At 63.9% G+C, this 55,348-nt stretch carries 54 protein-coding genes, 1 tRNA gene and 1 pseudogene (2 of these 56 only partly in view); 35 read left to right on the forward strand and 21 right to left on the reverse strand.

What is annotated here, in order from left to right; genetic code table 11:
• Window positions 1–633 carry the 5' portion of a 3-deoxy-manno-octulosonate cytidylyltransferase gene (locus JCM7686_RS15350; protein WP_020951706.1) on the reverse strand. It extends 168 nt beyond the left edge of the window, so the window shows 633 of its 801 coding nt (coding positions 1–633); the start codon lies at window positions 631–633; its stop codon lies beyond the left edge, outside the window.
• Window positions 634–636: 3 nt separating this feature from the next.
• Window positions 637–1,434 (reverse strand): 3'(2'),5'-bisphosphate nucleotidase CysQ, encoded by a 798-nt coding sequence (gene cysQ / locus JCM7686_RS15355; RefSeq protein ID WP_020951707.1) that lies wholly within the window; start codon window positions 1,432–1,434, stop codon window positions 637–639.
• A gap of 129 nt (window positions 1,435–1,563) precedes the next feature.
• Between cysQ and JCM7686_RS15360 the strand changes: the two genes are divergently transcribed.
• The 16 genes and pseudogenes from JCM7686_RS15360 to JCM7686_RS15440 all read left to right on the forward strand — a co-directional run bounded on the left by JCM7686_RS15360 (window position 1,564) and on the right by JCM7686_RS15440 (window position 19,119).
• Complete coding sequence (locus JCM7686_RS15360; RefSeq protein ID WP_041527409.1) at window positions 1,564–2,385, forward strand: ABC transporter permease; 822 nt, start codon at window positions 1,564–1,566, stop codon at window positions 2,383–2,385.
• A gap of 281 nt (window positions 2,386–2,666) precedes the next feature.
• On the forward strand, window positions 2,667–4,592 hold the full coding sequence (gene dnaK / locus JCM7686_RS15365; RefSeq protein ID WP_020951709.1) for a molecular chaperone DnaK: 1,926 nt from the start codon (window positions 2,667–2,669) through the stop codon (window positions 4,590–4,592).
• An 82-nt stretch (window positions 4,593–4,674) separates the two neighbouring features.
• Window positions 4,675–5,835 carry a molecular chaperone DnaJ gene (gene dnaJ, locus JCM7686_RS15370; RefSeq protein ID WP_020951710.1) on the forward strand — a complete coding sequence of 387 codons (1,161 nt, stop codon included), beginning with the start codon at window positions 4,675–4,677 and terminating at the stop codon, window positions 5,833–5,835.
• Between the two features lie 83 nt (window positions 5,836–5,918).
• Window positions 5,919–6,704, forward strand: a complete 786-nt coding sequence (gene radC, locus JCM7686_RS15375) for a RadC family protein (RefSeq protein ID WP_020951711.1) — start codon at window positions 5,919–5,921, stop codon at window positions 6,702–6,704.
• 709 nt (window positions 6,705–7,413) lie between these two features.
• Window positions 7,414–7,986: a ubiquinol-cytochrome c reductase iron-sulfur subunit gene (gene petA / locus JCM7686_RS15385; RefSeq protein WP_020951713.1), complete on the forward strand. Its 573-nt coding sequence runs from the start codon at window positions 7,414–7,416 to the stop codon at window positions 7,984–7,986.
• A 12-nt stretch (window positions 7,987–7,998) separates the two neighbouring features.
• A complete protein-coding gene (gene petB / locus JCM7686_RS15390) occupies window positions 7,999–9,321 on the forward strand; it encodes a cytochrome b (protein WP_020951714.1) in 1,323 nt (440 codons plus the stop codon).
• Between the two features lie 438 nt (window positions 9,322–9,759).
• Window positions 9,760–10,542 (forward strand): annotated as a pseudogene (locus tag JCM7686_RS24965) (cytochrome c1); the annotation flags it as partial.
• 122 nt (window positions 10,543–10,664) lie between these two features.
• Window positions 10,665–11,540 (forward strand): ribokinase, encoded by an 876-nt coding sequence (locus JCM7686_RS15400; RefSeq protein WP_020951716.1) that lies wholly within the window; start codon window positions 10,665–10,667, stop codon window positions 11,538–11,540.
• Window positions 11,541–11,587: 47 nt separating this feature from the next.
• A complete protein-coding gene (locus JCM7686_RS15405) occupies window positions 11,588–12,388 on the forward strand; it encodes a S49 family peptidase (RefSeq protein WP_020951717.1) in 801 nt (266 codons plus the stop codon).
• 125 nt (window positions 12,389–12,513) lie between these two features.
• Entirely contained in the window at window positions 12,514–13,284 is a 771-nt protein-coding gene (locus tag JCM7686_RS15410) for an SDR family oxidoreductase (protein ID WP_020951718.1), read from the forward strand.
• A 299-nt stretch (window positions 13,285–13,583) separates the two neighbouring features.
• A complete protein-coding gene (gene uvrC / locus JCM7686_RS15415) occupies window positions 13,584–15,455 on the forward strand; it encodes an excinuclease ABC subunit UvrC (protein WP_041528000.1) in 1,872 nt (623 codons plus the stop codon).
• Window positions 15,456–15,590: 135 nt separating this feature from the next.
• Window positions 15,591–16,727, forward strand: coding sequence for a Hint domain-containing protein (locus JCM7686_RS15420; protein WP_020951720.1), 1,137 nt, complete (start codon window positions 15,591–15,593; stop codon window positions 16,725–16,727).
• 55 nt (window positions 16,728–16,782) lie between these two features.
• Entirely contained in the window at window positions 16,783–17,412 is a 630-nt protein-coding gene (pgsA, locus tag JCM7686_RS15425) for a CDP-diacylglycerol--glycerol-3-phosphate 3-phosphatidyltransferase (RefSeq protein ID WP_020951721.1), read from the forward strand.
• Window positions 17,408–17,653: a molybdopterin converting factor subunit 1 gene (moaD, locus tag JCM7686_RS15430; protein WP_201769440.1), complete on the forward strand. Its 246-nt coding sequence runs from the start codon at window positions 17,408–17,410 to the stop codon at window positions 17,651–17,653. The genes pgsA and moaD overlap by 5 nt, the downstream gene beginning before the upstream one ends.
• A gap of 1 nt (window position 17,654) precedes the next feature.
• Window positions 17,655–18,089, forward strand: a complete 435-nt coding sequence (locus tag JCM7686_RS15435) for a molybdenum cofactor biosynthesis protein MoaE (RefSeq protein ID WP_020951723.1) — start codon at window positions 17,655–17,657, stop codon at window positions 18,087–18,089.
• Between the two features lie 70 nt (window positions 18,090–18,159).
• A complete protein-coding gene (locus JCM7686_RS15440) occupies window positions 18,160–19,119 on the forward strand; it encodes an acetyl-CoA carboxylase carboxyltransferase subunit alpha (protein ID WP_020951724.1) in 960 nt (319 codons plus the stop codon).
• A gap of 83 nt (window positions 19,120–19,202) precedes the next feature.
• On the opposite strand, the gene JCM7686_RS23590 is transcribed toward JCM7686_RS15440, so the two are convergent.
• A complete protein-coding gene (locus tag JCM7686_RS23590; RefSeq protein ID WP_148292633.1) occupies window positions 19,203–19,880 on the reverse strand; it encodes a lysozyme inhibitor LprI family protein in 678 nt (225 codons plus the stop codon).
• 204 nt (window positions 19,881–20,084) lie between these two features.
• Between JCM7686_RS23590 and JCM7686_RS15450 the strand changes: the two genes are divergently transcribed.
• Window positions 20,085–20,807, forward strand: a complete 723-nt coding sequence (locus tag JCM7686_RS15450; protein WP_020951725.1) for a rhomboid family intramembrane serine protease — start codon at window positions 20,085–20,087, stop codon at window positions 20,805–20,807.
• On the opposite strand, the gene mnmD is transcribed toward JCM7686_RS15450, so the two are convergent.
• Window positions 20,804–21,457, reverse strand: coding sequence for a tRNA (5-methylaminomethyl-2-thiouridine)(34)-methyltransferase MnmD (gene mnmD / locus JCM7686_RS15455; protein ID WP_020951727.1), 654 nt, complete (start codon window positions 21,455–21,457; stop codon window positions 20,804–20,806). The genes JCM7686_RS15450 and mnmD overlap by 4 nt on opposite strands.
• Before the next feature lie 45 nt (window positions 21,458–21,502).
• Here mnmD and JCM7686_RS15460 point away from each other — a divergent pair, with 45 nt between their 5' ends.
• Window positions 21,503–22,519, forward strand: coding sequence for an NAD(P)/FAD-dependent oxidoreductase (locus JCM7686_RS15460; RefSeq protein WP_020951728.1), 1,017 nt, complete (start codon window positions 21,503–21,505; stop codon window positions 22,517–22,519).
• A gap of 9 nt (window positions 22,520–22,528) precedes the next feature.
• On the opposite strand, the gene JCM7686_RS15465 is transcribed toward JCM7686_RS15460, so the two are convergent.
• A complete protein-coding gene (locus JCM7686_RS15465; RefSeq protein ID WP_020951729.1) occupies window positions 22,529–23,053 on the reverse strand; it encodes an NnrU family protein in 525 nt (174 codons plus the stop codon).
• A gap of 90 nt (window positions 23,054–23,143) precedes the next feature.
• Here JCM7686_RS15465 and JCM7686_RS15470 point away from each other — a divergent pair, with 90 nt between their 5' ends.
• Window positions 23,144–23,728 (forward strand): DUF4202 domain-containing protein, encoded by a 585-nt coding sequence (locus tag JCM7686_RS15470; RefSeq protein ID WP_041527410.1) that lies wholly within the window; start codon window positions 23,144–23,146, stop codon window positions 23,726–23,728.
• A gap of 57 nt (window positions 23,729–23,785) precedes the next feature.
• Window positions 23,786–24,472 (forward strand): sirohydrochlorin chelatase, encoded by a 687-nt coding sequence (locus JCM7686_RS15475; RefSeq protein ID WP_020951731.1) that lies wholly within the window; start codon window positions 23,786–23,788, stop codon window positions 24,470–24,472.
• Between the two features lie 46 nt (window positions 24,473–24,518).
• Here JCM7686_RS15475 and argF read toward each other — a convergent pair whose 3' ends face one another.
• The 3 genes from argF to JCM7686_RS15490 form a co-directional block, all read right to left on the reverse strand.
• A complete protein-coding gene (gene argF, locus JCM7686_RS15480; RefSeq protein WP_020951732.1) occupies window positions 24,519–25,445 on the reverse strand; it encodes an ornithine carbamoyltransferase in 927 nt (308 codons plus the stop codon).
• A gap of 262 nt (window positions 25,446–25,707) precedes the next feature.
• Entirely contained in the window at window positions 25,708–26,880 is a 1,173-nt protein-coding gene (locus JCM7686_RS15485; protein ID WP_020951733.1) for an aspartate aminotransferase family protein, read from the reverse strand.
• Between the two features lie 206 nt (window positions 26,881–27,086).
• Entirely contained in the window at window positions 27,087–27,908 is an 822-nt protein-coding gene (locus tag JCM7686_RS15490) for an ABC transporter permease (RefSeq protein ID WP_020951734.1), read from the reverse strand.
• 130 nt (window positions 27,909–28,038) lie between these two features.
• Between JCM7686_RS15490 and JCM7686_RS15495 the strand changes: the two genes are divergently transcribed.
• From JCM7686_RS15495 to lpxK, 9 genes are all read left to right on the forward strand, one after another.
• Window positions 28,039–28,662, forward strand: coding sequence for a GcrA family cell cycle regulator (locus JCM7686_RS15495; protein ID WP_041527411.1), 624 nt, complete (start codon window positions 28,039–28,041; stop codon window positions 28,660–28,662).
• 3 nt (window positions 28,663–28,665) lie between these two features.
• A complete protein-coding gene (locus JCM7686_RS15500) occupies window positions 28,666–29,100 on the forward strand; it encodes an NUDIX hydrolase (protein WP_407946428.1) in 435 nt (144 codons plus the stop codon).
• Window positions 29,101–29,158: 58 nt separating this feature from the next.
• Window positions 29,159–30,877 carry a methionine--tRNA ligase gene (gene metG, locus JCM7686_RS15505; RefSeq protein ID WP_020951737.1) on the forward strand — a complete coding sequence of 573 codons (1,719 nt, stop codon included), beginning with the start codon at window positions 29,159–29,161 and terminating at the stop codon, window positions 30,875–30,877.
• 280 nt (window positions 30,878–31,157) lie between these two features.
• Complete coding sequence (locus tag JCM7686_RS15510) at window positions 31,158–33,239, forward strand: TonB-dependent receptor plug domain-containing protein (RefSeq protein WP_020951738.1); 2,082 nt, start codon at window positions 31,158–31,160, stop codon at window positions 33,237–33,239.
• Window positions 33,240–33,414: 175 nt separating this feature from the next.
• A complete protein-coding gene (rocF, locus tag JCM7686_RS15515; RefSeq protein WP_020951739.1) occupies window positions 33,415–34,335 on the forward strand; it encodes an arginase in 921 nt (306 codons plus the stop codon).
• 75 nt (window positions 34,336–34,410) lie between these two features.
• Window positions 34,411–34,496: transfer RNA gene (locus tag JCM7686_RS15520), tRNA-Leu, on the forward strand.
• 334 nt (window positions 34,497–34,830) lie between these two features.
• Window positions 34,831–35,082, forward strand: coding sequence for a DUF4170 domain-containing protein (locus tag JCM7686_RS15525; protein WP_020951740.1), 252 nt, complete (start codon window positions 34,831–34,833; stop codon window positions 35,080–35,082).
• Window positions 35,083–35,089: 7 nt separating this feature from the next.
• Window positions 35,090–36,340 carry a 3-deoxy-D-manno-octulosonic acid transferase gene (locus tag JCM7686_RS15530; protein ID WP_020951741.1) on the forward strand — a complete coding sequence of 417 codons (1,251 nt, stop codon included), beginning with the start codon at window positions 35,090–35,092 and terminating at the stop codon, window positions 36,338–36,340.
• Complete coding sequence (gene lpxK, locus JCM7686_RS15535) at window positions 36,337–37,329, forward strand: tetraacyldisaccharide 4'-kinase (protein WP_020951742.1); 993 nt, start codon at window positions 36,337–36,339, stop codon at window positions 37,327–37,329. The genes JCM7686_RS15530 and lpxK overlap by 4 nt, the downstream gene beginning before the upstream one ends.
• On the opposite strand, the gene JCM7686_RS15540 is transcribed toward lpxK, so the two are convergent.
• The 3 genes from JCM7686_RS15540 to JCM7686_RS15550 are packed head-to-tail and all read right to left on the reverse strand — an operon-like array spanning window position 37,326 to window position 39,642.
• Window positions 37,326–38,435, reverse strand: a complete 1,110-nt coding sequence (locus JCM7686_RS15540; protein ID WP_020951743.1) for a CaiB/BaiF CoA transferase family protein — start codon at window positions 38,433–38,435, stop codon at window positions 37,326–37,328. The two genes, lpxK and JCM7686_RS15540, sit on opposite strands and share 4 nt — an antisense overlap.
• 2 nt (window positions 38,436–38,437) lie before the next feature.
• Window positions 38,438–39,139, reverse strand: a complete 702-nt coding sequence (locus JCM7686_RS15545; protein WP_020951744.1) for a DsbA family protein — start codon at window positions 39,137–39,139, stop codon at window positions 38,438–38,440.
• Entirely contained in the window at window positions 39,136–39,642 is a 507-nt protein-coding gene (locus JCM7686_RS15550) for a DUF721 domain-containing protein (protein ID WP_041527412.1), read from the reverse strand. Before JCM7686_RS15550 ends, JCM7686_RS15545 begins: the two co-directional genes overlap by 4 nt.
• Before the next feature lie 234 nt (window positions 39,643–39,876).
• Here JCM7686_RS15550 and JCM7686_RS15555 point away from each other — a divergent pair, with 234 nt between their 5' ends.
• Together JCM7686_RS15555 and JCM7686_RS15560 are read left to right on the forward strand one after the other, a co-directional pair.
• Window positions 39,877–40,857: an A/G-specific adenine glycosylase gene (locus JCM7686_RS15555; RefSeq protein ID WP_084621180.1), complete on the forward strand. Its 981-nt coding sequence runs from the start codon at window positions 39,877–39,879 to the stop codon at window positions 40,855–40,857.
• A 7-nt stretch (window positions 40,858–40,864) separates the two neighbouring features.
• A complete protein-coding gene (locus tag JCM7686_RS15560) occupies window positions 40,865–42,004 on the forward strand; it encodes an alkane 1-monooxygenase (RefSeq protein ID WP_041528006.1) in 1,140 nt (379 codons plus the stop codon).
• Here the strand turns inward: JCM7686_RS15560 and JCM7686_RS15565 are convergent.
• The 8 genes from JCM7686_RS15565 to JCM7686_RS15600 all read right to left on the reverse strand — a co-directional run bounded on the left by JCM7686_RS15565 (window position 41,999) and on the right by JCM7686_RS15600 (window position 49,306).
• Window positions 41,999–42,595, reverse strand: coding sequence for a hypothetical protein (locus tag JCM7686_RS15565; protein WP_148292634.1), 597 nt, complete (start codon window positions 42,593–42,595; stop codon window positions 41,999–42,001). The two genes, JCM7686_RS15560 and JCM7686_RS15565, sit on opposite strands and share 6 nt — an antisense overlap.
• A 185-nt stretch (window positions 42,596–42,780) precedes the next feature.
• Entirely contained in the window at window positions 42,781–43,746 is a 966-nt protein-coding gene (locus JCM7686_RS15570) for a GSCFA domain-containing protein (RefSeq protein ID WP_020951749.1), read from the reverse strand.
• 77 nt (window positions 43,747–43,823) lie between these two features.
• A complete protein-coding gene (locus JCM7686_RS15575) occupies window positions 43,824–44,588 on the reverse strand; it encodes a hypothetical protein (RefSeq protein WP_148292635.1) in 765 nt (254 codons plus the stop codon).
• A gap of 11 nt (window positions 44,589–44,599) precedes the next feature.
• A complete protein-coding gene (locus JCM7686_RS15580) occupies window positions 44,600–45,583 on the reverse strand; it encodes a GSCFA domain-containing protein (RefSeq protein WP_041527414.1) in 984 nt (327 codons plus the stop codon).
• Between the two features lie 152 nt (window positions 45,584–45,735).
• Entirely contained in the window at window positions 45,736–46,866 is a 1,131-nt protein-coding gene (locus JCM7686_RS15585) for a site-specific DNA-methyltransferase (RefSeq protein ID WP_020951752.1), read from the reverse strand.
• A 91-nt stretch (window positions 46,867–46,957) separates the two neighbouring features.
• Complete coding sequence (locus JCM7686_RS15590; protein WP_020951753.1) at window positions 46,958–47,587, reverse strand: ribonuclease HII; 630 nt, start codon at window positions 47,585–47,587, stop codon at window positions 46,958–46,960.
• Entirely contained in the window at window positions 47,584–48,066 is a 483-nt protein-coding gene (locus JCM7686_RS15595; protein WP_020951754.1) for an ureidoglycolate lyase, read from the reverse strand. Before JCM7686_RS15595 ends, JCM7686_RS15590 begins: the two co-directional genes overlap by 4 nt.
• A 49-nt stretch (window positions 48,067–48,115) precedes the next feature.
• Window positions 48,116–49,306, reverse strand: coding sequence for an MFS transporter (locus JCM7686_RS15600; protein WP_020951755.1), 1,191 nt, complete (start codon window positions 49,304–49,306; stop codon window positions 48,116–48,118).
• Window positions 49,307–49,587: 281 nt separating this feature from the next.
• Between JCM7686_RS15600 and JCM7686_RS15605 the strand changes: the two genes are divergently transcribed.
• The 3 genes from JCM7686_RS15605 (at window position 49,588) to JCM7686_RS15615 (ending at window position 52,813) form a co-directional block, all read left to right on the forward strand.
• The gene (locus JCM7686_RS15605) at window positions 49,588–50,274 is read left to right on the forward strand and encodes a GntR family transcriptional regulator (RefSeq protein ID WP_268935171.1); all 687 of its coding nucleotides are present in this window, start codon (window positions 49,588–49,590) and stop codon (window positions 50,272–50,274) included.
• A 133-nt stretch (window positions 50,275–50,407) separates the two neighbouring features.
• Entirely contained in the window at window positions 50,408–51,907 is a 1,500-nt protein-coding gene (locus JCM7686_RS15610) for a L,D-transpeptidase family protein (protein ID WP_020951757.1), read from the forward strand.
• Between the two features lie 3 nt (window positions 51,908–51,910).
• Window positions 51,911–52,813: an extensin family protein gene (locus JCM7686_RS15615; RefSeq protein WP_020951758.1), complete on the forward strand. Its 903-nt coding sequence runs from the start codon at window positions 51,911–51,913 to the stop codon at window positions 52,811–52,813.
• A 6-nt stretch (window positions 52,814–52,819) separates the two neighbouring features.
• Here JCM7686_RS15615 and JCM7686_RS15620 read toward each other — a convergent pair whose 3' ends face one another.
• Both JCM7686_RS15620 and JCM7686_RS15625 read right to left on the reverse strand, forming a co-directional pair.
• Window positions 52,820–53,395: a Crp/Fnr family transcriptional regulator gene (locus tag JCM7686_RS15620; protein ID WP_236635842.1), complete on the reverse strand. Its 576-nt coding sequence runs from the start codon at window positions 53,393–53,395 to the stop codon at window positions 52,820–52,822.
• Between the two features lie 274 nt (window positions 53,396–53,669).
• The gene (locus JCM7686_RS15625; protein WP_020951760.1) at window positions 53,670–55,004 is read right to left on the reverse strand and encodes a FliI/YscN family ATPase; all 1,335 of its coding nucleotides are present in this window, start codon (window positions 55,002–55,004) and stop codon (window positions 53,670–53,672) included.
• Window positions 55,005–55,094: 90 nt separating this feature from the next.
• On the opposite strand from JCM7686_RS15625, the gene JCM7686_RS15630 reads away from it, so the two are divergent.
• Window positions 55,095–55,348 carry the 5' portion of a FlgB family protein gene (locus JCM7686_RS15630; protein ID WP_020951761.1) on the forward strand. Its footprint extends 136 nt past the window's final position, so 254 of the gene's 390 nt are visible here — the first part of the coding sequence; its start codon is at window positions 55,095–55,097; the stop codon falls past the right edge of the window.

Raw genomic sequence — 55,348 nt, forward strand, 5'->3', positions numbered from 1 at the left:
CTCGCCCCAGCCTGGGTATTCGGCCAGGGCCGCCGGGCGGTAGGCATAGACGCCGACATGGTGAAAGACCGGGGTCGGCGCATCGGCGGCGAAATCGCCCGCCGCGAAGGGGATCACCTCTTTCGAGAAATACATCCCCCGCATGTCATGACCAAAGACCGCCGTGGTCCCGCCGACCCGACCCGCCGCGCGATCCGCGATCAGATCGGCGCGCATCCGGCCCGAGCATTGCAGCACCGGCGTCGCGACATCGGCCCCAGCATCGCCGCGAAGCCCCGCGACCAGATCCTCGATGAACCATGCGGGCGTGAGCGGCGCATCGCCTTGCAGGTTGACGACGATTTCGGGCGAAAGCCCAAGGTTCGCAATGGCTTCGGCGCAACGCTCGGTGCCATTGCGCGCCTCGGGAGAGGTCATCGCGACCTCGGCTCCGAAAGCTTCGGCATGATCGCGAATGCGAGCGTCGTCGGTCGCGACGATGACCCAGTCGATGCCCGCCACCGCCTGCGCCGCGTCCCAGCTGCGCCGGATCAGGCTTTTGGCCTCACCCGAGGCGCCAGTGAGCTCGACCAGCGGTTTGCCGGGATAGCGCGAGGATTGGTAACGCGCGGGGATAACGATGACGACGGACATGGCTCAGTCCTTGACCAGAAGGACGCCGGGCGCGAGAGCGATGAAGAACGGATTGCCAAAGCCCTCCTTGCCATAGGCGAGCGGGCTGTGATCGTCGAAATTCACAACCTTTCCGCCCGCCGCGCGCAAAACGGCGTCACCCGCTGCCGTATCCCACTCCATCGTGCGGCCAAGGCGCGGATAGAGATCAGCCTCGCCCGTCGCGACAAGGCAGAATTTGAGCGAGGAGCCCGCCGAAGTCATGTCGCGCACCGCATAGCGCGAGATGTAATCATCCGTCGCGGCATCGCGATGCGATTTCGAGGCGACGACCATCAGCGCGCGATTATCGACCGTGTGATTGACCCCGATCGGGGTGAGCTCGCCCGGAGCCTCGCCGAAGGGCCCCTTCTCCTCGACCGCGCCGCCTTCTGCGGTGGTGTAGAAAAGACGGCCCTTGGCCGGGGCATAGACCACGCCCAGAACCGGCGTGCCCTCGACGACATAAGCGATATTGACCGTGAAATCGCCGCGGCGCTGAACGAATTCCTTGGTCCCATCCAGCGGATCGACGATCAGAAAGGTCGCAACGCTTTGGCCATGCGTCGCGGCCTGCTCTTCGGTGACAAGGGCAATGTCGGGGAATGCTGCGCGCAGCCCCTCAGAGATCAGGCGATCGGCGGCCTCATCGGCCTCGGTCACGGGGGAGGCATCGGATTTGGAACGGACCTCGAAATCCTCGGAACCGTAGATCTCCATGATCTTTTCGCCAGCCAGAAGCGCCAGCCGGCGCATTTCGGCGACCATTGGTTCAAATTGCATCCGTTTTCCTTTCGCGGCACGGCCTGCAAAGCCCGCGCCTGATTGAACCTGCGTTTGCACTCACTTATGATCGCCAGAACCGCTTTCGGCAAGCGCCGGGCACCCCAAACGAGCGCGCGAATTCTGGTCATGTTCACGTCGAGACGCAGCCGCAATATTCTGGAGGCCACGTTCACCACGTTGGCGCTGATCTATCATCTCGCGGTCTATAACCTGCGCAAAGACCACCGCAACGCCGTGATCGGGCTTCTGGTAACGATCCTGCAATCCAGTATCTTCATCATCGGCTTCATGGCCATGTATCTGATCTTTGGGGTAAAAAAGTCTCCGCTCCGGGGAGATTTCATCCTCTACATCATGTCGGGCGTCTTCGTCTTCATGATCAACAGCCGGACCGCGGGCGCGGTGTCTTCGGCGGGCAGCTCGCTGGATACGATGGTCAAACACGCGCCGATGAACACCGCCGTGACGATCAGCGGCGCGATGCTGTCCTCGCTTTACCAGCAAACGGTCTCGATTCTCGTCATCCTCTGGGCCTATCACACGCTGGTCACGCCGATCACCATCGAGCGGCCGGTCGCCGCCTATGGCATGGTGCTGCTCTCTTGGTTGTGCGGGGGCGCGGTCGGGCTGATTTTCCTGTCCATCAGGTCGTGGTCGGCGCAGACCGGCAAAATCGTCACCACGCTTTATCAGCGCATGAACATGATCTTTTCGGGCAAGATGTTCGTGGCCAATGCCATGCCCGCCATGCTCTTGCCAATGTTCACCTGGAATCCGCTGTTTCACATCATCGACCAGACGCGCGGCTTCGTTTTCATCAACTATACGCCGCATAATACCAATCTCAGCTATCCGATCTATGTCACACTCGCGGTTTTCATGATCGGCCTGATGGCAGAATTCGTGACGCGCAGATCGGTCTCGGTCAGCTGGTCGGCGGGGCGCTGAGGCAGCCCCGGACAGAGCCTCGGCGCAGGCGAAATCCCGCAAGGATCGCCAGCAAATACAGGCGATTGTGATCTGAAGCGAGGCGCTTGGCCGCGGCACGCCGACCAAGCGACGATCCTAAAATCTTCATGGTCACGCGGCTTGCAGCTCTGTCAACCCTCCCTATATAAAGTTGCGACCCTGCCACGGGCACCTTGCCTTGGGCAGAAATTCTTGGGATTTGGACCCGGAGGCCGCAACGGATCCGGTGTCCGCTGTATCGCCGTAAGAGAGGATTGTTCATGTCAAAAGTCATCGGCATCGACCTTGGCACCACCAACAGCTGCGTCGCCATCATGGATGGCAGCCAGCCGAAAGTCATCGAGAACTCGGAAGGGGCGCGCACCACGCCGTCGATCGTCGGTTTCACCGACAACGAGCGTCTGGTCGGTCAGCCCGCGAAGCGTCAGGCTGTCACCAACCCGACCAATACCGTTTTCGCCGTTAAACGCCTGATCGGGCGCCGCGTCACCGATGCGGAGGTCGAAAAGGACCGCCATCTCGTTCCCTACAACATCGTTGACGGTGGCAATGGGGACGCTTGGGTTGAAGTGAAGGGCGAGAATTTCTCCCCCGCCCAAGTCAGCGCGATGATCCTTCAGAAGATGAAGGAAACCGCCGAAAGCTATCTGGGTGAGAAGGTCGATCAGGCCGTCATCACCGTTCCGGCCTATTTCAACGACGCGCAGCGTCAGGCCACCAAGGACGCGGGCAAGATCGCGGGCCTTGAGGTTCTGCGCATCATCAACGAACCGACCGCCGCTGCTCTGGCTTACGGTCTCGACAAGAAAGATTCGAAAACCATCGCGGTCTATGACCTTGGCGGCGGTACCTTCGACATCACCATTCTGGAAATCGACGACGGCCTGTTCGAAGTCAAATCCACGAACGGCGACACCTTCCTTGGTGGCGAAGACTTCGACATGCGCATCGTCAACTATCTGGCTGACGAGTTCAAAAAAGAGCATGGCGTCGATCTGACCAAGGACAAGATGGCGCTTCAGCGCCTGAAGGAAGCCGCGGAAAAGGCCAAGATCGAGCTGTCCTCCTCGTCGCAGACCGAGATCAACCAGCCGTTCATCTCGATGGACAAGAACACCGGCACGCCGCTGCACATGGTCATGAAACTGACCCGTGCCAAGCTGGAAAGCCTGGTTGCCGATCTGATCAAACGCACGATCAAGCCGCTTCAGGAAGCCCTGAAAGACGCCGGAATCTCGAAGTCGGAAATCGACGAGGTCGTTCTCGTCGGCGGGATGACCCGGATGCCGAAAGTCATCGAGGAAGTCACCGCTTTCTTCGGCAAAGAGCCGCATAAAGGCGTGAACCCTGACGAAGTCGTGGCGCTTGGCGCAGCGATTCAGGCAGGTGTTCTGCAGGGCGACGTGAAAGACGTGGTTCTCTTGGACGTGACGCCGCTGTCCTTGGGTATCGAAACGCTGGGTGGCGTCTTCACCCGTCTGATCGACCGCAACACGACGATCCCGACCAAGAAGTCGCAGATCTTCTCAACGGCCGAGGACAACCAGAATGCCGTGACCATCCGGGTCTTCCAGGGTGAGCGCGAGATGGCGGCCGACAACAAGATGCTCGGTCAGTTCAACCTCGAGGACATTCCGCCCGCGCCGCGTGGCCTGCCGCAGATCGAAGTCACTTTCGACATCGACGCCAACGGCATCGTCTCGGTTTCGGCCAAGGACAAAGGCACCGGCAAGTCGCAGAATATCACGATCCAGGCCTCGGGTGGTCTCTCGGATGAAGATATCGAGAAGATGGTCAAGGACGCCGAGGCGAATGCCGAAGCCGACAAGAGCCGCCGCGAGCTGGTCGAAGCCAAGAACCAGGCGGAAAGCCTGATCCATTCGACCAAGAAATCGCTGGACGATCACGGCGACAAGGTCGATGGCTCGACCGTCGAGGCAATCGAACTGGCCATCGGCGCTCTGGAAGACTCGCTCAAGTCGGAAAACGCCGACAAGATCAAGAGCGGTATCCAGAACGTCATGGACGCGTCGATGAAGCTTGGCGAAGCCATCTACAAAGCCAACCAGTCGGAAGGCGGCAATGGCGAGGAAGCCGATCACGACGCCGGTCCGCGTGGTGCGGATGACGATATCGTCGATGCCGATTTCGAAGATCTCGGCGGCGAAGACAAGAAGCGCAAGTAAGCGCGTGTAACCAGTCAGGCCGGCCCGACGCGCCCCAGCGGCGCGGGCCGGCCCATTCGTGAGAGGCCCGAACGGGAACCACATGGCTAAACGGGATTACTACGACATCCTTGGCGTGAACAAAGGCGCCTCTGCGGATGAGATCAAAAAGGCCTACCGCTCCAAAGCCAAGGCCCTGCATCCAGACCGCAACCCAGATTGCAAGACCTCTGAGGACGAGTTCAAAGAGGTCAACGAGGCCTATGATTGCCTCAAGGACGGCCAGCGCAAGGCCGCCTATGACCGCTTTGGTCATGCCGCTTTCGACGGCGGCATGGGCGGTTTCGGCGCGCGCGGCGGCAATCCGAATGGCGATTTCGGCTCGGCCTTTGCCGATGTCTTCGAAGATCTCTTCGGCGATTTCATGGGGCGCGGCGGTCAGGGCGGCGGGCGGCAACGCGCCAGCCGGGGCCAGGATCTGCGCTATAACCTGCGGGTCTCGCTCGAAGAGGCCTATGTCGGCCTGCAAAAGACCATTGCGGTTCCCGGCTCGGTCTCCTGCACCGGCTGTAACGGCACCGGCGCCGAAGGCGCGGTCGAACCTGCGACCTGTCCGACCTGTTCGGGCATTGGCAAGGTCCGCGCCAGCCAGGGCTTCTTCACGGTCGAGCGCACCTGCCCGACCTGCGGCGGTCAGGGCCATATCGTCAAGAATCCCTGCAAGGAATGCCACGGCGCTGGCCGGATCGAGAAAGAGCGCAGCCTTTCTGTCAGCATCCCGGCAGGCGTTGAAACCGGCACCCGCATCCGCCTTGCTGGCGAGGGCGAGGCCGGGATGCGCGGCGGTCCCTCGGGCGATCTCTATATCTTCATCGAGGTCAAAGAGCATCCGATCTTCGTGCGCGACGGGCGCACGCTCGCCTGTCAGGTCCCAGTCTCTATGGGCACGGCGGCGCTCGGCGGCGAGATCGAGGTCCCGACCATCGACGGCGGTCGCTCGCGCGTGAAAGTACCGCCGGGCACCCAGACCGGCAAGCAGATGCGCCTGCGCGGCAAGGGCATGCCGCCCCTGCGCCACGGCCCCGGCCTTCAGGGCGATTTCGGCGATATGCTGATCGAGCTCTCGGTCGAGACGCCGGTCAACCTCACCCCGCGCCAGAAAGAGCTTTTGCGCGAGTTCGAGGGGATCCAGGCCGACAACAACCCCCAGACCTCTGGTTTCTTCCAGAAGATCAAAGGCTTCTGGGACGAGATGAAGGGCTGAAACGCCCAGACAAGCCCGGGGAAACCCGGGCTTTTTCTTTGCCGATTAAGCTCTTCTTCATTCTCTCGCGCGACATTTGAGCCATGAGCCCGAATCGCGCCTTTTCCGAAATGCCCCTGCCGCTCTTTGCGGCGCCCGATCTGGTGACGGATGAGGCCAGTCCGACCGATCGTCCCTCTGGCGCTTCGGGCAAGGCGCCAAGCTATCTCGCCGATCACCGCAGTCGGCTGCGCGACCGCTTCATGTCCGGCGGCGCGGCGGCGATGCCGGATTATGAGCTGCTCGAACTCGTGCTCTTTCGCGCCATCCCGCGGCAGGATGTGAAGCCGCTGGCCCGAAGGCTGCTTGAGGTCTTCGGGGATTTCAACCGCGTGCTCTCGGCCAATCCCGCACGTCTCGCCGATATTCCGGGCATTGGCCCCGCCGTCATTCAGGAACTGAAGATCGTCGAAGCTGCGGCCCATCGCCTCGCCCGCTCGAAAGTGATGGGGCGCCCGGTTCTCTCAAGCTGGGACGCGCTCCTTGATTATTGCCATACCGCGATGGCCCATGCCGAGATCGAGCAGTTCCGCACGCTCTATCTCGACCGCAAGAACATGCTGATCGCCGATGAAGAGCAAGCGCGCGGCACGGTCGATCATGTTCCGGTCTATCCGCGCGAAATCATGCGCCGCGCGCTTGGTCTGAATGCGAGCGCGCTGATCCTCGTGCACAACCATCCCTCGGGCGATCCCACGCCGTCAGAGGCCGATATCGTGATGACCGCCCGGATCGTCAGAGCCGCCGAGGTCATGGGCATCACCGTTCACGATCACCTGATCATCGGCAAATCGCGCGAGCTGAGCTTTCGCGCCGAAGGGCTACTATGAATTTTCTCTTCCGCGTCCTGCTTTGGCTCTTCCACATCAAGCGCGATCTCCTTGTCGCAGCCGAGGCGCATGGCCCGACCCTCGCAGGCCGGGGCGGTCTCTCGCTTCCCGCGCGGCTCGCCGCAGACGGGCCGCAGGGAATCGCGCAAGTGCCACCGGCCACGCCTGGCCTCATGGCGATGCGCCGCTCGCCCTTGCCCTTGCCCTCGCTCAGGCGTGATCGCGGCGGGTGCGACAATCTTGCGCATGATGCCAGGCTGCGCCGATCCATGGGAGCGCCGCCGATCCTTGCCAAGACAAGCTCAACCGGATCTCGCTGGCCTCGCGCGCAGCCGGCCGGCCGATCTGAGCTGAAGCATCGAACCTCACAGCCCATTCCGCCGACCCGAATCCCACGGACGCCCGGCTGATTGCGCCAACAGCGGCGCCTCCCGCGACTCGCGGCGGATTTCGTCAATTCCGCGCCAAAGTAGCCGCGAAAAGCGACGCCTCATCTCTGACGTGAAATCGGAAGACCGCGGCAAGGAGGGGTGGGGGAAAACCGCAACCAAAATCCCACACATAAGGTGGATAGAGGCGGTTTGGCGCGCGCGCCCCGCTGGACTGACGCAGATTTGATCGCTACAACCGCCCCGCGAGGGCTGCGTCATACGCGGCCCAAAGTCGTATAGCCGCATAGCCCCAGGGGGGCAGAATTGGAGATCTGATCGTGTCCCACGCAGACGAACACGCAGGCGATCACGGCGCCACCCGGAGAGATTTTCTATACTACGCGACTGCCGGTGCCGGTACGGTCGCGGCCGGGGCGGCCGCTTGGACCCTGATCAACCAGATGAATCCCTCCGCCGATGTTCAGGCGCTGAGCTCGATCCAGGTCGATGTCAGCGGCGTTGAAACCGGCACCCAGCTGACCGTGAAATGGTTGGGCAAGCCCGTTTTCATCCGCCGTCGCACGGAGAATGAAATCGAGGCCGGCCGCGCCGTCAAACTTGAAGAGCTGATCGACAGAGACGCCGAGAACGCCAACAAACCCGGCGAGCCCGCGACCGACCAGAACCGCACGCTGGACGAAGCGGGCGAGTGGCTGGTGATGATCGGGGTTTGCACCCACCTCGGCTGCGTGCCGATCGGGAACGGCGCTGGCGATTTCGGCGGCTGGTTCTGCCCCTGCCACGGCTCGCATTACGATACCGCTGGACGTATCCGGAAAGGGCCTGCGCCGCAGAACCTGCACATTCCGGTCAATGCGTTCGTCAACGACACCACCATCAAGCTGGGCTGAGGAGAGGCGCACATGGCTGGAATCCCCCACGACCATTACGAGCCCAAGACGGCACCCGAGCGCTGGCTGAACCGCCGCCTCCCCGTCGTCGGCCTGCTCTATGACACCCTGATGCTTCCGACCCCCAAGAACCTGAACTGGTGGTGGATCTGGGGCATCGTTCTGACCTTCTGCCTGGCTTTGCAGATCGTCACCGGCATCGTGCTGGTCATGCATTACACCCCGCATGTCAGCCTGGCCTTCTCGTCGGTCGAGCATATCATGCGCGACGTGAACGGCGGCTATATGCTGCGCTATCTCCATGCGAACGGCGCATCGCTGTTCTTCTTCGCGGTCTATATCCACATCTTCCGCGGCCTCTACTACGGCAGCTACAAAGCCCCGCGCGAGGTCACCTGGATCATCGGGATGCTTATCTATCTCTTGATGATGGCGACCGCCTTCATGGGCTATGTGCTTCCCTGGGGCCAGATGTCCTTCTGGGGCGCGACCGTGATCACCGGCCTCTTCGGCGCGATCCCGGGCATTGGCGAGTCGATCCAGACCTGGCTGCTCGGCGGTCCGGCTGTCGATAACGCGACGCTCAACCGCTTCTTCTCGCTGCACTATCTGCTGCCCTTCGTGATTGCTGCTCTGGTGATCGTCCATATCTGGGCCTTCCACACCACCGGCAACAACAACCCGACCGGCGTCGAAGTCCGCCGCACCTCGAAAGAAGAAGCCGAGAAGGACACCCTGCCCTTCTGGCCCTATTTCGTGATGAAGGACCTCGTCGGTCTGGCCATCGTTCTGGTCGTCTTCTTCGCCATCGTCGGCTTCATGCCGAACTTCCTTGGCCACCCGGACAACTACACCGAGGCCAACCCGCTGGTGACTCCGGCCCATATCGTGCCGGAATGGTACTTCCTGCCCTTCTACGCGATCCTGCGCGCCTTCACGGCAGATGTCTGGGTTGTGCAGCTGGTGAACTGGGCCTCGTTCCGCATCATCGATGCGAAATTCTTCGGCGTCCTTGCGATGTTCGGCGCAATCCTCGTCATGGCTCTGGTGCCGTGGCTGGACACCTCGCGCGTGCGCTCGGGCCGTTACCGTCCGCTGTTCAAGTGGTGGTACTGGCTTCTGGCCATCGACTTCGTGATCCTGACCTGGGTCGGGGCACAGCCGCCGGAAGGGATCTATCCCTATATTTCGCTCGCGGGTGCAGCCTATTGGTTCGGTTACTTCCTCGTCATCCTGCCGGTTCTCGGCGTGATCGAGAAACCGCTGCCGATGCCGCAGACCATCGAAGAAGATTTTGACGCCCATTACGGCGCCAAAACCCATCCTGCCGAGTAAGGAGAGGCAACAATGACCTTGAGAAACGTCTCGCTCACGGCTGTTGCGGCCCTGACCGTTGCTCTTGCAGGCGGCGCGATGGCTCAGGACAGCTCGACGGCGCAGGGCACCACTGCCCCCGCCGGTTCCAGCTACCACAGCGGCCAAACGGCCGCCCCCGCTGCCGAAGCCCCAGCGGCTCCGGCAGCCGAAGAGGCGAAGCCTGCTGAAGCCGCTGCTCCGGCAGCTGAAGCAGCAAAGCCCGCCGAAGCTGCTGCTCCGGCAGCCGAAGAAGCAAAGCCCGCTGAAGCCGCCGCTCCGGCAGCAGAAGAAGCAAAGCCTGCTGAAGCCGCTGCTCCGGCAGCAGAAGAAGCAAAGCCCGCTGAAGCCGCTGCTCCGGCAGCCGAAGAAGCAAAGCCCGCTGAAGCCGCCGCTCCGGCAGCAGAAGCAGCAAAGCCTGCTGAAGCTGCTGCTCCGGCAGCGGAAAAGGCGCATGAACCGGCCGCCGACGCCCATGCGGCGCCTCATATCGAGGATGTTGCCTTCAGCTTCGAAGGCCCGTTTGGCACCTATGACCAGTTCCAGCTTCAGCGCGGTCTGCAGGTCTATACCGAGGTCTGCTCGGCCTGCCACGGTCTGACCTATGTGCCGCTGCGCACGCTCGGCGATGCTGGCGGCCCGCAGCTGCCCGCAGACCAGGTCCGCGCCTATGCGGCGAACCTGTCGATCAATGACCCGGAAACCGGGGAAGAGCGTCCGCGTCTGCCCACCGATCACTTCCCGACGATCCACGGCGAAGGCATGGGTCCCGATCTGTCGCTGATGGCCAAAGCCCGTGCGGGCTTCCATGGCCCCTATGGCACCGGTCTGAACCAGCTCTTCCATGGCATTGGCGGCCCGGAATACATCCATGCGGTGCTGACCGGCTTCAATGGCGAAAGCAAGGAAGAAGCCGGGCATACGCTCTATCACAACGCCGCCTTCCCGGGCGGCTGGATCGGCATGCCCCCGCCGCTCTCGGAAGGTCAAGTGACCTATGAGGACGGCACGGAAGCCACGGTGGACCAGATGTCGCAAGACGTTTCGGCCTTCCTGATGTGGACTGCCGAGCCCAAGATGATGGACCGCAAACAGGTTGGCTTCATCTCGGTGCTGTTCCTGATCGTGCTGGCCTCGCTGCTCTACATGACCAACAAGCGTCTGTGGTGGAACGTGAAGCATCGCGGCGAAGAGAAGCACTAAGCTTTTCGCGAAACTCCTAGGAAACGCGCCCTCCGGGGCGCGTTTTGCTTTTGTCTGAAGCCATCAAGCGTCTGGACAAACCGGGTCGCAATAAGCCAGATGCGGCCCTGACTGGAGGCCCCATGACGATCTATAATCTCGGCTCGATCAACATCGATCACATCTACCGTCTCGACCACCTGCCCCGCCCGGGCGAGACCCTCGGCGCGCTGGATTACCGGCTGGGCCTTGGCGGCAAGGGCGCGAACCAATCGGTTGCCGCCGCGCGTGCGGGCAGCAAGGTTGTCCATCTCGGCGCGATGTCGGATGCGGACAACTGGGTGATCGAGGTGCTGGAAGGCGCGGGCGTCGCGACCTCGGGGATCGCACGCATGGCCCAAACGCCGACCGGTCACGCGATCATCATGGTCGAGGATGGCGGTGAGAATTCGATCGTGCTGCATGGCGGCGCCAATCGCGCGCTCGACCCCGAGCAGCTTGCCGCGAATCTCTCTGAGATCGGCGCGGGCGACATCCTGTTGATGCAGAATGAGACCTCGCTGCAGGTCATGGCCGCGACGCAGGCCCATGCGACCGGCGCGCGCGTGGTCTATTCCGCCGCCCCCTTCTCGATCGACGCCTTGCGCGCGGTCCTGCCCTATATTTCGGTGATCGCGCTCAACGAGCTTGAGGCGCAGGAGCTCTTTGCCGCACTCGGCAGCGATCTGCCGGTCGATGGCCTCTTGATCACCCGCGGGGCCGAGGGCGCCGAATACCGCGATCTGCGCAGCGGCACCACGCACGAGCAGGCCGCGTTCAAGGTCAAGGCCGCCGACACCACCGGCGCGGGCGATTGCTTCGCGGGTTGGTTTGCCGCCGGGCTTGACCGGGGCGAGGACATCCCGACGGCACTGCGCCATGCTTCCGCTGCGGCGGCCTTGCAGGTAACGCGGCAAGGCGCCGGCAATGCCATGCCCGAACGCGCCGAGGTCATGCAGTTTCTGGGCGCACAGGGCTGAACCGCCCAGCCTTGCCGGAGCGCGGTGGCCATCCTATCTCGGTAGGTATGAAAATTCCGTTCCTCACCAAGAAACCCACCGTCTCCGTCATTCGGCTGCAAGGCGTGATCGGCGCCGGGCAGCGTGGCGGTCCCGCGCTGTCGGACGCCGCTTTGGCCCCGGTCATCGAACGCGCCTTCCGCCGCAAGAAGCCTTTGGCGGTGGCCTTGGCGATCAACTCTCCCGGCGGCTCGCCCGTGCAATCGAGCCTGATTGCCGCGCGCATCCGCCGCCTCTCTGAGGAAACCCGCGTCCCGGTCTATGCTTTCGTCGAGGATATGGCGGCCTCGGGCGGCTATTGGCTCGCCTGCGCCGCCGATGAGATCTGGGCCGATGAGAGCTCGGTTCTCGGCTCGATCGGCGTGATCTCCTCGGGTTTCGGCTTTGCCGATCTGATCTCGCGCTATGGGATCGAGCGCCGCGTTCATACCGCCGGGCAATCGAAATCGATGCTCGACCCGTTCCGCCCAGAAAAGCCCGAAGATATCGCCCGGCTGAATGAGCTGCTGTTGCCGATCCACGGCGCCTTCAAGGATTATGTCCGGGCGCGGCGCTGCAACCGGCTTGACGCAAGCACCGATCTCTTCACCGGCGATGTCTGGACCGGCAAACAGGCGGTTGCACTGGGGATTGCCGATGGGCTTGGCCATCTCGTGCCGCGAATCCAGACGCTTTACGGCAAGGATGTTCGCTTGATTCCCTATGGTCAGCGCGTCTCGCCCTTGCGCCGGTTGGGGCTTTCAGCCGATGATTTCATCGAGGCGGCCGAGCGGCGCGCCATAGGCTCACAATTTGGACTGGGCGGTTGATGCTTAAAGTAGTTCTCACGTTCCTGCTGATCATGATCGCGATGGCGCTGATCGCCGGACCAGCGGTGCGCCGCGCCATCGCCCGGGTTCTGGGCATCCCCCCCCGCCGCTGACAGGAGAGCGATATGACCGCATTGGTGACAGGCGCGGGCAAAAGGCTCGGCCGAGAGATCGCGCTTTACCTTGCCGGACGCGGCCATAATGTCGCGATCCATTACAATGGCTCGGCCGAGGACGCCGCCGAGACGGTCGCCGCCGCCCGCGCGCTCGGCGTCCGCGCCGAGGCCTTCCATACCGATCTCTTGGATCTCGACGCCACCGAGGCGCTGATCCCGGCGGTGACCGCGCGTCTGGGGGCGCTGACCGTGCTGGTCAACAATGCCTCGATCTTTGAATATGACAATCTGCACAGCGCCACCCGCAAAAGCTGGGATCGCCATTTCGGCTCGAACCTGCGCGCGCCCTTCATTCTGACGCAAGCCTTCGCCGCGCAGGTGCCGCCAGCCGACCGCTCGGGCGGAGAGCCGGTGGCGCAGGGCGTCATCATCAATATGGTCGATCAGCGCGTGCTGAAGCCCACGCCCGAATTCATGACCTATTCGCTGGCCAAGGCCGGGCTCTGGGCGCTGACACGCACCTCGGCGCAGGCTTTGGCCCCCGACGTGCGGGTCAATGCGATTGGCCCCGGCCCGACCATGCAGGGCACCCGCCAAAGCGCCGAGCATTTCGCCCGTCAGCGTCAGGCGACCATCCTTGAGCGCGGCTCTGATGCACGCGATGTGGTCGCCGCGATCGGCTTTTTGCTCGATGCGGCATCGGTGACGGGCCAGCTGATTTGCACAGATGGTGGACAGCATCTGGCTTGGAAAACCCCGGACATTCTAGGGGTTGAGTGATCGCTAACAGGCTCACCCTGCGACAGGTTGTGCACTGGTCATTTGGAATTCACAAAGCGTTCATAAATTCTCATTTGGATTCAGGGGATTGCACAGATCACATAAAATTTGTGGCGATATCAATTAGTTAAACTTGTGCCTATTTTTTGTGCAAACCTCTGAATCGCCCATGAATCCTCGGAATCGTGTTGAAGCCAACAGATTCTCCACCAAGTTATCCACAGATTCCGTGGATAGGATTCTGGTTGATCTCGGACGCTGGAACAGGCAGCACCCCTTAGAATCACATGTTGCGCGATATGACTGAAGAACACCCAGAGAACGCCCCCGTTAAAACCGGTCAGGCCCTGATCCAGGACTATCTGAAGACCCTCGACAGCTCGCCGGGGGTCTATCGGATGCTGGATGCGCAAGGCGCGGTGCTTTACGTCGGCAAGGCGCGCAATCTGAAGGCGCGGGTCTCGAATTACGCGCGCGCGAGCGGCCATTCGGGGCGGATCGCCCGGATGATCCGCGAGACCTGCTCGATGATGTTTCTCACGACGCGCACCGAGACCGAGGCGCTGCTGCTTGAACAGAACCTCATCAAGCAGCTCAAGCCGCGCTACAACGTGCTTTTGCGCGACGACAAAAGCTTTCCGAATATCCTTGTCGCGAAATCCCATGAATTCGCGCAGATCAAGAAGCACCGCGGCGCGAAATCGGAAAAGGGCGATTATTACGGCCCCTTCGCCAGCGCGGGCGCGGTCAACCGGACGCTGAACCAGCTTCAGCGGGTCTTCCAGCTGCGCTCTTGCACGGATTCGACCTTCCAGTCGCGCACCCGGCCCTGCCTGCTGTTCCAAATCAAGCGCTGCGCCGGGCCCTGCGTCGGCCGGATTGGGCTGGTCGAATATCAGGGCCTCGTTTCGGATGCCGAGCGCTTCTTGCAGGGCAAATCGACCCGCATTCAGGCCGAGCTCGCGACCGAAATGAATGCGGCCTCCGAGAATATGGAATATGAGCGCGCCGCCGCGCTTCGCGACCGCATCAAGGCGCTGACCGCTGTGCAATCCGTGCAGGCGATCAACCCGCGCGGCGTGCCCGAGGCCGATGTCGTGGCGCTTTACATGGATGGTGGGCAGGCCTGCGTTCAGGTCTTCTTCATTCGTGGCAACCAAAGCTGGGGCAACCGCGATTTCTACCCGAAGCTCAACGGCGTCGAATCCGCGGATGAGGTGATGCAGGCCTTCCTTGCGCAGTTTTACGACGGCAAGGTGCCGCCGCGCATGATCCTGTTGAGCCATGGCATCGAAGACCCCGATCTGATGTCCGAGATCCTGACCGAGAAGGCCGGGCGCAAGGTCGTGCTGGGCGTGCCGCAGCGGGGCGAGAAGGCCGAGCTGGTCGAGAATGCCGCGCGCAATGCCCGCGAATCCCTGGCGCGGCGCATGTCGGAAAGCGCGACCCAGTTGAAGCTGCTCGAAGGTCTGGCCGAGAAGTTCGACCTGCCCGCCGCGCCGCGTCGGATCGAGATCTACGACAACTCGCATATCCAAGGCACCAATGCCGTCGGCGGCATGGTCGTCTCCGGTCCCGAAGGCTGGATGAAGAACCAGTATCGCAAGTTCAACATCAAAGGCACCGAGATCACGCCGGGCGATGACTTCGGCATGATGAAAGAGGTGCTGACCCGCCGCTTCACCCGTCTGCTCAAGGAAGATCCCGACCGCCAGACTGAGGCTTGGCCCGATCTCCTGCTGATCGACGGCGGTGCGGGGCAGGTCTCGGCGGTCCATGAGATCATGGCCGAGCTGGGCGTCGAGGATGTGGCGATGGTCGGCGTCGCCAAGGGCGTTGACCGCGACCACGGCAAGGAAGAGTTCCACCGCATCGGCCAGCGCCCCTTCGCGCTCGCGATGAACGACCCGGTGCTTTATTTCGTCCAGCGCCTGCGCGACGAGGCCCACCGTTGGGCCATCGGCACCCATCGCGCGAAACGGGCCAAGGCCACGATGGCCAACCCCTTGGACGAGATCGCGGGTGTGGGTGCGGCACGCAAACGGGCGCTGCTGGCGCATTTCGGCAGCGCCAAGGCGGTCAGCCGGGCGGGTCTGCCCGATCTGATGGCGGTCGACGGGATCAGCGAATCATTGGCGCAAAAGATTCTCGATCACTTTCACAACCAATAGATTAAAAAGCGTTAGACATTACACGCCATAAGGTGGCAAAGAGCTAGGGGAATTGAGATTAACCCCGCAGTGATTCGACCATGTTTCGTCGGATCGCTTTGGAATTGTTGTGTTTTAACGAGTCGAGGTTTGCCGATGGCAACGCTCCAGTTCTATTCGATCGATTCGATCGGCATTTCCCGCACGGATACTGGCAACAGTCTGAGCGGAGGCGGCAATCCCCTCTCCAATGCACAGAACGGCGATGCCTTCTCGTGGCAAAATCCGTCGAATGTGGCCATGACCTTCACCGCGCCCAACGCCGCGGTGCAGTTCGACGACAGCGACAATATCTTGACCCACAACCCGATCACAAATCAGCAGGTCACCGATCAGAAGCTGACCGGCACCAATGTGATCGACGGTCGGTCCTACCAGGAAAGCCCGAACACCATCTTGTGGCAAAACCCGCCCGGCAGCTATGTCCGCGCGGAATATGAAGTTACGCTCTATGACGCGCAGGGCCACAGCTATCGGATGGTGGGCGTCTCGATCGTTCAGGGCTATACGATCTCGCCGGTCGGCGTGGTGTTTCTTGACGGCCGTCCGCCAAGCGGCACGACGCTTTATTACCGCCAGAACGGCTCGGCCTTTAGCAACAACCCCTCGGTGCCGCTGAACCTCTTGTGCTTCGCCGCGGGCACGCGGATCCGCACCGAGGCGGGCGAGGTCGCGATCGAGGATCTGCGTCCGGGCATGTTGGTCGAGACGCTCGACAATGGCGCTCAGCCCATCGTCTGGATCGGCTCGCAACGTCTTGATGCCGGCCATCTCGAAAAATCGCCCCATCTGCGCGCCATTCGCATCCGCGCCGGTGCCTTGGGCGAGGGCCGTCCCGCGCGCGATCTGGTGGTCTCGCCCCAGCACCGCATTCTGGTGTGCTCGGCGATTGCGCAGCGGATGTTTGGCGCGCAAGAGGTGCTGGTCGCGGCGAAAGAGCTGCTGATGCTGCCCGGGATCGAGATCGCCGAGGATCTGGCCGAGCTGCGCTATTTCCACATCCTGCTCGCCACCCATCAGATCCTCTTTGCCGAAGGTGCCGAGGCCGAGTCGCTTTTCATCGGCGCTCAGACCCATGCGAGTTTCAGCGCCGCCGCCCGCGACGAAATCGCAGCGATCTTCCCGGATCTGCTGGCGGGCGAGGTCGAGGCCGTGCGTCCGCTGCTACCCGGACATCTGGCGCGCCGCCTGACCGCGCGCCATGCCAAGAACGGCAAGCCCCTGAACACATGAGGCAAGGGGCTCGCGCCCCCTTCCCCCCGGACGGCAATCGGATTAGCTTGGCGCCATGCGCTGGAACCTGCCAAATATCCTCACCCTGCTCCGGTTGATCGCCGCGCCTCTGGTGCCGCTGATGTTCTTTTTCCTCAGCCGGCCCTTTGCCGATTTCGCGGCGCTGACTCTGTTTCTGGTCGCCGCGATCACCGATTGGTTCGACGGCTATCTGGCCCGGCTGTGGAATCAGCAAAGCCGCTTTGGCGCTGCGATGGACCCGATTGCCGACAAGGCCATGGTGGTGATCGCGCTGGTCGTCATCACCGGCTATTCCGGGATGAACCCCTGGCTGATCCTGCCCGCCACCGTGATTCTCTTCCGCGAGGTCTTCGTCTCGGGCCTGCGCGAGTTTCTGGGCGCGGAGTCGAGCAAGCTCAAGGTCACCAAGATCGCCAAATGGAAAACCACCTTCCAGATGGTGGCGATTGCCGTGCTGTTTCTGGGCACCGGGCTCAACTATTACGAGCTGGGCCATCCGCCGCTGGTGGGCGAAACCAAGTTGCCGTGGTCTGACAGCTGGTCCGATCTGGCAACCCAATGCGGTCTGGTGCTGATCTGGGTTGCCGCGATTCTGACCGGGATCACCGGCTGGGATTATTTCTCGAAAGCCCGGCCCTATCTGCGAGATCATCATGCGGATTGATGTGCTCTATTTCGCCTGGCTGCGCGAGCGCGTCGGCCTGCCGCGCGAAACCATCGAGACCAGCGCCCCGACCGTGCGCGCGCTGGTGGCGGAACTCGCAGCACTTGACGATTGGCACGCGGCCGCGCTTTCGGATCTGTCGGCGGTGCGGGTGGCGCTGGATCAAGAGCTCGCCGATCTCGACAGCCCGCTCGGGCAGGCACGCGAGATCGCCTTCTTCCCGCCGATGACCGGAGGCTGAGATGTCCGCCCGGGTCCAGGAAGCGCCGTTCGATCTCGCCGCCGAGCTGCGTGATTTTGGCGCAGGCGCCGGGGCCATCGTGACCTTTCAAGGCATCGTGCGCAGCGAGGACGGGCGCCTGATCGCGCTCGAGCTCGAACATTACCCCGGCATGACCGAAAAGGCGCTGACCCGGTTCGGCACCGAAGCGGCTGCGCGCTTTAGCCTCTCGGACTGGCGGATCGTGCATCGCTACGGGCATCTGGCGGTCGGCGCGCCGATCATGATGGTCGCCACCGCCGCCCGCCACCGCGTCGCGGCCTTCGAGGGGGCCGAATATCTGATGGACTGGCTCAAATCGCGCGCGCCCTTCTGGAAGCGCGAAATTACCCTTGAGGGTCCGGGCGAATGGGTGGCCGCCACCGACAAAGACGAATCCGCACTCGATCGTTGGTAGCAGAGGAAAGTTGCATTCGGCGACCTTGCGGCTCATATAGACGCGGACGAACCGACAGCGCGGAGCGCATATGACCTATCTGGATTTTGAAAAACCCCTTGCCGATATCGAAGGCAAAGCCGAAGAGCTGCGCAGTCTCGCGCGCAAAGGCGAGGGTGTGGATCTGGAGAAAGAAGCCGCCGCACTCGACAAAAAAGCCGATGATATGCTGCGGGATCTTTACAAGAATCTCGATCCCTGGCGGAAAACGCTGGTCGCGCGCCATCCCGACCGGCCGCATTGCGTCGATTACATCAGCCAGCTTTTCACCGAATACACGCCCCTCGCTGGCGACCGCGCCTTTGGCGAGGATCATGCGGTCATGGGCGGGCTTGCCCGGTTCAACGACGCGCCCTGCATCGTCATCGGCCATGAAAAGGGCCATGACACCAAGTCGCGGCTGGTTCACAATTTCGGCATGGCGCGGCCCGAAGGCTATCGCAAAGCCGTCCGTCTGATGGATCTGGCCGACCGCTTCCGCATCCCGGTGATCGCGCTGGTCGATACTCAGGGCGCCTATCCCGGCAAGGGCGCGGAAGAGCGTGGCCAGTCCGAGGCGATTGCCCGCGCCACCGAGAAAAGCCTGCAGATCGGCGTGCCGCTGGTTTCGGTCATCATCGGAGAAGGCGGCTCGGGCGGGGCTGTGGCCTTCGCCACCGCCAACCGCATCGCGATGCTCGAACATTCGATCTATTCGGTGATCTCGCCCGAGGGCTGCGCCTCGATCCTGTGGCGCGATTCCGAGAAAATGCGCGAGGCCGCCATGGCGCTGCGTCTGACCGCACAGGATCTGAAAAAGCTCGGCGTCATCGACCGCATCATCCCCGAGCCGGTCGGCGGCGCGCAGCGTGCCAGCACCGATGCGATTGCCTCGGTCGGGCGTGAAATCACCGGAATGCTCGCCGAGCTGACCGAGATGAAGCCCGCCGAGATGATCAAGGATCGCCGCCAGAAGTTTCTGGACATGGGTTCCAAATCACTGGCGGGCTAAGTCCCCCAAGCGACGAGGTTTCAAAGCCACCCGGGCGCGGTTCGGGTGGCTTTTTCATGCGCGAGACGCGTCGGGATTGCGCCTCAATCCTGCCGGTCATCCTCGGCGCCGATATAGAAAAACGGCCCCGCCATCCCGCCATTCAGCCCGCAATATTCCTGCGTGCGGTTCGGGCGCGCATCCGTCAGCTCGATGAAGCCCTCTTTCCGCACAAGCCGGGCCGGACCCTCATCCGTCGCCACCTCAAGGCTGCCCTCCGGCCCCTCGGTCAACGGCCCTTCGAGATGGCAGACCCAGCTGCCCAAAACCTGATCCACTGTCTCGCCCTGCAAGCTCAGCTGGCCCTTGTCGTCGCGCGTAATCGTCAACAGCCCGTGGGTGTTTCTCCAATTGCCCTCATAGCCTACGGGCGGCTCGGGATTGATCCAGTTCAGCATATTGATGCGCATTTCCAGCCGGTCGGCGAGCGCGGGTACTCGCTGATCTTGATCGAGATGGCCAAGCCCGAAAGCCTCGTCCCGGATGGCGATGAAATCGCGCTGATCCTGACGCAGTGCGGCGACAAGCGCGGTCCCGGCGCGCGCGGTCAGGCTTTGAAAGGCCAGACCGACGGCGCGATCCGCCTCGGCCGCCTCATCATCCGAACAAATGGCCTTCTCGACCGGGGTCTGCGCCTTCTTGCAGTCGAAGGAAGGAGCGGCCGCCGTCACGCTCGGAAAAGTGGCGGCGAGGCAGAGAAGCAGGGCAAGCTGGCGCGTCATGTCATAGAACCCGTGGTCGCTGATGTGGCGGGACGCGCGCAGAGATGCCGTGCGGCCCCGGTCGCCCGACAGCTTGCCGCAGCAATCCGGGCGCGGCAACCTCTCCACCCAAAACCAGATGCCCCAAAAACCAGATACGCGACCGCGGGCTTGCCACCGGCGACGCGCTGCGCCAGTTTGCCCTGACCGAGCCAAAGGCGCCCCATGTTCCCGATCCGCGATCACAACCCGTCCGCGACGACGCCCTATGTTACGCGCGGCCTCGTCTTGCTGAATGTGGTGATGTTTTTGCTGACCATGCCTTGGGCGGGCGGGCTGGTGAACCTGTGGAGCGAGCTTGCGCTTTATCCGATCGCGATCATGCAGCATGTCTATCTCTGGGGGCTGGTCACCCATATGTTCCTTCATGCCGGGATCCTGCATATCGCGGGGAACATGCTGTTCTTGTGGATCTTCGGCGACAATATGGAAGACCAGCTTGGCCATGTGGGCTTTCTGGCCTTCTATCTCGCCTGCGGGCTCGCCGCCGCCGGAGCCCAGATCGCGGTCGATCCCTATAGCGATGTGCCGATGGTCGGGGCCTCGGGCGCGATTGCCGGGGTGATGGGGGGATATCTTCTGATGTTTCCGCGCGCCCGGGTCGATGTCGTGGCGATCATCATCATCTTCATCCGCATTTTCACCATTCCGGCCTGGGTCGTGCTCTCGGTCTGGATCGGATTGCAGATCTTTCTCGGCCTGAGCGCGGGCCCGGAAGACGGCGTCGCCTATTTTGCCCATATCGGAGGCTTCGCGGCCGGGCTCATCCTGACCGTGCCGCTCTTTTTGCGCCGGGGCGGTCCGGCCTTCTGGAAAGACCATGACGGGCGCCCGCCGCACAAGCCCACGAGCTACCGGCCAAGCAATATCCCGAGCGTGCGGCGCTAGGGCTTCACTCCCCGGCTCATATGGCGCTTGCCCGCAAAGCCCGGGCTGCGCTCGACCGCGAAACCAGCGGCCTGAAGCGCCCGGCGGACATGGCCCGCAGCGGTATAGGTGGCAAAGCTGCCGCCCGGCGCGGTGTGGCGCCCGACCTCGGCCATCAGATCCTCGCCCCACATCTCGGGGTTTTTCGCCGGAGAAAAGCCGTCGAGAAACCACGCATCCGCCTGCGCGTCCCATGCAGGCAGGGTCTCGCGCACATCGCCGATGATAACGCGGGCGGTGACCTGCCCCAGCTGGATCTCGGGCGCGGGCCATTGCGCGCAGAGCGCCTGCGACAGCGCGTCGATGCCACCAAAGGCCGCATGGGCGCGGGCAAGCTCGGCGCGATCCATCGGAAAGCCCTCGAAGGAGGTGAAGCGGATCGGCACGGTCGCGACCTCGGCCAGCGCGATCAGATTGAGCCCGGTGCCGAAGCCAAGCTCGGCGACATGAAAGCCCGGAACCAGCCGCGCGGGCAGATCATTGCCCGCGAGAAAGACGTGCCGTGTTTCATCCAAGCCGCCGTTCAGGCTGAAATAGGGATCGTCAAACCGCGTCGAGACCGGAATGATCCCGTCCCGCCATGTCAGCCCGCTCTGGTCCCCATCCGTCATTGGCGCTACTCCCGTTTTCTCGGCAGATGCGGCGCGGTGGGGCGAATGACAAGCGAAAAGATCATCACGGTGGCGGGCGCGGGGATCTTCGGCCTGTCCTGCGCCTGGGAGATCCTGCGGCGCGGCGGCGCGGTCCGGGTGATCGAGGCCCAGCACATCGGCGCCGGTTCAAGCGGCGGCACGGTCGGCGCCTTGGCTCCCCATGCGCCCGAGACCTGGAACCCGAAAAAGCAGATCCAGCTTGATGCCCTGATCGGGGCCGCCGATTGGTGGCGCGAGATCGAGGACCATGCGGGCCTGCCCTCGGGCTATGGCCGCACCGGGCGGCTCCAGCCGATTGCGGCAAGCGCCCTGTCCCGGATCGAGGCGCGCATTGCCGGCGCGCGCCAATATTGGCCCGATTGGGCGCGGATGGAGATCCGCCGCGAGGCCGAGGGTCCGCTTGCGCCCCTCAGCGCCGACGGGCTTTGGCTTTACGACAATCTGACCGCGCGGCTTCACCCCCGGCTGGCGCTCGCGGCTTTGGCTGGGGCGATCCGTGCTAAGGGCGGCGAGATCATCGAAGGCACGCCTGCGGATCCCGAGACGCCCGCGATCTGGGCCACTGGCACCGCCGGGCTCGCGCCCTTTGGCGGCAATGGCGTCAAGGGCCAGTCCGCGCTTTTGGCCTTTGCCGCGCCCGATGCGCCGCAGGTCTTTGCCGATGCCCTGCATCTGGTGCCCCATGTCGATGGCACGGTCGGGATCGGCTCGACCTCGGAGCGCGAGGTCATGGATCTGGCGACCGACGATCAGCTCGATGCGCTGATCATCAAGGCGCGCGCGATCTGCCCCGGCCTTGAGGGCGCGGCGGTCGTCGATCGGTGGGCAGGCATCCGGCCGCGCGCGAAAAGCCGCGCGCCGCTGATCGGAGCCTGGCCCGGACGGCCCGGCCATATCGTCGCGAATGGCGGCTTCAAGATCGGCTTCGGCATGGCGCCCGCAGTGGCGGGCATGGTCGCGGATCTGGCGCTGGAGGGGCGCGATACGGTGCCCGAGGACTTTCGGACGCCTCTGGCGTGAGGCAGGGCCTCAGGGCAGCGGCGAGACCCCGATCAGCGCCGCATGGGCGCGCAGCATCGCCGCCCAGAGCAAAAGCCCGATCCCGATCCTGAGCGGCGTCAGCTTGAGCCGCAAGACAGGCCGCGCGCGCCAAAACCCGACCAGCGCATAGGCGAGCAGAAAGCCGAAGAGCCCCACATGCGCCAGATCGCCATTCGCGATCAGATGCGCGCCCGCCCAGAGCGCAAATCCGGTGAGCACGCCCGCAAAGCCTCCGGTCGCACCAAGGAGGAAGGCCAGAGGCATGACCAGATTGACGAGCCAGCGCATCCAGCTCGCCTGCGGCCACAGCATCACGATCGGCGCGCGTCCGGCGGCCAAGATCAGCCAATAGAGCAAGAAAAGCGACAGCGCCGAATAGAACAGCAGATAAAACCGCCGCCCGAGCAGGTCCGTTAACTGATCCTTGAAACGGATCGGGATAATATGGGCGCCCAGGAAGGCCGCCAGCGCAAGGAGGAGTTCGGCCCAGGCGAATGTGATCTCGTTCAGCATCCCGCCAAGCTAGCCGCGGGCGCGCGGCGCAGCAATGCGATTGACGCCGCAGGGGCTTGGCGCAAGATGGCGGGAAAAGGAGCCAGTGCCATGCCCAATCCGCAACCCGCAACCAGCCCGCGTCTCGACAAGGTCTTCGCCGCCATTGACGCGGCCAATGCTCAGGACCCCAACCGCAAGGAGGGCGAGGCCGATGCGCTGCTTTACGGCCAGCGCATGAGCGCGGAACAGGCGCTGCTCTATCCCGAAGCCTCGGAGGTGCTGCGCATCGCCTGCCGGGGCCAGCATATCGAACGCTGGCTGCTCGCGCGGCAGGAGTTCCCGATGGACCGCGCAGGCTATCTCGCCTGGCGCACCGAGCAGGGTCGTCGCCATGCGGCGCGCGTGGCCGGTCTCATGGCCGAGGCGGGTTATGGCGCGGAAGAGATCGCGCAGGCCGAAAAGATGCTGACGAAACAGGGGATCAAGCGCGACGATGGCGTGCAAGCGCTGGAAGATGTCGCTTGCTTCACCTTCATTCGCTGGTATCTCGGGCCTTTCGCCGGGACGCGTGAACCCGAAGAGATGGTGCGGATCGTCGAGAAGACCGCGCGCAAGATGTCGGCCATGGCACGCGCCCGCGCGCTTGAAGAATTCCCGATTCCTGCGCCCTTTGACGCCTCGTTTCGCGCATGAGCGGGCTTAGCTGCCTCCGGCGGGGATATTTGGGCATGAAAGACGGGCTGTGAGGTGATGACGCGGCCGGTTCTGATTGTGGCCCATGGCCAACCGGGCGATCCGGGCCCGCAGCAAACGGCGATCGAGGCATTGGCCGCGCGGGTTGCTCGGCATTTGCCGGGGCGCGAGGTGCGGGGCGCGACCTTGGCGGCGGAAGGGGCGCTTGAGGCCGGGTTGCTTGCGGACGCGCTGGTCTATCCGATGTTCATGGCGGGGGGCTGGTTTACCAAGGTCGAGCTGCCGCGTCGCTTGGCTTTGACTGCGGTGGAGGGGGTTGAGATCCTGCCGCCCTTTGGCAGCGATGCGGGCTTGCCCGGGCTTTCTCTCGTGCTGTTGCGCCGGGCTGCTGCCGCGCAGGGCTGGGCTCTGGAGGCGGTGAGCTTGCTGATTGCCGCGCATGGCTCGGGTCGTTCGCCTGCGCCTGCCGCGGCGGCGCGCGCCTTGGCTGCGGCGCTTGGCGGTGAGGTTCATCAGGTGGGCTGCGGTTTTGTCGAGGAGGCACCTTTTCTCGCCGAGGCGGCGGCGGGGCTTGGGAGGCAGGCGATCTGTCTGCCGTTTTTCGCCACCTCGGCCGGGCATGTCATCGAGGATCTGCCGCGAGCTTTGACTGAGGCCGAGTTTCAGGGGATCGTGCTGCCACCTCTCGGGCTGGCTGACGAGGTGCCCGAAATGATTGCCGCGGCGGTTTTGCGGGCCGGTTGAGGCGGCGCAATCGGGAGGCGGTTTTGCCGCCCCCCTGTCTGCTTTTTCAGGCGCCGACGCACCAGCGCAGAACCGCTTTCTGGGCATGAAGCCGGTTTTCGGCCTCATCGAAAATCACCGAATTCGGGCCATCCATGACCGCGCTCGTGACCTCATCCTCGCGATGGGCGGGCAGGCAATGCATGAAGAGCGCATCCGGTTTGGCATGGGCCATCAGCGCCTCATTGATCTGATAGGGCCGCAGCTGGTTGTGGCGGCGTTCCTTGGCCGATTGCGGATCATGCATCGAGACCCAGGTATCGGTCACGATCAGATCGGCGCCTTCGACGGCTTTGACCGGATCGCGCTCGATCACCACAGTCGAGCCCTGCGCGCGCGCGAAATCGACCCATTCCTGTTCGGGATCAAGCGGTTGCGGACCGGTGAAGGTCAGATCAAAGCCGAATTGTCCCGCGGCGTGCAGGAAGCTTGCGCAGACGTTGTTGCCGTCGCCCGACCACACCACCTTGCGCCCACGGATCGGGCCGCGATGCTCTTCATAGGTCAGGATATCGGCCATGATCTGGCAGGGATGGGTGCGGTTCGTCAGCCCGTTGATGACCGGGACCGTGGCATGTTCCGCCATTTCCAGAAGCGTCGCTTCCTCGAAGGTGCGGATCATGATCAGATCGACATAGCGCGACAGCACCCGGGCGGTGTCGGCGATGGTTTCGCCGTGGCCCAGCTGCATTTCGCTGCCCGAAAGCACCATCGTCTGGCCGCCGAGCTGGCGCACCCCCACGTCGAAGCTGACGCGGGTCCGGGTCGAGGGCTTTTCGAAGATCAGCGCGACCATGCGATTCTTGAGCGGCAGGTCATCATCCGGCGCGCCTTTCGGACGGCCGTTGCGGGCATCCTTCATCCGGCGGGCGCTGGCGATCATCTCCTGCAGATCGGCCTTGGCGGTGGTGTGGATGTCGAGAAAATTCTTCATGGATCGGAAACTTTCGGCTGGATCCCGCGAGCCAATCAGCAGCGCGGGGGGCAGGTCAAGGGGCGAGCGCGGAAAAGCCGCGATTGGGGCGTCGCCGCCTCATCGGTGGCGGGTCAGGCGCCGAACCGCCGGGCCCGCGACCGAAAACCCCTCTGTCGCGTCGCTGAGGGAGAAGGTTTTTGTGCCGATGCCAAGAGCCTGCATGTCTGCGGACCCCGCCCCCAACAGGGGAGCGAAGCCGGTGCAGCGCAGAGGGACGCGCTTAGCCATCGAGCCTTGCTGCCGCTTTGTCGAGCCGGGCGACCGCCTCGGCGATCTCGTCATCGGTGATGTTGAGCGGCGGCAAGAGGCGCAGCGTATTGTCCGCCGCCGGCACCGTCAGGATATGCTCGGCATAGCCCGCTTTCACCAGATCGGCGGGGGCGACCTTGGTTTTCAGCCCGAGCATCAGCCCTTGGCCGCGCACGCCTTCGAGCGTGTTCGGATGGGCCGCGACCAGAGCTTCGAGCTTTTGGCGGAAGAGGCCCGCCTTGCGGTTCACCTCAGCCAGAAACTCCGGCGTGGCGACGATTTCCATCACCCGCGTGCCGACAGCGGCCCCCAGAGGGTTGCCGCCATAGGTCGAGCCATGCGTGCCCGCGACCATGCCTTTCGCGGCCTTTTCGGTCGCAAGCAGCGCGCCAAGCGGGAAGCCGCCGCCGATGCCTTTGGCGACCATCATGATATCGGGCGAGATCCCCGCCCATTCATGGGCAAAGAGCTTGCCGGTCCGGCCCATGCCCGCCTGCACCTCGTCCAGAACCAAAAGCGCGCCGGTCTGATCGCAGAGCTCGCGGATCAGCTTCAGATCGGCGTCCGGGAGCGGGCGAATGCCGCCCTCGCCCTGAATGGGCTCCAGCATGATCGCGGCGGTCTTGTCAGAGATCGCGGCCTTCAGCGCCTCCATATCGCCCCAGGGCAGCGAGCGGAAACCGGGCAGGAGCGGGCCAAAACCCTTGGTCATTTTCTCGGAACCCGAGGCGGCGATTGCACCGGTCGAGCGGCCGTGGAAGGCGCCTTCGAAGGTCAGGATCTCGATCCGCTCGGGCTGGCCTTCGCTGTCCCAATATTTGCGCACCATCTTGATCGCGAGCTCGGCGGCCTCGGTGCCCGAATTGGTGAAGAAGACCGTATCGGCGAAGGTGTTGGCGACCAGCAGATCGGCGAGCTTTTCCTGCCCCGGAATGTGGTAGAGGTTCGAGACATGCCAGATCTTCTGCGCCTGATCGGTCAAAGCCGCGACCAGATCGGGGTTGGCATGGCCAAGCACATTGACCGCGATCCCCGCGCCCAGATCCAGATATCGCGTGCCGTCCGCCGTAATGGCCCAGACCCCCTCGCCCTTTTCAAAGGCGAGATCGGCGCGGTTATAAGTCGGAAGGACGTGCGGAATCATAGCGAGATCCTTTGCAGGGAAAAGCCGCAATCATTGCGGCACCGGATTGTAAAAGATGGGCAGGCGAGATCGGTCGTTGACAGAATCAACGTCGGGGACGGCGAGAGATGATGGTCCGTACGATCATGGCCGGGACCCTGCGCGAGATTTTTGCGCCATGCAAGGGCTGATTTTGCCGCAGCGTTATTCTGCGGCAAAGCGTGACCTCAGGGCTTCATCCGGTAGCCGGTTTTCAGCCAGCGCCAGGCGATGAAAAGCACCACCGCGACCGTCGCCAGACAGACCGCAAAGCCGCGCCAGACCGGCGCATCGCTGACGCCCGCAATGCCGTAGCGCGCGCCGTCGATCAGGTAGAAGATCGGGTTCCAATGGGCGAGCGTGCGGAAGGGCTGCGGCAGGGCCTGCACCGAATAGAAGGTCCCCGACAGAAACGACAAAGGCGTCACGATGAAATTGGTGATGACCGCCATCTGGTCGAATTTCTGCGCGATGATCCCGCTCAGAAGCCCCAGCCCGCCCATCAAAAGCGCGGCCAGAACGACGAAAGTCAGCGCCCAGAGCGGGTGGGCAATCCCCTGCCCGATCGTCAACGCCATGCCGATGGCGATGACCGAGGCCACCAGAAGCGCACGGATCAGCGATCCGGTCAGATAGCCCGTGAGGATCTCGGCCGCCGACAAGGGTGGCATCAGCGTATCGACGATATTGCCCTGCATCTTGGCCGAGATCATCGAGGACGAGGTATTGGCGAAAGCGTTCTGGATCACCGTCATCATCAGGATCCCCGGCCCGAGGAAGGCGAGATAGGGCAGGCCCATGATCTCGCCCCGGCCCTTGCCAAGCGCCAAGGCAAAGACCAGCACGAAGAGCGCGGCGGTCATCAGGGGCGCAAAGACGGTCTGTTGCCAGACCGCGAGAAAGCGCATCGTCTCGCGCCGCCCCAGCGTGTAGAGCCCGATCCAGTTCACCCGACCGAAGCGGCGCGTGCCAATATCAGAATATTCGTGGCTGTGAAGGCTCTCTTGCATCGGCGCTCCTTGAATTTTCGGGGAGAGGCGGGTATCTCATTGCATCCCGTTTAGAACCGGGCTTTGAAGAATTGAAGCCGCAACCACGAACGACCTCGGGTCGGCCCTGACCCGAATGGAAAGGCAAATCATGTCCTGGACCGACGAACGCGTCGAAACGCTGAAACGGATGTGGGCGGAAGGCCAGTCGGCCAGCCAGATCGCCAAGGAACTTGGCGGCGTGACGCGCAATGCCGTCATCGGCAAGGTCCATCGCCTGGGCCTGTCGAACCGCACCGAAGAGGCGGCCGAAGTTGCTCCGGCACCGGTTGCCGCGCCCGAACCCGCGCCCCAGCCCGTGCAGGCCGCCGCGCCGAAGCCCGCCGCCCCGGCCGCCAAGCCGCAGGCCGAGCCGCATCTGCGCGTGGTCGAACCCGCGCCGAAAGCCGAAGAGCCCGCGGACGAGCCCGCCGCACCGGTCGCCTTCAACCCGCGCCGCAATATCATCCCGGCGGGTCAGCCGCTGCCGCCGCAGCCCTCGGCCAATGAAATCAGCCCCGAGACGCTTGCCTCGGCGCGCGAGATCGAAAAGCGCTCGCGCAAGCTGTCGCTGATGGAGCTGACCGAGCGGACTTGCAAATGGCCGATCGGCGATCCGGCGACCGACAAATTCTGGTTCTGCGGTATGCCGAGCCAGGCGGGCAAGCCCTATTGCGAAGCCCATGTCAGCGTCGCCTTCCAGCCGATGAGCGCGCGCCGCGACCGTCGCCGCTAAGCCTTGGCGGATCTGGTCAGACCGACCCTCGCGGCCCTTGCGGTAGTCCCGCATCAGGGCCGCGTTTTGCTTGTGCAACGGCGAAATCCGCCCGATGCCGGACTCTGGGGCTTTCCCGGCGGCCATGTCGAATCGGGGGAAACCGCGCTCGATGCCGCCGCGCGCGAGCTGTGGGAAGAGACTGGCGTGCGCGCCCGGCCTAGGCGCTATCTCGACAATATCGACGTGATCTTGCGCGACGAGACAGGCCTCCTGCGCTATCACTTCCTGCTCGCGGGCGTGCTGTGCGATTATCTGGAGGGCGCGCCGGTTGCGGCAGATGACGCGCTCGCCGCCGCCTGGCAGCCGGTCGAGGATGTTCTGGCGCGCAAGCTGCCCCTCAGCGAGCATGTCGATGATCTGCTGCGGCTGGCGCTCGATGCAGCCGGGACGCGCTGAACGCTGGCATTTTTCCCGTCCTGCCGATACATAAGCCTCGATCACAAGGACAGAAGCAATGGCGCGCCATCTCATCACCTCGGCAATTCCCTATATCAACGGCATCAAGCATCTGGGCAACCTCGTCGGCAGCCAGTTGCCGGCGGATCTTTACGCCCGCTATCTGCGCGGGCGCGGCGATGAGGTGATGTTCATCTGCGGCACTGACGAGCATGGCACGCCGGCGGAACTCGCCGCGCAGAAGGCCGGCAAACCGGTCGCTGTCTATTGCGCGGAAATGCATGATGTGCAGGCCGATATCGCGCGCCGCTTTGGCCTGTCCTTCGACCATTTCGGCCGCTCGTCGAGCGAGCGCAACCATATCCTGACCCAGCATCTTGCGGGCAAGCTTGACGAAAACGGCTTCATCACCGAAGTCGAAGAGCGTCAGGTCTATTCGATCGACGACCGCCGCTTCCTGCCCGACCGCTATATCGAGGGCACCTGCCCGAATTGCGGCTATGACAAGGCGCGCGGCGATCAATGCGAAAACTGCACCAAGCAGCTTGACCCGACCGATCTGATCAATCCGCGCTCGGCAATCTCGGGCTCGACCAATCTCGAGGTCCGCGCGACCAAGCACCTCTATCTGCGCCAGCGCGCTTTGCGCGACCAGATCGAGACCTGGATCGACAGCAAAAAGGACTGGCCGATCCTGACGACTTCGATCGCCAAGAAATGGCTGAACGACGGCGACGGGTTGCAGGATCGCGGCATCACGCGCGATCTCGACTGGGGCATTCCGGTCAAGAAGGGTGATCAGCCCTGGCCGGGTATGGAGGGCAAGGTCTTCTATGTCTGGTTCGATGCGCCCATCGCCTATATCGCGGCCACCGCCGAGGGCGCGGATGCGCGCGGCGAGCCCGATGCCGCATGGCGGCGCTGGTGGCGCAAGGATGAGGGCGCCGAGGATGTCACCTATACCCAGTTCATGGGCAAGGATAACGTCCCCTTCCATACGCTCTCGTTCCCGGCGACGATCATCGGCTCGGGCGAGCCGTGGAAGCTGGTCGATTACATCAAATCCTTCAACTACCTGACCTATGACGGCGGCCAGTTCTCGACCAGCCAAGGCCGGGGTGTCTTCATGGATCAGGCGCTCTCGATCCTGCCCGCCGATTACTGGCGTTGGTGGCTGCTTAGCCATGCGCCGGAATCGGGCGACAGCGAGTTCACCTGGGACAATTTCCAGCAATCGGTGAACAAGGATCTCGCCGATGTTCTGGGCAATTTCGTCAGCCGGATCACGAAATTCTGCCGCTCGAAATTCGGCGAGGTCGTGCCGGACGGTGGCAGCTACGGCCCCGAGGAAGAGGCGCTGATCGCCGATCTGACCGCCCGCGTCCGTGCCTATGAAGGTTTCATGGCGCATATGGAGGTCCGCAAATCCGCCGCCGAGCTGCGCGCGATCTGGGTCTCGGGCAATGAATATCTGCAATCGGCAGCACCCTGGTCGACCTTCAAGACCGACCCCGAGAAAGCCGCGATGCAGGTCCGTCTGGGCCTTAACCTGATCCGGCTTTACGCAGTTCTGTCCGCGCCCTTCATTCCCTTCGCCGCTGATGCGATGCTGGAAGGGATGCAGACCGAAAACCGCGATTGGCCCGAAGACGTGCCCGCCGCGCTGCAAGCTCTGGGCGCCGGTCATGCCTTCACCACCCCCGAGGTGCTTTTCGCCAAGATCAGCGACGAGCAGCGCGAGGAATGGCAGGATCGTTTCAAGGGCATCCGCAGCTAATCACGCCGCCCCAGACCGTTTTCCAGAAACCGCCAGAGCCCCGCGCTTTGGCGGTTTTTTACATCCCGCCCCCTTCCCGAGACATATCGGTCAAATCCTCACGGGTAATTTTCAATAAAATCTGAGTGATGCGACATTATGACACAGACCATTCCCGGGGGTTGAGGTTGTTCATTGCCGCCGCAAGATTGTAACAGTTGAGTGATTCACTCAGGTACGCTGCTGTCTCTCTCATGTCGGCCACCCAGGCAGATCGACATGAAACCTTTGGAGAGACCCCATGCCCGTCCAATTGTCGCCCGCCCGCCGCGGTCCTTCCGCCTTCCGCTCCACCCGCGCTTTGCTGCTTGGACTGACCGCGCTGACCCTTCCGGCAATGGTGCAGGCTCAGGATGCGGCGCCCGAGGATCAGATCCAGCTCGACAAGGTCGTGATCGTGACCTCGGCCTCGTCCATCGCGACCTCGATCCAGGACGCTCCGGCCTCGATCACGGTGATCGGACAGGACAAGATTGAAGCCAGCGGCGCGCGCGATCTGAAGGATGTGCTGCGCACGGTGCCCGGCCTCAACCTGACGCGCGGCAATAATGCGATTTCGAGCGTCTCCTTCCGTGGCATGCCCGCCGGCCGCACGCTGACGCTGGTTGACGGCAAGCGTATCAGCTCGAGCAACACCTTCTCGCGCCATTATCAGGGCGATCTCCAAACCGTGCCGCTTGACGCCATCGAGCGGATCGAGGTCGTGCGCGGCCCGATGTCGACGCTTTACGGCTCGGATGCGATGGGCGGCGTCATCAATATCATCACCAAGAAGGGCAGCGATGTCTGGTCTGGCTCGGTGACCACCGAATTCGGCTTTGCCGATTCGAACACCACGGCGGACAACCGCAACATCAGCGCCTATATTTCGGGTCCGCTGGCCGAAAACATCAGCCTCGCCATCTGGGCAAAGCTCGCCGAGATCGATGCGCCGAAAGCCCCCTATGCCATCGTTCCGGGCCGGGGCGGCGACACGCCGCTTTACACCTCGAACGGCATCAAGACCAAGACGCTCGGCACCCGCCTGACCTGGACGCCGCAGCAAGGCGTCGAATGGGGCGCCGAGGCGCAGTTCTCGCGCGACAATTACCTCGCCGATTCAAATGGCCACGACACCAACGAGGTCACGAAATCGAGCTTCTCGCTGAGCAATGAATGGCAGATCGGCGCGGGCACCCTGTCGAGCTATCTGCGCTACGAGGATTCCAAGAACAAAAGCTGGAACGGCACCACGCTGAACTGGGATCCCGCGATCAAATACACCACCACCACGCTCGAATCGCGCTATACCGCCTCGACCGAGCTTGGCGGGCGGACGCTGGATTACACCGTCGGCGGCCTGATCTCGCGCGAGAAGCTGGTCGATCCGGCGGCGACGGCGGGCACCATCGTCGAGGGTTCGGTCGATACCGTCGCGCTTTACGGCGAGGGCCGGTTCGCGGTCAGCGATGCTCTGAGCCTGACCGGCGGGCTCCGCTACGACCATCACGAGAAGTACGGCAACCACGTCACGCCCCGGATCTATGCCAACTATGATCTCGGTTCTGGCCTGATGCTGAAGGCGGGCTATTCGCAGGCCTTCGTCGCGCCCGATCTGCGCAGCCTCAACCCGAACTACCAGCTCAACTCGCGCGGCAATGGCTGCAAACCCTATCAGGGCCCCTGCACCATCGTCGGCAACCCCAATCTGAAGCCCGAGACCTCGGACAACTACGAGATCGGCCTGAACTATCAGGGCGACCGCACGGAATGGGAAATCACCGCCTTCTATAACGATGTCGAAAACATGATCAGCGCGCGCCGGACCAACCGGACTTTGCCCGACGGCACGCCGATCTTCGAGCGCGACAACTTCGATTATGGCAAGACCGCCGGGATCGAGGCCGGGCTGGAGCATCGCATCAATGACGATCTGACCTGGACCAACTCGCTGACCTATATCGCGAAATCCGAGTTCAAATACGGCGATTTCAGCACGGCCTATCCGATGGCGACGACGCCGAAATGGAACATCACCACCGGTCTCGCCTGGCAGGCGACCGAGCAGCTCAACCTCTCAGCCGAGGTCAATTACATCGGCAAACAGGCGGGCTATGTCATCGCGGACGGCCTTCAGGTCGGCGGCGGCGAACAGGCTTCCGTGCCTCCGGGGCAGAACAGCAAGGCCTATTATCTGGTCAATGTTGCAGCCGCCTATGATCTGACCAAGACCGCGCGGCTGAATGTCGGGGTCGACAACCTCTTCAACGGTCAGCCCCAATCGCAGGTGGATTACCGCGAAAACGGCCGCCTCTTCACGCTGGGTCTGACGACACGGTTCTGAAGACGGGTCGCTTAAGACGGGCCGAGAAACTGCGAGCGGGCCGCCCTTGGGGGTGGCCCGTTTGTCGTTTCATCCCCCGCGCTTGGCGAAAGCGTGAAGCGCGGGGACGCAAAGGAGCGATGGACTTTCAGCCGCCAAGCCGCAAAGACTCGGGCAGATAATTGCGGAGCATCCCATGACCCATTGCATCCTGATCGGAGCCCCTGTCGATGAGGGCCAGCGTCGCCCCGGCTGTCTGATGGGCCCGATGGCCTACCGGGTCGCGGGCATTGCCCAGACCCTCGCCGAGCTTGGCCATACGGTCGAGGATCGCGGCGATGTCGCGCCCCTGCCGGGCCGTGGCGAGATCCACAGCAACCCCGCGATCCATCACCTGCCCGAAACCATCGCCTGGACCGAGGCGCTTGCGGCGGCTGCCACCACCGCCATGGCCGATGGAATGCCGGTTTTCATGGGCGGGGATCACTCGCTTTCGCTTGGCACGGTCGCGGGGGTTGCCGCCCATGCCCGCGCGGCGGGACGACCGCAATTCGTGATCTGGCTCGACGCGCATAGCGATTTCCACACATTCGAGACCTCGACCTCGGGCAATCTGCATGGCACGCCGATGGCCTATGCCGCCGGGCGGCCGGGCTTCGAGCCGCTGACCCCGTTCCCGGCCCCGGTGCCCGAGGCCAATATCTGCATGTTCGGCATCCGCTCGGTCGATCCGGCCGAGAATGCTGCGCTGATGGAAACCGACATTATCGTCAATGACATGCGCGTGCTTGACGAGCGCGGCATCGTCGCGCCCTTGCGCGAATTCCTGGACCGGGTCCATGCGGAAAACGGCCTTTTGCATGTCAGCCTCGATGTCGATTTCCTCGACCCTTCGATCGCCCCAGCTGTTGGCACCACCGTGCCCGGCGGCGCGACCTTCCGCGAGGCGCATCTGGTCATGGAGCTGCTGCATGAAAGCGGGCTGGTCAGCTCGCTGGATCTGGTCGAGCTGAACCCGTTTCTGGACGATCGCGGCCGCACCGCAAAGCTGATGGTCGATCTTCTGGGCAGCCTGATGGGCCGCAAGGTCTTTGACCGGCCGACGCGAAGCTATTGAAGCCGTTCTCGTTTCTGCAACTGATGCGTGAGCCGCTTGCCTCGTCCCCTTGGGCAGGTTAGTGATTCGTCCTGTGCGGGCGTGGTGGAATGGTAGACGCATGGGACTTAAACTCCCTGGGGCGCAAGCCCGTGCGGGTTCGAGTCCCGCCGCCCGCACCAAGACCTCAGCGACAAGTCCCTAGATCAAGCTCCAACAAGGTGCGCATCCCTGCGCATCTCAGGCCGATTTTCGCGCCCCGTTCCAGCGATCAGGCGGGAAGGGGCGGGTCGGCGGACCGCGCCCCTTCCCTCCGCGCATGGTGCCACCACATCACCAAGCGCGAAGCCATGATCCCCGCCGACTGCCATCGGCCCGGGCATTGCCCCCAAATGCAGGTTAGCCCTGCCCTGCCGGTTTCGGCCACATCAAAGCTCCGCGCATTTTAGCGGTTCCGTCTTGGGTTTGCGGGCTCGCTCGGATAGGTTGCGCGTGCAAGGAAACAGGAGCTCTCCCATGTCCCAACGTTTGCATCTGGTCTTTGGCGGCGAGTTGATCGACCCCGCCCGCAGCGAGTTCAAGGATGTGAACAACATCCATGTCGTCGGGATCTTCCCCGATTACGCCTCGGCCCATGCCGCCTGGAAAGCCGAAGCGCAGCGCACCGTCGACAGCGCCCATACCCGTTACTTCATCGCCCATCTTCACCGCCTGCGCGACGAAGAGCGCGAGGCCAGCCCGACCGAGGCTCTGGGCAGCCGGGCCTAAGCGAGGGATGGCGGGGCTCGGAGGAGGTGCGGGAAATCTGGCGTTCTGGCTGCATCTGCGCCGGCGCGTTGCGCTGACCTCGACCCCCGAGCCCGAGATCGCCGTTCCGGCGGGAGAAGGGCCGCTGCTGCTGCTCCATCTGCCCGCCGGACAAGAGGACCCCGCCTCACTGACGCCGATCATCGGCGCGCTTTTGTCGGCGAGGAAGGATCTGCGCGTGGCCTTTGCCGGGGGAACCCGTCAGCCGACCGCCAAAACGGGTGCCGAGACGACCGCGCCGGCGCGCACTGTCAATCTGCCCCCGCTGGACGATCTTGGCCGCGCCACCGCCGCGCTGTCGCAGCTGAACCCCGCCGGGGTCCTGATCCTCGGCGATGACCTGCCAGTACCCTTGATCGCGGCGGCGGCACAGATCGGCATCCCGCTGGTCATGGCCGAGGCGCGGCTCGGCACGGCTTTGCGGCGTGGGCTGTGGCAGGATACGATTTCGCGCGCCGCCTTGGGGCGCATCGATAGCATTCTCGCGCCCGATGAACAAAGCGCGGCGCTCGCCCGCCGCTTCGGCGTCGATCCGTTCCGCATCGAAATGACCGGCCCGGTCACCGACACCCGCGCCCCCATTCGCGGCAATGAGGCCGAACGGCAGGTGCTCGCCCAGATGCTGCGGGGCCGCCATATCTGGCTGGTCGCCTCGCCCACTTTGGCCGAGGCGCTGGCCGCACTGGCCGCCCACCACGCCGCGCTGCAATACAACCACCGCGCCATGATGATCCTCGCGGGCCTGCCCAAAGGCAGCCTGCCCGAGATCCTGCAATCGGTCGAGGATCTCGGCATGACCGCGATTTTGCGCGAAGATGACGAGGATCCAAAGCCCGATGACCAGATCCTTATCGCCGAGGATGATGAGGAAATGGGCCTGTGGTATCGTCTGGCTCCGGTCTGTTTCGTCGGCGGCACGCTTATGGCCGGAGAGGCGCGCGCGCCCCGCCACCCGTTCGAGCCCGCAGCCCTCGGCTCGGCCATTATTCACGGCCCCCTGACTGGTGCCTTTGAGGCGGAATGGGCGCAGCTTGATGGCGCGAATGCCGCGCGGCTGGTCGGAGACCGCGCCGCGCTGAAACAGGCGGTGGGCGATCTGAGCCTCGCCGATCAAGCCGCCAATCTCGCGCAGAGCGCCTGGAATGTCTGCACGGGCGGCGCGGCCGTCGTGCGCCGGATTGTCTCCGAGACCCTGACCGCGATGGAAGGAAGACGATGAGCCGCCGCCCCCCCGCCTTCTGGTTCCGAAAACCCGGCCTCGCCGCGCATCTGCTGTCGCCGCTTGGCGCGATCTATGGCGCGGCCACGGCGAAACGTCTGGCGAAAGGCGCGCGCGAGCGTGTCGGCGTGCCGGTGATCTGCATCGGCAATATCAACGCCGGAGGGACCGGCAAGACGCCGACGACGATCATGCTGGCGCAACTTCTGATCGCGCGCGGGGTCGATGTGCATATCGTCTCTCGCGGCTATGGCGGGACCGAGAAAGGCCCGCTCCGCGTCGATGAGCGGCTCCATAAAGCGAGCCAGACCGGGGATGAGCCGCTGCTGATGTCCTCCTTCGCGCCGGTCTGGGTCGCTGATGACCGGGTTGCGGGGGCCAAGGCTGCGGTGGCCGCAGGCGCGCAGGCGATCCTTCTCGATGATGGCTTTCAGGACCCCGCGCTCGCCTATGACCTGTCGCTCGTGGTGGTCGATGCCGCCAAGGGCTTCGGCAATGGCCGCTGCCTGCCCGCCGGTCCCTTGCGTGAGCCGGTGGCCAAGGGGCTCGCCCGCGCGGACCTGCTGCTCTCGATCGGAGACGCGGCCGCGCAGGCGCAATTCACAGCGGTTTGGGGCGCAAAGCTGGGCGACGTTCCCCATTTGCGCGGCGCGCTGAAGCCCTTGCAGATGGGCTTTGATTGGCAGGACCACCGCGTCCTCGCCTTCGCGGGCATCGGCCATCCCGAGAAATTCTTTGCCACTCTGCGCAGCCTTGGCGCTGAAATCGTCCGGGCCGAGGCGCTCGAAGATCACCAGCCCTTCACCCGCGCCATGCTGACGCGGCTGGAAACGGAATCGCGGCTGATCGGGGCGCAACTGGTCACGACGGAAAAGGACGCGGTGCGCCTGCCCCGCTCGTTTCGCATGAATGTCATGGCCTTGCCGGTGCGGCTCGAGCTTGCCGATGCCGCGCCCCTCGAGGCGCGGCTGGCAGAGCTGGGGCTTTAGTCGTCCTGACCCAGACGCGGCGAGGCGCGATCCAGCGCCAGCTCCGCATCTGAAAACCGGATTGGCGTGCGCACGCCCGGCACGCCCTCGGGCATGATCTTCATGCCGCGCGCGACGATCTGGGGATCGGCGAAAACATCCGCCATCTCGTTGATCGGCCCCGCTGGCACGCCCTCGGCCTCAAGCGCGGCCAAAAGATCGTCCCGCTTCCAAGTCTTGGTGACCGAAGTCAGCGTCGCCGTCAGCGCCTCGCGATTGGCGATGCGCAAGGCATTGGTCAGATAATCCGGCGCCTCGGCCAAGGCAGGCAGGCCCAGAACCGCGCAAAGGCGGCGATACTGGCCGTCATTGCCGGTCGCGATGATGACGAAACCATCGGCGCAATCAAAGACCGCATAGGGCACGAGATTGGGATGAGCATTGCCAAGCCGCTGGGGCGAGGTGCCGGTCGCCAAGTAATTCATCGCCTGATTGGCCATGATCGCCGTGCCGACATCCATCAGCGCCATATCGACATGCTGGCCCCTGCCCGTCACGTCGCGCTGACGCAAAGCCGCCAGAATGCCAACGGTCGCATAGATGCCGGTGAAGACATCGACCACCGCCACGCCGACTTTCTGCGGCTGGGCGCTAGGCTCTCCGGTCACGCTCATCAGCCCGGTCATACCCTGGATGATGTAGTCGTAACCGGCGCGATGGGCGTAAGGCCCCTCCTGGCCAAAGCCCGTAACCGAGCAATAGACCAGTCGCGGGTTGATCTGGGCGAGCGAGGCGTAGTCGAGCCCGTATTTCGCCAGACCGCCGACCTTGAAATTCTCGATCAGCACATCGGCGTCACGGATCAGCTCGCGGACCTTGGCCTGACCTTCCGGGCTGCGAAAGTCAGCCGTGACCGATTTCTTGCCGCGGTTGGTGGCGTGGAAATAGGCGGCGCTTTCGTCGCCCTCGCGCTTGATGAACGGAGGCCCCCAGCGGCGCGTGTCATCGCCTTCGGGGGCCTCGACCTTGATGACCTCTGCGCCCAGATCGGCAAGAATCTGGCCGGACCAAGGTCCGGCCAGAATACGCGCAAGCTCGACAACCTTGAGCCCGGCCAATGGCGTCATGCTTATTTGCCTGCCGCTGCGATCTTGTCGTCGAGGACTTTCTTCAGGCCCTCCCAAGGCTGGTTGTTCACCTTCTCGCCGGCGATGATGAAGGTCGGCGTGCCCTCGATCTTGTCGTCGCCCGCGTTCTTCTGGAAGGTGGTGACCAGATTGGCGACGGTCTGCTTGTCGGCCCAGCAGGCGTCGAGCTGCTCGGGCGTCATGCCAGCCTTGGCACCGATTTTGCGCAGGTTCGCGGCGATCTCATCGCCGGTCTTGGCGGCAAGCCAGGTCTGCTGCTCTTCAAAGAGCATATCCGAGACGGCGTAATATTTGTCGTCGCCGCCGCAGCGCGCCAGCACGCCCGCCCACAGGCCGACCGCGTCGAAATAGACATCGCGCTGGATGAACTTGACCTTGCCGGTGTCGATATATTCCGACTTCAGCTTGGCGAAATTCTCATTGTGGAAATCGCGGCAATGGCTGCAGGTGAAGCTCGCATATTCGATCATCGTGACCGGCGCATCTTCCTTGCCCAGAACGATATCGGGCAAAACCTTGCCCTCGGGCAGCTGGTCCGAGGCCGCAGATGCGGCCGCGGCCTCGCCTGCCGGAGCCTGAGCGGGGGCCGGCGTCGCAGTTTCCTGTGCGAAGGCGGGCGCGAAGCTCAGCGCCGACAGCGCGACAGCCGCAGCGGTCGCGAAAAGGGAACGGGAAAGCGTCATGAATTGGCCTTTCGGTCGTTGGTGTCCCGGCGGGACAGGGTGTTCAAAGCAAGCTGGCGCATCGCCGCCGCAAGGCCGGGGTCGCTGAACCCCTGCGCCACAGAGGCCGCCGCATCCAGCTGTTCAACAGTCGGTGGCGTCTCCGCCCGTTTGCGCGGAGCAGGCACGAATTGCGCCTGTCCCTCGGAAAATCCGGTCGGAGCCGTCTGCGTCAGAACGATTTTCGACACGGCATTGAACCCGTAACAGGCATTCACCTTATCGCGGATCCGGGGCAGTTCCATCTCGATCAGCGGCGCATGGGCGCCCGAGACAAGAAGCGTCAGCGTCGCCCCAAAGCCACGGCCATGCGCGATGCGCACCGGACGGGTCCGGGCCGCGGTCTCTGGCCCGACCACCTCGGCCCAATTGGTCAAAAGTCGCACGACGGCAAAGCCGCGCGACTCGCCCACCGCGCGCACGGGCTGCGCGACCAGAGATGCCGCCGCCTCAAAGCCGCGCATCCGCCGCCGGAGCGGTTGATTTGCTTTCGACGCAGAGCCTTTTGACGATGTGCTTTTCGACGGAGCCGGTTTCAATTGGGCCATGTCCTGACGTAGAACTGAACTCTGATGCAGTCTGGACCGTGCTGACGCCGGACGCCAGAGAGTCGGGTCTGAAAATTGCGTGAAAAGACAGTGATAGCTCCCCATCTGCTCGAATGGTACGACCGCCACGCGCGCGTGCTGCCGTGGCGGATGCCGCCCGGGACCGGAACCGGCGATCCCTATCGGGTCTGGCTGTCCGAGGTGATGCTTCAGCAAACCACCGTCGCCGCCGTCAAAGCCTATTTCACCCGCTTCACCACGCTCTGGCCTCGGGTCGAGGACCTTGCGGCAGCCGAAGACGCCGCCGTCATGGCCGAATGGGCGGGGCTTGGCTATTACGCCCGCGCCCGCAATCTTCTCGCCTGCGCCCGCAAAGTCAGCGAAAGCGGCGGTTTTCCCGACACGCGCGAGGGGCTCGGCGTTTTGCCCGGCATCGGCCCCTATACCTCGGCCGCGATTGCCGCCATCGCCTTCGACCGCCCCGAAACCGTGGTCGATGGCAATGTCGAGCGCGTCGTCTCGCGGCTTTTCGCGGTCGAAACCCCGATGCCCGGCGCGAAACCGATCCTGCGCGATCTCGCGGATACGCTCACCCCCGACACCCGGCCCGGCGATTTCGCGCAAGCGATGATGGATCTCGGCGCGACGATCTGCACGCCCCGAAACCCGGCCTGCGGCATTTGCCCGCTCGTTCACGATTGCAAGGCGCGCGCGCTTGGCATTGCCGCCGATCTGCCCCGCAAGGCGCCGAAAAAGGCCAAGCCGCTGCGTCAGGGCGTGGCTTGGGTCGGCTTCACCAATGGCGCGGTGCTCACGGAACGCCGCGCCGAAAAGGGCCTGCTCGGCGGCACGCTGGCCTTTCCCTCGACGGGTTGGGACGGCTCGGCCCTGCCCGCCCCCGCCGATGCCGACTGGCGCGAGATCGGGACCGTGCGCCATATCTTCACTCATTTCGCGCTCGATCTCACCGTGATGACCGCCCCCCTGCGCGGCGCGCCCCGCCGCGGAGACCTGCTGGCGCTCGATCACTTCAACCCCAAGGCACTGCCCGGCCTCATGCGCAAGGTCTGGGACCTCGCCGCCCCGGATGGCCTCGCCCGCGCTGGTGCAAGCGCAAGAAATCGCAGATGATTTCCTCATGACCAAACCGCTCCGCCCCCGCTTCATCGACGCCGCCCCGTTCTGGATGTCTCTGGGCATGGTCCCGCTCACGATCTGCGCGACCCTCTGGGGCGGTTGGTGGTTCCTGATCCTGCCCGCCTATGCGTGGTATCTGACCAGCCTCATGGACCTCCTCCTCGGAACCAGCGAGGAAAACCCCGATCCGATGACGCCCGAGCGCAATCTGCGCTGGTATCGTGCCATCACGCTGATCTGGCCGCCGCTGCAAATCGCGCTGATCTTTGGTGCGATCTGGTATGTCCGCCACGAAGGCCACCTGTCGGGCCTCGAACAGATCGGCCTCTTCTTCGGCATCGGCGTGGCCTCGGGCACGATCGGCATGGTCTATGCCCACGAGCTTCTTCATCAAAAAAATACCCATGAACGCTGGCTCGGAGACCTCTTGCTCGCCGCCTCGCTCTATTCCCATTTCCGCAGCGAGCATCTTCACGTCCACCATTCCTGGGTTGCGACCCCGCGCGATGCGGTGACTGCGCGCTATAATGAGGGCTTTCACCGCTACTTCGCCCGCGTGCTGCGCGACTGCCCGCGCAGCGCCTGGCGCGCCGAGGCGGCGCGTCTCGCCCGCAGCGGCCGCAGCCCCCGCGATCTGCGCAATCCCTTCTGGCGCTACGCCGCGCTGCAACTCGCTTTGCTAGCGCTGGCCTTTGCGCTTGGCGGTCTGGCGGGGATCTTGCTGTTTCTTTGGCAGGCTTTGGTCGCGATCTGGCAGCTCGAACTGACGAATTACGTCGAGCATTACGGGCTGACACGCAAATATCTGGGCGAGGGCCGCTATGAGCATGTCCTGCCGCGCCATTCCTGGAATGCGGCGCATCGCGCGTCGAACTGGCTTTTGATCAATCTCCAGCGTCATTCCGACCATCACACCAAGCCCGATCGCCGCTTCCCGCTTCTCCAGACCTATAGTCCGGACGAGGCGCCGCAACTGCCCTTCGGCTATCCCGCCATGACCTTTGTCGCCATGGTCCCGCCGCTCTGGCGGCGCTGGATGAATCCGCGCGTGCGCGCCTGGCGGCGTCAGTTCTACCCCGAGATCACCGATTGGCGGCCCTATAACCGCGCCGAAAACCCGCCGCCGCGCAACGCTTTATAGGGCAGCAAAGGCCTCCATCGCCGCATCGATCTGCAAGGCGCCATAGCTCGGATTGGTGTGGATCATATCCTCCTCGCCATGGGCGACATCGCGGCGCGGGTTCATCCGAAACGAGCCGCGCATCCATTCGGCGGCGGTAAAGACCTCACCCGAAATCGTCGCGGCGGGCTGCGACAGCCTGCGGATCCCCGGCCCCAAAGCCCGATCGAGCTGGGTCAAGAAGCGCTGATGATAGGCCGGGCCGTCGCCGCGCCGGGCCAAATCGCGATAATCCTGCCATTTGGCCTCGGCCGAGCCCAGAACCGCATCCGAGGGCAGCGCCGCCGACATGAAAAGGACCGGGCCTTGATCCAGCTCCTCAAGGGCTTTCGCCACATGAACCCCCACGGAATGCGAGACCCGTCGCATCAGCACCGCATCGAGAAACCCGCCCGACATCAGCGCCCGGGGCCGCCCCGGCGCAGCGGCCAGATCCGAGGTCCGATGTCGGCTGAGATAGCTCGCCGAGGACGAAAACTGCAGGCCGCCGAAGACGATAAACCCGTCATAACTGCGCAGCGGCAGCGCGGTCACATCGTTATAAAACCGCATTTCCTTGCGCGCTTCTGGACTCGCGGGCAGAAAGACCCCGTCCCGAAGATCCAGTGCACGCAACGACCCTCCCGGCATGGCAAAGACATCATGGTCGAAATCAGGCCAGCGCGCACGCGTCTCCCGCAAGGCGATCCGGGGCGCGGCGGTGTGCGAATCGCCGATGATGAGCAACCGGCGCGGGATCATTTGCGAAACGCCTCGAGAAGCACCTCTTCGCAGATCACATCATCCGTCGGATCGGCGGGGCTGTCCTCAGCCGATTGCGGCTCGGCGTCGGGCTGCTTTTGCGGCAAACCATGCGCGCGCAAAAACGCCGCCATGGCCGCCGCGACCCCTTGCTCGCTGACTTCGCGCAGGCCCTCGCGGAAAAAGGCGCCCCGCGCCGCCGGATTGGTGACGATCTCGTAAGAGGGGAAATAATCGACATCCGGATGGCTTGCCGCGAATTCGTCCGCCGCCGCGCGCAGCACCGCCTTGGACCGCTGGGTCGCGACCAGAACGTGCTGGCCCGAGGCCGTCGCGGTCAAAGGCACCGGCGAAACCGTCAGGATCATGCGCAGATCCGGCTGGGCGCGGTGCAGATGGCTGCGCACCGCCTCGAGATCGGCCAGAACCTCGGCGAAGGAGAGGTTGCGAAAGGCATATCTCTCGGGATCGAAGGCGCCCGCGACCACGCCCGGACAGGTCGGATAGACCAGACCCGAGGCGCGCTCTTCCCAGGTTTCGGTCAGCCCGAGCGTGAAGATGAAATGCGTCGCGCCGCGAAAGAGCCGCCGCACCGCGCCCAGATGATCGCGGCGCAAGACCATGGCCTCATCGAGCGAGGCAAAGCCGTCGGGCTCGATCCTCGGGCGGAAGGCGTCGTGGATCCGCGCGCCGCGCGCCCAGAAATCCGAAGCCTCGACCCGGTCGCTTTCGGCATCCTCGAGAAGCTGGCGCAGTTGGCGCGTCGTATAGATGTTACCGTAGCGCGCCGAATAGATGCCGTAGCCATAGGCCGCCGCGATCTCGGCGGGCACGGCGCGTGGCGGGGGCTCGACATCGCGCAGACGCAGCCCCGCGCGGCGCAGCGCACGCCCGACATGCTGGGCAAAGCAACTGCCGGCCGTGACCGTCAGCGCCGTCTCGTCCAGTCGGAATTTCGGCATAGGGATGTGTCATATCGGTTCGAATGTGCCAAGTGGCGCTCGAAAGGCAAGAAGAAAGAGCGACTTGCAGGCCACGGTCACAGCGCCTCGAGCACGGCAAGGATCTGGTCGAGCTGGCGTCCGCCATAGGCCGCATTGCCGTGGCCGAACTCCTTTTGGCTGTGGCGGATGTCGTGATGGCTGTTAAGCCTCAGCGAGCCGCGCATCCATTCCGGCGCGGTAAAGACCATCCCGGCGATGGTGTCTTCGGGCTGTTCGATCAGGATCGAGAGATCGGCGGCCTCTTCGCGCAAAGCCGCAAGATAGCGCGCGACAAAGAGCCCCGCATCGCCGCGCAGGGCCAGCCGCGCGACCTCGCTTTTGCCCTCTGCCAACGCATCGAGCGAGGGAAAGGGTTCGGGCAGAAGCAGGATCGGCGCCTGCTCCAGCCGCGCGAGCCGCCCGGCCAGCCGGATCGCGGTCGAGTTGCGGATCCGCCGCGCCAGCATCGCCGCCAAAAACCCCTCGGAGATTAGATCGCAGGCCTGCCCCGCCTGCACAGAGGGAAAATCCGGGCAGCGGTGGCGCTGAAGCAGGCGACTGATCATGCCAAAATTCGGACCACCAATGACCACGAAGGCATCATAGCCCGTCAAGGCAAGCGACGGCTGGCCATTGTAGAAGCTGATTTGGCGCTGAAGTTCGATCCGGTCCGTGCCGAGTATGCCGTCACGAATCTCCAGCCCATTCAAAGCGGTGCCCGGCAGGCCGAAGAAATCCGGCGCGAACCCCGGCCAGCGCGCGGGCGTGTCGCGCAACGCCGTGCGTGGGGCCGCGACATGGGAATTTCCGATCAGGAGCACGCGGCCGACCCTCACCCTCCTGCCCCGCCTCGCCCCAGCGCCCCGGGGCCTTCGGCCTGTCCGATACGGTGCTGCGGGGCCAGATTATCGAGCCCGTAGCCGCGCAGAAACGCCGAAATGACGGCGTCACTGGTGCCAGTTTCAGGCGCGGCAAACCCCTGCCATCGCGCGAGCCGATGGTGATCCGCGATTTCGGCAGCCGGGAAATAGTCGATCTCTGGATGCGCGGCTGCAAAATCTCGCACCGCACTCAAGACCGCAGAGCCCGCCCTGCCCTCGTCAGCCCTCTGCGGCGACACCGACAGCACCATCCGCAGCTGCGGGTTCAGTTGGGTCACCTGCCTGCGCAGAAGCGCCAAATCAGCCGCCACCACCGCACGCTCTGGCCGCTGGCGCAGAAGTTGCGCGGGATCGACCGCACCGGCCAGTTCATCTGGGCGCAGCGGAAAGGCGCGTCCGGTGTCCGGCTCAAGCCAATATTCGCCAGCACCAAGCGTCAGGATCAGGCAATCCGCCTGCCGAAAGAGCCGCTTCACTGCCGCGAGATGATGGCGGCGCAGTGCCAGAACCTCGGCGACCGAGACCATCCCACCCGGTTCGATCCAAGGCCGAAACGCATCGACATAGCGCCCGTTCTGGTGCCAGACATAGCGCGGTGAGACAAAGCCCGTCGCCGCATCGTCCAGCACCTGCGCAAAGAGCCGCGCCGAGTCGATCCGCCCGAACCGCGCCGAGAACTGCCCGTAGCCATAATCCTGCGCCGCCGCGAAGGGCGCGCCGTCAGGCGCAGGTTCGGCATCGAGCAGCCCCAGCCCCGCCGCCCGCAGGCTCGCGCCCAACTGCCGGGCAAAGCTGCCCCCGGCGACAGCGATCTGATCTTGCCGGGACAGCGCGAGCTTTCCCCGCCATTCAAACGCGATCTCCCCCTGCGCAGCAAAGGTCGCGGCTGGGGAATAGACTGCCTGAGAGGGGCGGTGCGCATCGGGGTTCATCATGCCCCAGTCATGCCCGAAAGCCCTTTAGATTTCGCGAATAGTAGGCATTTTCAACAAAAAAGGCCCCGGCGCGAGGCGAGCCTCACGCACGGGGCAAGGTAGTCCCTGCCGCGCGGAACTCGCGGCCTTGGGACTGCGGCGAAACGAATGGATCAGTTCGGGCGCTGTGCGCCGTCGGCCTGCATCTCGGCTCGGATCTGCTGGCGCAAGATGTCGATCGGCACCATGCGGCCCTCGCGGCGGAAGTGCCAATAGGTCCAGCCATTGCAGGAGGGTGCGCGTTGCAGCGCCGCGCCGACCTGATGGATCGAGCCTTTGACATCATTGCCGATCAGGCTGCCATCGGCGCGGACCTTCACCTTGTGGCGGTTGTCGAGCGAGTAAAGCTCTTCGCCCGGGCGCAGCATCCCGCGCTCGACCACCTGACCGAAGGGCACGCGCGGTTCAGCGCGTTTGCTGGTCGTCGTCGCCAAAGCCGAGGCATCGAAGCGGCGCACGCGCGAGAGACGTTTCTCGGCCACCTCGCGATAGGTCTCCTCGCGCTCGATGCCGATGAAATCACGGCCGAGCATCTTGGCAACCGCGCCGGTCGTGCCGGTGCCGAAGAACGGGTCGAGCACGACATCACCGGGATTGGTCGAGCCGATCAGCACGCGGTGAAGCAGGCTTTCGGGCTTTTGCGTCGGATGGGCCTTGTCGCCCTTGGCATCCTTGAGGCGCTCGCCGCCGGTGCAGATCGGCAGCACCCAATCCGAGCGCATCTGCACGCCTTCATTCAGCGATTTCAGCGCCTCATAGTTGAAGGTGTATTTCGAATTTTCCGATTTCGAGGCCCAGATCATCGTCTCATGGGCGTTGGTCAGGCGCTTGCCGCGGAAGTTCGGCATCGGATTGGATTTGCGCCAGACGACATCGTTCAGGATCCAGAACCCGGCATCCTGCAAGGCCGCACCGACCCGGAAGATGTTGTGATAGGAGCCGATCACCCAGATCGCGCCATGCGGTTTCAGCACGCGGCGCGCGGCGGCCAGCCATTCGCGGGTGAATTTGTCATAGGCGCCGAAGCCCGCGAACTGGTCCCAGTGGTCATCGACCGCATCGACCTTGGAGTTGTCAGGGCGATGCAAATCGCCCTTGAGCTGCAGGTTATAGGGCGGGTCAGCAAAGATCAGATCGACGCTGTTTTCGGGCAATGAATTCATCACCTCGATGCAGTCGCCAGCAAGTATCTGATTCAATGGTAAGCTACGCGGCTCGGCGCGCCGAGTCGTTTCTGTTTTCATTTTGCTCTGCCTCATAACGCCGGCATTTTTGCCGATCTGGTATGGGGCAAAGATGGGTCAGAAGCGATTCGCCGTCAAATTCTATTTTGAATCAATCAGTTGTCGAGAGGCCTTTACACAAGATATTGTGGACCGGCGCGAAGCTGCGCCTATGGTATGGGGTCACCCCAAGATTTAGCAGCGCTTCGAGATGAACCTTTGTGGGATAACCCGCATTGCGTTCCCAGCCATAGCCGGGGTGCTGTTGCGCCAAATCCACCATGAGTCTGTCGCGCAACACTTTGGCCACGATCGAGGCCGCCGCGATGGACAGCGAGCGCGCGTCGCCCTTGACGATGGCCTGCGCGGGAATCGCCAGATCACGCGGCACGGCGTTGCCGTCGATCAGCGCAAGATCCGGGCGAGACTTGAGTTTTTCGACCGCGCGGCACATCGCGAGATGCGAGGCATGGTAGATATTCAGCCGGTCGATCTCGTCGATCCAGACATGCGCATAGGCCCAGTCACAGCGCGCCATGATCTCTTCGGCCAAGGCATCGCGGCGCTTGGCCGACAGCTTCTTCGAATCATTGAGGCCAGCGGGCGGATCCTCGCACAGAATCACCGCAGCCGCCGTCACTGGCCCCGCCAAGGGGCCGCGACCGACCTCGTCGACGCCCGCGATCAGGCGGGCGCCTTGCGCCTGCGCCGCAAGCTCGAATTCCAGATCAGGCTGGCTCATGCGGTGATCGTGACCGGGGCAATCTCGACCTCTTCGAGATTGACGCCCGCGCCCTCGCGGTCGATCACGAGGAAATCGGCGGGCTGGTCAAGCGGCGTCAGCACGCCATGCCAGGTCCCCGCGTGCAGGTTCACGCCCATGCCAGCGGGCACGATGAAGGCGAGCGGTGCGCCGGGGCGGCCGCCCTCGTCCGGGGCCACGACCGAAAGCCAGACCCCCGGCGTGATCGGGAAAAACGCCTGCGAACCAAGCGGATGGCGTTCGAGCAGCGCGCAGTCATAGGGCAGGCTGATCGGCTCGGACCGGAAGATCGAGAGAATCGCCTCGCCGCCGCCGCGCTCGACCGTGGCCAGCGCATGGTGCCGCTCGCAGCGGCCCGCGTTGATGAGCTTGCTTGGGGCGTCACGCGCGGTCAGCAGCTCGCCGTAGGGGGCAAAAGCCTCTGCCGTGATGGGCAGGGCGCGGATCGTCTGGGGCATCGGGTCCTCCGGTCATCGGGGCGGCAGGACGCCGCCCGAAAGCGCCAGTCTATACGCGATGCATCCGCGGCAGGAAGACCGTGAGCAGCCCCATGATCGGCAGGAAGGAGCAGATCCAATAGACATATTCGATGCCCTTTGCGTCAGCGACCACGCCGAGCACCGCCGCCGCAATCCCGCCCATGCCGAAGGCAAAGCCGAAGAAGATCCCCGCGATCATCCCGGTGCGGCCCGGCACCAGCTCTTGCGCGAAGACGACGATCGCCGGGAAGGCCGAGGCGAGGATCAGGCCGATGATGACCGACAGGATCCCGGTCGGCATCAATCCGACATGGGGCAGCAAAAGCGTGAAGGGCAGAACGCCGAGGATCGAGAACCAGATCACCTTCAACGGCCCGATGCGGTCACCGAAGATCCCGCCCAGCATGACGCCCGCCGCCATCCCGCCGAGGAAGAGGAACAGCATGACCTGCGAGGTCTGGGTCGAGACCCCGAATTTATGGATCAGGAAGAAGGTGTAATAGCTCGAGAGGCTCGCGGTGTAGATGTTCTTGGTGAAGGTCAGCAGCGCCAGAACAGAGATCGCAAGGATCACGCGATTGCGCGACATGCTGGACCCCCGGACCTCACGCGCCACCGTGGCCTTGCGCTTGCCCTCGGCCCAGGTGCCGACGCGCCACAGGATCGCGGACCCCATCATGGCAAAGATCGCGAAAATCGCGATTGAGGGGCGGCCAAGCGGCAGGACGACAAACGCCGCCAGCAGCGGGCCAAGCGCCTGCCCGAAGTTGCCACCCAGCTGGAAGAGCGATTGCGCCGTGCCGAATTTCCCGCCCGAGGCAATGCGCGCGACGCGCGAGCTTTCGGGGTGGAAGATCGCCGAGCCGACGCCGATCAGCATCGCGCCGACCACAAGCACCCAGTATACATGCGCCAAGGCCAGCAGCATCACCCCGACAAAAGTCGAGCCCATGCCCAAAGCCAGCGAGCGCGGCATCGGATTCTTGTCGGTGACGATGCCGACCACGGGCTGCAGCAGCGAGGCCGTGACCTGAAAGGCGAAGGTCATCAGGCCGATCTGGCTGTAGCTGAGTGAAAATTCGTCCTGAAGCTGCGGATAGATCGCCGAGAGCATCGACTGCATGACATCGTTGATCATATGGCAGGCGCTGATGGCGATCAGAACTACCCAAGCGGTCGGCACCGGCTGGGGCGCGCGCGCTGCGGTGAGGTCGGACATATCCCGGCTCCGAAAACTGTAAATTCGCTGATCTCTGTCCGTTCCGCCCGGACAACGCCATTGTCAAGTTGCAGAAAAACACAGATGATCACGGAAAAGTGACCATAAAACACTAAACTTAACCGTTCACTACACCATAAACTTGTCCACGTTTCTGTCGTGAGCGATTAAATGCGGACGAATACAACCTAGAGAAGACCATGAACGCATTTACATCCCTCCCTCGACAAGTTGGCGAAGCCCTTACGACAGGAGATCCGGTCCGAATGCCCCACCGAATGATGACTTGGCAGTCCGTGCAAACGGAAGTGTTGTCCCGCATCCGGAGCGGTTTCTGGCGGCCGGGTCAATTGATTCCGACCGAAAGCGAACTCGCGATCGAGTTTGGCTGTGCGCGCGCGACTGTCAACCGTGCTCTGACGTCACTTGCGGCCAGCGGCCTCCTGGAACGTCGTCGCAAGGTCGGCACCCGGATCGCCAAGCACCCGCCGCAGCGCTCGACTTTGCCCAAGACCGCCCTGCGCAATGAGATCGAAGCCGCCGGTGCGACCTATGGCTATCGCCTGATCAGCATCCGTCGCGCGACGCCTCCGGCCGATATCGCGAAGCTGCTCATGCTGAAATCGGGTCAGGCCACGCTTGAGATCCGCGCCGAATTCTCGGCCAATGATCAACCCTATTGCGGCGAAGAGCGCTGGATTGCGATCGACGCGGCTCCGGGGATCGAGCAAGCGCCGCTCAACGAGATCTCGGCCTTCGAATGGCTTTCGGACAATGTCGCGCTGAACCACGGCAGCCTGTCTGTCTCGGCGACCTCGGCACAGAACGAATTCGTTTCGAATGCACTCAGCGTCCAGCGTGGCACGCCGGTTCTGCTGATCGAACGTGGCAATTGGGCCGATGCCGTCGCGGTAACGGTCTCGCGTCAATACTTCCCGGCAGGTCATACGCTCAGCGCACTTTACTGAGCAAGCCCACCAAAGCATCGCCCCCGTATTTGCGGCCTCAAGGCTTGTTGAATCGGGGGTGCTTGCAACCCGTGCGTACCCGGTTCATGTGAGAAGCAGCCTCTTCCACCTGAGCCTGTCCACGGAACTCTTTATGCGCTCACTGTCGCCCTCCCTCCCCCGAGTCGGACGCCTTTTGCTCGCCGGAGCGCTTGCGCTGCCGCTGGCCCCAGCCTCCGTGACCGCTGTCGCGCTGACATGGATGTCGCTGCCGGGACCGGCCTTCGCGCAGGCCACGATGGAGCCGGGCAAGATCCAGCGCAAAATCACCGCCGCCGATATCGAGACCGCGGATTACACCTCGGGCGATCTGCCCGCGGGGCAATCGGCCATTACCGCCAAGGTCCAGATCCTGCTTGACCGTTCGGGGATTTCGCCGGGCGTGGTTGATGGCTGGCGTGGCGGGATGAGCGAAAGCGCGCTCAAGGCGTTCCAGCGCCGGGCGGGCCTGCCGGTCGATGGGCGGATGAGCCCGGTTGTCTGGCAATTGCTGCTGCCCTTCGCCAGCGGGCCGCTGACCACCGAATACACGATCACCGACAAGGATGCCGAAGGGCTCGTCGACAAGATCCCGACCGATTACGCCGAAAAGGCGAAGATGACCTCGCAGGGCTATACCAGCATTCTCGAAAAGCTGGCCGAGCGCTTCCACATGGATGAGAAATTCCTGCAAAAGCTCAATCCCGGCGTGGATTTCGTGCCGGGCGTGACCATTCAGGCGACCGTTCCCGCCCCGCCGATCCGGGGCACGGTCACACGGATCATCGTGGACAAACAGACCCGCCGGGTCGCGGCCTATGATGCCAAGGGCAATCTGCTGGCGGATTATCCGGCAACCGTCGGCTCGTCGGCGACCCCCTCGCCGCATGGCATTCACAAGGTCGATGCGGTCGCCTTGAACCCGGTTTATACCTACAATCCGAACAAGAATTTCAAGCAGGGCAACAATGACCGCGTGCTGGTCATTCCGCCCGGGCCGAACGGTCCTGTTGGCGATGTCTGGATCGACCTCTCCGAGCCGACCTATGGCATCCACGGAACCGCAACCCCCTCGCGGCTGTTCGTTAACCAGTCGAACGGCTGTGTCCGGCTGACCAATTGGGACGCGAGGGAGCTTGCTCATATGGTGAAGGCGAATGTCACCGTGGTCGAATTCCTCGATCCGGGCGTCAGCATTGCCGATGTGACCGGGGTGGCGAATTCCGCGGCGGCAAATACCGCGCAGCTTCCCGCAGCTCTCGGCGCGAAACGCCCGCTGGCGCGCCCGCATCTCGCCACCGCGCCCGATCAGGCCCCCGATTCTGCGGCGGTGACGCTGGCCGCTCAGGCGGCGCTCCAGACCGTGACGCCGCCTGCAGGTGCCACCACGACCGTGGTCGGTCACGAAAGCGGCGACCTGCTGGCCACGGCGATTGCCGACGCCATCTCGCCGCAAGAGCTGAAGCCAAGCGCCGTCGGCCCGACCCATCCGCCGCGTCGCACGGCGCCCGCTTCGGCCCCGGCGTCGCCCCCCGCTTCGACCGCAACACCTGCGCCAGAGCCGGTTCCAGCGGCAACCGCGCCGGTCGTCGCCCCTGCGCCTGCGGTGCCCTAAGCGATGAGCGTGGCGCGGGCTCTGGCCAGTCTCACGCTGGCGGCGGCGCTGCTCTCGGGCGGCGCGCTGGCCGAGAGCAAGCCGCCCGAGCGCCCCGCCCCAGTCGAAGCTGCCCCAGAGGACGCGACCCCGACAGAAACAAGCGCTCGGCCTCCGCAAAAGCCCGAACCGCCAGCGCCCGAAGAACCAACCGCCGACAAGCCAGCGCCAGCAGCCGCGGCAACCGCACCAGCGACCACGGATGCCACGGCCTCAGCGCCCGAAACCCCGGCGCCCGATGACGCCACGGCCAAACCCGATATTTCCGCCGCGCCAGCTCTGCGCAGCACCCTGCGCGAAAGCGACTTCGACCAATCCGCCTGCCTGCTGACCCTCTTCACGCTCGGCACCGGCTATGAAGAGCTTCCCGCGATTTCAGAGGCCGACAACCGCGATTGCGGCATCGATCGGCCGGTTCGGATCACCGAGATCCTGCCCGGCATCGCGCTCGACGGCGCACCGGTGATGCGCTGCGACACGGCGCGCCACCTGGCCTTCTGGCTGCGCGATTCGGTCCGCCCGGCCTCGGCTTTCCTGCCCGGCGCGCCACGCCTGACCGGGATCGAGCCCGGCTCGACCTATCAATGTCGCGGCGTGGTGGGCGGTCAAAGCACGGCGACGGTCTCGGAACATGCGCTCGGCAATGCGTTCGACATCGCCGCCTTCCGCTTCGACGACGGCACGCGGCTTGAGATCGCACCGCGCCAGGACAAGGGCTCGATCGACGAGGCCTTTCAGGCAGCGATCCGGGGCACAGCCTGCCTGTGGTTCACCACCGTCCTCGGTCCGGGCGCGAATGCCGCCCATGACAATCACCTTCACCTCGACATCAAGGCGCGCAAGGGCGGCTTTCGCATCTGCCAGTAGGGCGGGCTAGCGGCTGAACCGGTCGAGATCGAGATATTCCGGCGAAAACCGCGCCAGCCGGGCAAGCTCGCCCCAATCGAGGATCTCGACCTGCGCCCCCGTCCAGCGCACCAGCCCACGGTCACGCAGATCGCGCACCGCGCGGTTGATATGGATCGGGGAATATCCAAGCATTTCCGCAAGTTCCCGCTGAAGCGCTGGCAGGACGAAGCGGTGGTCCTGCGCGGCCCCGACACTGGCGAGACGGACGTAAATCTCGCAGAGAAGATGCGCGAGATGGGCATTCGAGCGCAATGAGGCCGCCGCCACCAGCCATTGGCGATGCATCGCCGCATCAATCACCGTCGAAAGCCAGAAGAGCCGCGACAAATGCGGAAAATTCTCGGAGATCTCGCGCAAATCGCTGTGGTCGATGAATTCGGCCGTCACCGGGCCAAGCGCCACGATGTCATGCTCTAGCCGCGTCAGCACGAAACCGTGCAGATCCACGAAATCCCCGGCGACGTGGATCGCGGAAATCACCCGCTCTCCGCTGCGTCCGGGCACGCCATGCGAGCGCACCGCCATGCCACGCATGACCATGCAACTTTGCGTCAGTCTCTGTCCTCGGGGAACGATGATCTCGCGTGGCTGAAAGATCACCTGACGGGTTGAAATATCGCGCAGACGTCCGAGATCGGCGGAGGTCAATGAATCGCGGCGCAGTAAAAAACGTATAAAAAACTCGCTAATGGCCATAGCCACTCCTGAAAATATGCATCAGAATTTGCAATTCAGAGGGGGCGACGCAATCTTAGGATGGTCTCCTTTAACATAGTTTAAGCAGCATAGGCGCACATTGATATGCGCCATTCATCTACATCGCTCGAGGCGCATTCTGCGGCCCACGCGCCAGAGCCTCGGCCAAAAGCGTAAAGCTTTCCGCAGTATTTTCAGCCTTCAGGGTCACGAAATTGTCGAGCGCGGGGTAAAGCCGCACCGCCTCGTCCAGCATCTGGTCACTGCCTGCCGCATAAAGCCCGGCCCGGATCATCAGCTCTGATTCGGCATAGCTGCCCAGCATGGCCCGCGCCCGCGCGATCAGGGAATTCTCAGCCTCGCTCGCAGCTTGCGGCAAAGAGCGCGACACCGAGCGCAGCACGTCGATTGCAGGAAAACGCCCGCGTTCGGCAATGGCGCGATCCAGCACGATATGGCCGTCCAGAACACCGCGCAGGATATCGGCAATCGGCTCCTCCATATCCGAGCCCGCGACCAGCACCGAAAAGAGCGCGGTGATATCGCCCGCCCCCGCCGGTCCAGGCCCCGAGCGTTCGGCCAGTGCCATGATGAGGTTCGAGACCGAGGGCGGAAAGCCGCGATAACTCGGGCTCTCCCCGCCAGCGAGGGCGATTTCGCGATGCGCCTCGGCGAAACGCGTGATCGAATCGGCCAAAAACAGCACATGCGCGCCCTGATCGCGGAAATATTCCGCGACCGTCATCCCCGCCCAAGCGCAGCGCCGCCGCATCATCGGCGACTGATCCGAGGTCGCGGCCACCACCACCGCGCGCGCCATGCCCTCGGGGCCAAGCACCTCCTCAACGAATTCGCGGAGCTCGCGCCCGCGTTCGCCGATCAGCGCGATCACCACGACATCGGCCGAAACCCCTTTGGCCAGCGCCGAGAGCAGCGTCGATTTCCCCACGCCCGAGCCCGCGAAAAGCCCAAGCCGCTGCCCCTTCACGATCGGCAGCAAGGTGTCGAAGACCGCAAGCCCGGTGTCGAGCCGCTCGCCCAACCGCTTGCGGCTGGCCGCTGGCGGCGGCGGGGCGCGGTAGCGCAGCGCTGCGCCGCCCTGCTCAAGCGGGCGACCATCGAGCGGCTGGCCCAGAGGGTCGATGATCCGACCGACCCAATCCGGCCCCGGGCGCAGGCGCGGCGCGAAGAGAAGCTCGGCCCGCGCCCCGATATGCAGCCCCTCGGACGGGCCTTCCGGTAGAATCGCGGCGAAGCGCGCCTGTAGCGCAATGACCTCGCCCTGGATCTGTGCGCCGCCGGTCAGGTCGAAAACAACGCGATCGCCCAAAGCCGCGTGATTGTTCAGCCCCGAGACCAGCACCACCCCCGCCTGAATCGCGTGGACAAGGCCGAAATAGCGGATAAGCCGCTCTTCCCCGATCTGCGCGGCAATCGCCAAAGCCTGATCCATGCATCCTCCGTTTCGAAAAAACTGGCTCTCGAAACGGTTTCTAAACCTATCGCAGTTAAGACCGGGTTTATCCAAGGCAGGAGAAGCCCCGTGTTTGACAGAATCGAAACCCTGAAGATGGCGGACGGCCTGATCGCGCATGGAAGCCAGCGTCAGAAGCTGATCGCCACCAATGTCGCCAATGCCGATACCCCCGGATTTCACGCCCGCGACCTCGGCAAATTCGCCGAGACCTATCGCTCGGCGCCCGCCACCCGCCTGCGCACGCAGGACGAGCGTCATGTCTCGGGCACAAACTGGGGCATGGGGGCCTCGCGGCCGAAAGACGCGGGCGGCGAACCCTC

Source organism: Paracoccus aminophilus JCM 7686, from assembly GCF_000444995.1.
Classification (GTDB): Bacteria; Pseudomonadota; Alphaproteobacteria; order Rhodobacterales; family Rhodobacteraceae; genus Paracoccus; species Paracoccus aminophilus.

Excerpts from the sequence above, each read along its gene's own strand:
- cysQ (WP_020951707.1), bottom strand. The coding sequence starts at position 1,434 with ATGCAATTTGAACCAATGGTCGCCGAAATGCGCCGGCTGGCGCTTCTG.
- JCM7686_RS15360 (WP_041527409.1), top strand. The coding sequence starts at position 1,564 with ATGTTCACGTCGAGACGCAGCCGCAATATTCTGGAGGCCACGTTCACC.
- dnaK (WP_020951709.1), top strand. The coding sequence starts at position 2,667 with ATGTCAAAAGTCATCGGCATCGACCTTGGCACCACCAACAGCTGCGTC.
- dnaJ (WP_020951710.1), top strand. The coding sequence starts at position 4,675 with ATGGCTAAACGGGATTACTACGACATCCTTGGCGTGAACAAAGGCGCC.
- radC (WP_020951711.1), top strand. The coding sequence starts at position 5,919 with ATGAGCCCGAATCGCGCCTTTTCCGAAATGCCCCTGCCGCTCTTTGCG.
- petB (WP_020951714.1), top strand. The coding sequence starts at position 7,999 with ATGGCTGGAATCCCCCACGACCATTACGAGCCCAAGACGGCACCCGAG.
- JCM7686_RS15400 (WP_020951716.1), top strand. The coding sequence starts at position 10,665 with ATGACGATCTATAATCTCGGCTCGATCAACATCGATCACATCTACCGT.
- JCM7686_RS15405 (WP_020951717.1), top strand. The coding sequence starts at position 11,588 with ATGAAAATTCCGTTCCTCACCAAGAAACCCACCGTCTCCGTCATTCGG.
- JCM7686_RS15410 (WP_020951718.1), top strand. The coding sequence starts at position 12,514 with ATGACCGCATTGGTGACAGGCGCGGGCAAAAGGCTCGGCCGAGAGATC.
- uvrC (WP_041528000.1), top strand. The coding sequence starts at position 13,584 with ATGACTGAAGAACACCCAGAGAACGCCCCCGTTAAAACCGGTCAGGCC.
- JCM7686_RS15420 (WP_020951720.1), top strand. The coding sequence starts at position 15,591 with ATGGCAACGCTCCAGTTCTATTCGATCGATTCGATCGGCATTTCCCGC.
- pgsA (WP_020951721.1), top strand. The coding sequence starts at position 16,783 with ATGCGCTGGAACCTGCCAAATATCCTCACCCTGCTCCGGTTGATCGCC.
- JCM7686_RS15435 (WP_020951723.1), top strand. The coding sequence starts at position 17,655 with ATGTCCGCCCGGGTCCAGGAAGCGCCGTTCGATCTCGCCGCCGAGCTG.
- JCM7686_RS15440 (WP_020951724.1), top strand. The coding sequence starts at position 18,160 with ATGACCTATCTGGATTTTGAAAAACCCCTTGCCGATATCGAAGGCAAA.
- JCM7686_RS23590 (WP_148292633.1), bottom strand. The coding sequence starts at position 19,880 with ATGACGCGCCAGCTTGCCCTGCTTCTCTGCCTCGCCGCCACTTTTCCG.
- JCM7686_RS15450 (WP_020951725.1), top strand. The coding sequence starts at position 20,085 with ATGTTCCCGATCCGCGATCACAACCCGTCCGCGACGACGCCCTATGTT.
- mnmD (WP_020951727.1), bottom strand. The coding sequence starts at position 21,457 with ATGACGGATGGGGACCAGAGCGGGCTGACATGGCGGGACGGGATCATT.
- JCM7686_RS15460 (WP_020951728.1), top strand. The coding sequence starts at position 21,503 with ATGACAAGCGAAAAGATCATCACGGTGGCGGGCGCGGGGATCTTCGGC.
- JCM7686_RS15465 (WP_020951729.1), bottom strand. The coding sequence starts at position 23,053 with ATGCTGAACGAGATCACATTCGCCTGGGCCGAACTCCTCCTTGCGCTG.
- JCM7686_RS15470 (WP_041527410.1), top strand. The coding sequence starts at position 23,144 with ATGCCCAATCCGCAACCCGCAACCAGCCCGCGTCTCGACAAGGTCTTC.
- JCM7686_RS15475 (WP_020951731.1), top strand. The coding sequence starts at position 23,786 with ATGACGCGGCCGGTTCTGATTGTGGCCCATGGCCAACCGGGCGATCCG.
- argF (WP_020951732.1), bottom strand. The coding sequence starts at position 25,445 with ATGAAGAATTTTCTCGACATCCACACCACCGCCAAGGCCGATCTGCAG.
- JCM7686_RS15485 (WP_020951733.1), bottom strand. The coding sequence starts at position 26,880 with ATGATTCCGCACGTCCTTCCGACTTATAACCGCGCCGATCTCGCCTTT.
- JCM7686_RS15490 (WP_020951734.1), bottom strand. The coding sequence starts at position 27,908 with ATGCAAGAGAGCCTTCACAGCCACGAATATTCTGATATTGGCACGCGC.
- JCM7686_RS15495 (WP_041527411.1), top strand. The coding sequence starts at position 28,039 with ATGTCCTGGACCGACGAACGCGTCGAAACGCTGAAACGGATGTGGGCG.
- metG (WP_020951737.1), top strand. The coding sequence starts at position 29,159 with ATGGCGCGCCATCTCATCACCTCGGCAATTCCCTATATCAACGGCATC.
- JCM7686_RS15510 (WP_020951738.1), top strand. The coding sequence starts at position 31,158 with ATGCCCGTCCAATTGTCGCCCGCCCGCCGCGGTCCTTCCGCCTTCCGC.
- rocF (WP_020951739.1), top strand. The coding sequence starts at position 33,415 with ATGACCCATTGCATCCTGATCGGAGCCCCTGTCGATGAGGGCCAGCGT.
- JCM7686_RS15525 (WP_020951740.1), top strand. The coding sequence starts at position 34,831 with ATGTCCCAACGTTTGCATCTGGTCTTTGGCGGCGAGTTGATCGACCCC.
- JCM7686_RS15530 (WP_020951741.1), top strand. The coding sequence starts at position 35,090 with ATGGCGGGGCTCGGAGGAGGTGCGGGAAATCTGGCGTTCTGGCTGCAT.
- lpxK (WP_020951742.1), top strand. The coding sequence starts at position 36,337 with ATGAGCCGCCGCCCCCCCGCCTTCTGGTTCCGAAAACCCGGCCTCGCC.
- JCM7686_RS15540 (WP_020951743.1), bottom strand. The coding sequence starts at position 38,435 with ATGACGCCATTGGCCGGGCTCAAGGTTGTCGAGCTTGCGCGTATTCTG.
- JCM7686_RS15545 (WP_020951744.1), bottom strand. The coding sequence starts at position 39,139 with ATGACGCTTTCCCGTTCCCTTTTCGCGACCGCTGCGGCTGTCGCGCTG.
- JCM7686_RS15550 (WP_041527412.1), bottom strand. The coding sequence starts at position 39,642 with ATGCGCGGCTTTGAGGCGGCGGCATCTCTGGTCGCGCAGCCCGTGCGC.
- JCM7686_RS15555 (WP_084621180.1), top strand. The coding sequence starts at position 39,877 with ATGCCGCCCGGGACCGGAACCGGCGATCCCTATCGGGTCTGGCTGTCC.
- JCM7686_RS15560 (WP_041528006.1), top strand. The coding sequence starts at position 40,865 with ATGACCAAACCGCTCCGCCCCCGCTTCATCGACGCCGCCCCGTTCTGG.
- JCM7686_RS15565 (WP_148292634.1), bottom strand. The coding sequence starts at position 42,595 with ATGCGGTTTTATAACGATGTGACCGCGCTGCCGCTGCGCAGTTATGAC.
- JCM7686_RS15570 (WP_020951749.1), bottom strand. The coding sequence starts at position 43,746 with ATGCCGAAATTCCGACTGGACGAGACGGCGCTGACGGTCACGGCCGGC.
- JCM7686_RS15580 (WP_041527414.1), bottom strand. The coding sequence starts at position 45,583 with ATGATGAACCCCGATGCGCACCGCCCCTCTCAGGCAGTCTATTCCCCA.
- JCM7686_RS15585 (WP_020951752.1), bottom strand. The coding sequence starts at position 46,866 with ATGAAAACAGAAACGACTCGGCGCGCCGAGCCGCGTAGCTTACCATTG.
- JCM7686_RS15590 (WP_020951753.1), bottom strand. The coding sequence starts at position 47,587 with ATGAGCCAGCCTGATCTGGAATTCGAGCTTGCGGCGCAGGCGCAAGGC.
- JCM7686_RS15595 (WP_020951754.1), bottom strand. The coding sequence starts at position 48,066 with ATGCCCCAGACGATCCGCGCCCTGCCCATCACGGCAGAGGCTTTTGCC.
- JCM7686_RS15600 (WP_020951755.1), bottom strand. The coding sequence starts at position 49,306 with ATGTCCGACCTCACCGCAGCGCGCGCGCCCCAGCCGGTGCCGACCGCT.
- JCM7686_RS15605 (WP_268935171.1), top strand. The coding sequence starts at position 49,588 with ATGACTTGGCAGTCCGTGCAAACGGAAGTGTTGTCCCGCATCCGGAGC.
- JCM7686_RS15610 (WP_020951757.1), top strand. The coding sequence starts at position 50,408 with ATGCGCTCACTGTCGCCCTCCCTCCCCCGAGTCGGACGCCTTTTGCTC.
- JCM7686_RS15615 (WP_020951758.1), top strand. The coding sequence starts at position 51,911 with ATGAGCGTGGCGCGGGCTCTGGCCAGTCTCACGCTGGCGGCGGCGCTG.
- JCM7686_RS15620 (WP_236635842.1), bottom strand. The coding sequence starts at position 53,395 with ATGGTCATGCGTGGCATGGCGGTGCGCTCGCATGGCGTGCCCGGACGC.
- JCM7686_RS15625 (WP_020951760.1), bottom strand. The coding sequence starts at position 55,004 with ATGGATCAGGCTTTGGCGATTGCCGCGCAGATCGGGGAAGAGCGGCTT.